Source organism: Rhodococcus parequi (assembly GCF_046042785.1).
Classification (GTDB): domain Bacteria; phylum Actinomycetota; class Actinomycetes; order Mycobacteriales; family Mycobacteriaceae; genus Prescottella; species Prescottella parequi.
On the sequence record NZ_JBDLNV010000004.1, the window covers coordinates 400,916 to 457,278 of the forward strand.

The following is a 56,363-nucleotide window of genomic DNA, read 5'->3' on the forward strand; positions in this document are numbered from 1 at the left end:
GCGCCACCATGCCCGCCAGACCGAGTCGCCAGTCGATGCCGAGCATGGCCGCCATGCTCAGCACCACGAGCAGCAGCGACGACACCAGGCTCGGCACGACGTCCGCGACGGCCTTGCCGATCACCGCGACGTCGTCGCCGACGCGGGAGAGCAGATCCCCCTTGCCGACCCGCTCGATGGTGGGGATCGGCAGCCGCAGCGCTCGTCCCACCACCTGCTCACGCAGCCCGGCGAGCGCGCCCTCCCCCAGCCTGGCGATGAGGTACGACCCGAGACCGGTGAGTGCGCCCGCGACCACCGCGGCGACCGTGATGATCGCGACGACACCGACGATCGTCGACGTCGGGGCGCCCTCGCGGACCCGGTCGACCAGGACACCGAACACGTACACGGGCACCACCGCGGCCGCGGCCGCGATCAGCCCGACGAGCAGGGTGAGCACGGCCAGACCCTTGCGACGTCCGATCGCGTCGCGCAGCCACCGCCAACTGTCCGACGCCGACGCGATGGGCAGCAATCGTTCCCCCGTCATCGCAGCACAGCCTTCCGGTAGTTCTCGTCGGTCGCCGACAACCCGGCGTGGGTGCCCTCGGCGGCGATGTGCCCGTCGGCGAGGACGACGACGCGATCGGTCACCGACAGCAGTGCGGGGCTGCTGGTGACGAGGATCGTCGAGTGGGCGCGGACGCCGTCGTGCCGGCTGGTGGCGATGCCGGCGGCGATCGCGTGCTCGGTGACGGCGTCGACCGCGGTGGTCGGGTCGTGCAGCACCATGACGGGCGCCTGCGCGGCGAGCGCGCGGGCCAGTGCTACGCGCTGCCGCTGGCCGCCGGACAGGCTCGCGCCCCGGTCGGTCACCTCGTGATCGAGACCCGCGGGATGCGCGTCGACGACGTCGACCGCGGCCGACGCCCAGAGCACGTGCTGCACCGCGGCGTGGTCGGCGTCGGGCGCCCCGGCGGTGACGTTGGAGTGCACGGTCCCGGCGAACAGGTCGGTCAGGTGCGGTTCGACCAGCACGGTGCGTCGGGCGTGGGTGAGGCCCAGACCGGCCAGCGGAACACCGCCGACCCGGATCTCCCCGTCGTACCGATCGGGGGGAACCTGCCCGGACAGGACGTCGGCGAGCGCCTCCGCATCCTCCGGCCGATACGCGACGACGCCCAGCAGCTCGCCCGGGGCGACGGTGAGGTCGACGCCCGCCAGGGACCGGTAGGCAACCGCCCGCAGTTCGACGTCGCTCGCACCCGACGGTGGGGTACCGCCGGCGGGCAGCAGCGGTTCGGCGTCGAGCACCAGCGCCAGCCGGTCCGCCGACGCCCGCGCGTTCGCGTAGAAGCCCGGAACCCGGGCCAGCATGCCGAGTGGTTCCACGATGAACTGCGACAACCCGACGACGGTGATCAGCTCGCCGACCGAGATGCGGCCGTCGAGCGCGAACCAGCCCGCGAACCCGGCCACCGACACCGCGAGCAGCGCGCTGACCGTCATCGACACCCCGACGAACACTCCGGTCGCCTTCGCGGCGCGCATCGTCGCGGCCAGCGCGTCCCGGCTGACGTCGCGGTAGCGCCGCGCCGCGGTCGCCTCCGCCCCGATGCCGCGCAGCGGTCGCAGGCCACTCACCAGATCCGTGGCCATTCCGGCAGCGCGGGCCGTGGTCGCCTGCTGCGCGGACGCCCGACGTGTGATGAGCGGCGCCGCCAACTGCAGCAGCCCGAGCATCACGGGCGCGCCGACGAGCACCGCCAGACCGAGCGTCACGTCGATCCACAGCAGCGCGATCGCCGACGCCACCATCGCGGTGAGCGCCGCCGCGACGCGGGGCACGACGTCGAGGATCCACGCCTCCTTGTCGGCGTCGGACGTCGAAACCGTCAGCAGCTCACCCGCGCGTAGGTCCGTCCGCACGCCGCGGGGGTCGAGGATTCGGCCCGCGACCTCCACCCGGAGCCGGTGTGCCTCCTGCTGCACGGCCAGCACGATGAAGCGCGCGCCGAACCGCCACGCCGACGTGAGCACGACGAAGAGGACGGCGAGCGCGGACAGCCACACGATCAGGGCTGTCACGTCCCCGGTCTCGACCGCGCGGTCGACGATCACACCGATCGCGATCGGGACCGCCGTCTCGGCGACCTGATGCAGACTGACCAGGGCCGTCCCCGCGAGCAGACGCCCCCGATTCCGTGCCAGCGTGCGGCGCAGAACCGCGGTACCACCTGCCATCAACCCTCCAGCCCTCGACAACAGCGTAGGTAAGTAGACCCTAACCCGATGGTGAGTGGCGCCGACCGGTGCGGTTCTCATAGAGTCGCAGTCAGGAACTACCTGCTAGAGAAGTAGCAGCAAGCCGGAAGGAACAAGATGGCCGCGAAGACGACCGCCGAGAACGACATCGCGGACGAGGACCTCGAACCCGTAGCCGACGAGACCGCTCGACAGGCTCAGCGTGTCGTCGCCGCGTACGCCACGGATGCCGACGAGTGCCGCATGCTGCTCTCGATGCTCGGCATCGGGCCGGCTGCCAAGCTCGACTGACGAACCACAACGAGGAAAGAGTAGGGGTATCCGTGGCTGAGCCTTCGGAATTGTCGACAAGTTCCGAGGGCGCCACGGGCGCCGCGCACGCCGGCACCGACCACGGCGGTTCCGACTTCGTCGTCGTCGCGAATCGCCTTCCGGTCGATCTCGAGCGACTCCCCGACGGCACCACCCGCTGGAAGCGCAGCCCCGGCGGGCTCGTGACCGCCCTCGAACCGATCCTGCGCAACAACAAGGGCGCGTGGGTGGGTTGGCCCGGTGTCCCCGACGTGGAACTCGAGCCGATCGTCGAGGACGGCCTCGACCTCTACCCCGTGCCGCTGAGCGCGCAGGAGGTCGCCGACTACTACGAGGGCTTCTCCAACGCCACCCTGTGGCCGTTGTACCACGACGTCATCGTCAAGCCGGAGTACCGGCGTGAATGGTGGAACGCCTACGTCGAGGTGAATCGCCGCTTCGCCGAGGCCACCTCGCGAGCCGCCGCCGAGGGCGCCACCGTCTGGATCCAGGACTACCAGCTGCAGTTGGTGCCGAAGATGCTGCGGATGCTGCGCCCCGACCTCACGATCGGCTTCTTCCTGCACATCCCGTTCCCGCCGGTCGAACTGTTCATGCAGATGCCGTGGCGGCGCGAGATCGTCGAGGGTCTCCTCGGCGCCGATCTCATCGGCTTCCATCTCCCCGGCGGCGCCCAGAACTTCATGTTCCTGGCCCGCCGGCTCGCCGGGCAGCAGACCTCCCGCGGCACCGTCGGCGTCCGATCCAAGCTGGGCGTCGTGCAGGTCGGATTCCGCACGGTCCGCGTCGGCGCCTTCCCGATCTCCATCGACTCCGGCAAGCTCGACGAGCTGTCGCGCCGCAAGTCGATCCGCGACCGCGCCAAGCAGATTCGCAAGGAACTCGGCAACCCCAAGCACATCATGCTCGGCGTCGACCGCCTCGACTACACCAAGGGCATCGACGTCCGCCTCGACGCGCTGTACGAACTCCTTCAAGAGGGACGCGTCGATCCCGCCGACACCGTCATGGTGCAGCTGGCCACCCCGAGCCGCGAGCGGGTCGAAAGCTACGTGCAGATGCGCGGCGCGATCGAGCAGACCGTCAGCCGTATCAACGGCGAGTACGCCGAGGTGGGCCGCCCGGTGGTGCACTACATCCACCGCCCCATCGGCCGCGACGAACTGATCGCGTTCTTCGTCGCCTCCGACGTCATGCTCGTGACGCCGCTGCGCGACGGCATGAACCTGGTCGCCAAGGAGTACGTCGCGTGCCGCAGCGACCTCGGCGGCGCACTGCTGCTGAGCGAGTTCACCGGCGCCGCAGCCGAACTCCGCCAGGCCTTCCTGTGCAACCCCCACGACCTCGACGACGTCAAGGACAAGATGGAGGAGGCACTGAACCAGGACAAGGAGGCCGGCCGACGCCACATGCGCGCCCTGCGCCGCCAGGTCCTCGCGCACGACGTCGACCGCTGGGCCCGGTCGTTCCTGGACGCCCTCAGCCAGCAGGGTGTCGCCGGGTCGGCGCTGCTGCCGGCCGACGGCGAGTACACCGACTAGCACTCCGACACCGACGACAATGGGCTCCCGCGTTGCGCGGGAGCCCATTTCGTTCGTTCCGGATCAATCGTTCGCTACACCGGCGTCAGTCGCCCGGTGAGCCAGCGATCACCCTCCTTGTGCATCTCCATGCGCACCCGGCTGCCGGTCGTCGCGGCGTCCGGCATCTCCTCGCTGCGCGTGATCTGGTTGACGTAGAGCAGCACCACCGCGTCGTTCTTCGACGCCGATTCGATGGCTCCCGCCTGAACGGAGGCCTCGACGGTGATCTTCTTCTCCTTGGCGCCCGGAGCGATCGTCTCCTTCACCAACGTGTCGTACTCGGCCCGGAAGTCACCGGTGAGACCGTCGCCGGCGGCGGCCAGCTGCTGGTCGACGTCGTTGAAGTTGTACGACAGCATCGCGGCGGCCTGGGCCGTGGCGGCCTGGACCGCGTCGGTCCTGGCCTGCTCGGCGGCGCGGTCGTCGAGATAGCCCCAGCCGAGGACTCCGACACCGACCAGCAGGGCGGCGATCACCACGCCCGCAACGGCCAGGAGCGGCGTCGGTAGCGAGGACTTGGTGGGTGCCGCCAGAACTGGCGGCGTGTCCGTCTCGATGCTCATTCCGGGACCTTCGTTCTCGACATGCTTCTCGGTCACGGCACGAACTCCACCTTCGATGCGGTCAGTGTCCCGTCGTTGTCGGTCACCGTGACTCGCATCCGGAAGTCACGCGGACCGTTCTGGGATCCGTCGGCGCTCGTGACATCGGCACGTGCGGACACGAGAACCTTTGCGCTGTCATCGCTGTCGCTCTCGATCCCGCTCGCGACGATCTTGCCGACCGTGGTGACGCCGGCCTCCTTCACGATGCCGGCGAAGGGATCCTCGCGGCCGTCGAACTCGGCCTTGAACTCACCGCTCGCACCCGCCAGGATCTTCGCGACGTCTTCCTTGGCCGTATCCGGCTTGATCGTCGTGAGGTTGAGGACGGTCTGCTGTGCCGTGCCGATGAAGGCCTCGCGCCGCGCGTCACGATCACCCGCGGCGGACCGCTCGAACAGCAACCATGCCAGCACACCGAGCAGCGCCACGATCACCAGACCCAGTGCGATCGCTGCCGCCAGTGCGCCACGGCCCCATCGAGATCCGGTCGGCGCCGTGGGGAACCACGCGTCAGACGCGGTCTCCCCCGCCGACTGCGGGGGCGCGGCCTTCTCGGTGTCAGTGGCGGCCGCGGCAGTCGTCGCGGTGACGTCGGCCGACAGTTGCCCGTCCTTCTCCAGCGTGACCGTGCCCGCGGTAGCCCCACTCGACTCGGCAGTCGAGACGCGCGTTATCGGCTGTGAACCCGTGCTGCCCGTCGGTCCTGCACTACGACTGGCGCGCCGGCGTGCCGGTCGCTTCCGGTCGTCGGCCGTCAGCCCTGCTGACGTGTCATCATCGTCTGCCACGTCGTGTCCTCCCTCGGTGTTCCTCCCGCCAGCCCGGGCTGCGAGTACAGCAGGCCGTCGGGCCCGACGTACTTGCCCGTCGTCGGGTCGTAGGGGCGCGCTGTGGCAGGCACATTCGCGCTCCCGACGCTCGCCGGAGCCGTCGTGTACGAGGGTACAGACGGATCCTGGGGCGGCCCACTGGGCGGGTTGTTGCCCAGCGGAACGTATCCCGCTGCGCTACGGCACTCCACGGGTGATGCTCCGCGTCTGCCCGGGTACTCCATGCACGGGTAGTTGCGGGCGCCACGAACCACACTCGGGTCGTCCGGCGCCACCTTGCAGAACAGGTCCGACGGCGTCGGCGGAATCGACGCCTCGTTCGGTGCACGCCACTGATCGGCCGGGAGGAATCCGGTGGTGCACGGGGGCGGATCGTTCACCTGCAGCCCGAAGTTCACGATCGCGCCGTCCTCGATCGGCCCGAGCATCGCAGCGGTGAGCAGACCGGACACCAATGGCGGATAGATCACCAGCACCTGCTCGATGCTCTTGTGGTAGATCGTGGACACCTCGCCGACGCTCACCAGATTGGCGAGCAGTAGCGGCAGCGTCGGCTTCAGCTCCTGGAACAGCGCATTGGCCTCGTTGGCGGCGTTCGGGGTCTGGGCCAGCACGCTGCGGATCTGAGGATCGCTGGCGCGCAACTGGTTCGAGAACGTCACCAGGTTCTGCGTCCACGCGCGAATCGCATCGCTCGTGACCACCTGCGTGTCGAGCAGGCCCTCGGCCTGTTCGATCAGCGTCTTGGTGGCGTCCGAGTTTGCGTTGGCCTCCTGGACGAAGAGTCGCGCCGAATCGATCAGCCGCTGCAGATCCGGGCCGGCGCCGTTGAACGCCTTGAACGACTCATCGACGACGGTGCGCAACTGAGTGTTCGAGATGCTCTGGACGAGCGTGTTCGCCTGGTCGAGCATCGCGCCGACGTCCTGCGGAGTGCTCGTACGATCTACCGGAATCACGTCGCCGTCCGCGAGATACGGCTCCGAGTCGGTGCGCGGAATCAGGTCGACGTACTGCTCGCCGACCGCCGAGACGCTCTTGACCGCGGCGTCGAGATCGGCGGGGATGTCGTAACTGCTGCTGATGGACAGCTTCGCGTCCACCCCGTCCTCGGTGAGCACGACGTCCTCGACCTTGCCGACATTGGTACCGCGGAATGCGACATTCGCGTTGGTGTACAGCCCCCCACTCGAGGAAAGCTGCACCGTCACCCGGTTCTGCCCGATGCCGAACAGCGCGGGCAGTTGAACGTACTGGGTGGCCATCACGACCAGACCGATGACGGTCAGGATCGAGAAGATCACGAGCTGAATGCGGACGAACCTCGTGAGCATCATGGCGTCGGCACTCCTAGTTGCGGCAGTCCGGGAATCTGGGGCGGCTGGCCGCCGTTCGCCGACGCAGGCTTGGGCTCGGGCTGCAGCAGGTCCGGCTGCTTCGGCTCGGGAATCTTCAGCGGATCGTTCGCCTGGCCGGCCGCGCCCGCCAGCGTGCCGAGCGCACCCTCGACGCCGGCGAGCGTCGGCCCCAACCCTGTCTGGTCGATGAAGTTTTGACTCAAACGCTCGTTGGTCATGTCGATCACCATGTTCAGGTTCGCGTAGTCGCCCACGAAAACCTGATCCATGTTCTTCATGGTGAACGGGAAGGTGAGCATCAGCGACAGCACCTCGGTGAGGTTGTTCCCGGTGCCCGCGAGTTGCTGTAACAGCGGCGACAGCGAGGCCAGATTCGCCTTCAGGTCGTCACCACTCTCGTTGATCACGCGGGTTGCAGTGTCGGAGAAGTTACCCAGTGCCACGAGAGCATTCGTCAGATTCTGACGCTGCGCCACCAGTACCTCGAGGGCCGGCGGAATACCGTCCAGGGCCCGGTTGAGGGTCTCGGTCTGTTGATTCACCGTGCCGGCGAGCCGGTCGATGCCCTCCATCGCGGAAATGATCTGGGTGCGCTGGTCGTCGAGGCTGCCGACGAGCTGGTCGAGTTGTGGCAACAGGTCTCGGATCGAGTCCTCGCGCCCACCGAGGGCCGCGTTGAGTTCGCGGGTGATGTCGTTGATCTGTGCCAAGCCGCCGCCGTTGAGCACGACCGACAGTGACGACAGTGTCTGCTCGGTCGTGGGATACGCTCCCGCCCGCTCCAGAGGAATGACGTCCCCGTCCTTCAGGGTGCCCTGCGGGGCAATGCCCACCGGCGGAGCAAGCTCGAGGTGCTGCGAACCGAGCAGGCTGGTCTGCCCGATCTTCGCCGTAGCGTTGGCCGGGAGCTGGACGTCCTTGTTGAGTGACACCGTGACAAGTGCGTGCCAGTCCTGGACCTCGATGCCCGTGACCGCCCCGACCGTGACGTCGTTGACGCGCACCGGCGAGTTCTGCGACATGGTCGTCACATTCGGCATCTGGATCTGCACGGCATAAGCGCCGTCACCGCCACCTTCGGTGCCGGGAAGCGGAACCGAGTTGAGGCCGTTCCACTCGCAGCCTGTCACCGCAAGGGTGAAGGTCAGGGCGATGGCGGAAGTGGCCACCACCCGGGCACGTTTGCCGTTCCCGGTCATCGTCCGCCTCCCGGATTGAGCAGGGACCCGAGGTCCTTGGGAACCTGGATCGACGGCATCGACCCGAGCGGCGAAATCTCGGAGGATGCCGGTCCCGATGGCGCCCGCGCAGGCACCTGACCGGCCAGACTCGGCGGACTGAACTCGATCTGCTCGGGTAGCGCAGTCTGTGTATCCGCAACCCGCGTCATGATCGCCGGATAGTTCGTGGTGATCGAGTTCAGAACCGGGCCGAAGAACTGGGCGCAGAGGTCCGCGGTCCGGTCCGAATCGTTGGTCTCGAGTCCCCGGATCAACCCACAGACCATGTTGATCGGGTTCTTTGCGTTGCTCGCGGCAAGCACGCCGTTCAGCGAGCCCTGCTTGGGGCTGTAGATGTTGTTGAAGTTCGCGAGCGCGCTCGGCGCGACGTGCAATACCTGCTCGAGCTGTGGCCGCTTCTCGACGAGCACCGAGGTCGCATCCGCCAGCCGGCCGACCTGCTCGGTGAGCGAGTCTCGGTTTTCGGTGACGAAACGGTTCACGTCACCGATCGCGACGTCGAGATCCTGTAGCGCCGTTCCAAGTTCGTCACTGGTGTCCGCAAGCAGTGAGGACACCGACTGCAGGCGCCCGCCGAACTGCACGATCTGCTGGTTACTGGACGACAGTGTCGTGACAAACAACTGGAGATTGCGAATGGTCGCGAACAGATCGGTGCGCCCGTCGGACAGCGTCTTCATGGTGTCGGACAGCTCGCGCAGCGTATTGCGCAGCGCGTCACCGTTGCCATCGAGGTTGTCCCCGACGGTGTCGATGAAGTTGCCGAGCGAACCCTGATCGGCACCGCCCTGAGGACCGAGAGCGTCCGACAACTTGGTCAGCTCCGTCTTGATCTCGTCCCACTCCACCGGAACAGCTGTGCGCTCCATCGGAATCTCGGCACCGTCTGCTATCGCCTCTCCCCCGGTGTACACGGGGGTCAATTGCACGAACCGAGCAGCGACAAGGCTGGGTGCAATGATGACCGCCTTGGCGTCGGCGGGGATGTCCACCGACCGATCGACGTTCATCACCACCGACGCGCCGGTGCCGTTGGGATCAATGCTCTCGATCGAGCCGACCTTGACGCCGAGCACTCGAACGTCATCACCGGCGTACAGGCCTGTGGTGGAGGGGAACTGCGCCGTGATGGTGGTCTTTCCGAGGCCAGGGAACAGGAAGAAGATCCCGGCCACGAGAACTGCGACTACGACGACGGCGGCGCCGCCGATCGCGAGCCACTTCTTCCTCACGCTTGTCTGCTTCTGTTCGTCGCTCATCAGTTCGGGTCCTTGAACTCTGGTATCACCGGCGGGAACTGCGCGAGATCCTGCGGGACGTGTTCGGGCCACAGCTGGCTGTCGACACCCAGCTGGGCCACGTTGCCCATGCCGAAGTTCGCGACATACGCCATGAAGAACGGGCCGCTACCGACAGCCTCGCCGAGCGACCGCGCGTACGGCGCAAGACCTTCCAGCGCCTGTCCGATGTTGTCTTTGTTGCTCTGCAGGTTCGCAACAACCGAGTTCAGCTTGTCGAGGGTCGGTTTCATCTGCTGTTCGTTGTCCTGAACCAGGCCCGTGAGCTGCCGCGACACGGCCGAGACATTCGTGATCAGCTCACTGATCGCGTTGCGACGACGATCGAGTTCGCCGAGCAACTGGTTACCGTCGAGGATCAGCGAATTGATCTGGTCGCTGCGGTCCGCGAGGATCTTCGTCACTCCCTCGGCCTTGCTCAGCAGGTCCTTGAGCGATTCGTCGCGCGAGTTGATGCTCTGCGAGAGCCGGGTGACGCCGTCGAGCGCCGCCCGCAGCTCCGGTGGCGTGTCGGACAGTGTCTCGGACACCGCGTTGAGCGACTCGTTGAGCTGGTTCGTGTCCAGATCCGAGACCGTCGAAGTGAGGTCACCGAGCGCATCGTTGAGCGAGTACGGAGAGTTGGTGCGCGCCAACGGAATGGTGCTGCCGACCTTCATGACGTCGTCGCCCTCGGAGGTCACCTGCATCGACTTGCGACCGAGAACCGTGTTGGTCTTGATGTCGGCGCCCGAGCTGCCGCCGAGGCGGATGCCCTCGTTCATCGAGAACGCGACCCGGACCTCAGCACCGTCGAGTTCGATGCTCTCCACCTTGCCCACGTTGACGCCGGCCACCGTGACGTAGTCACCGGGCATCAGCCCACCGGCGTCCTCGAACATCGCCTCGTAGCGCACGTTGCCGAACAGGAACGGCAGTCGGTCGTACTGCAGACCGGCCAGCACCAGGCACGCGGAGACCGCAACGCCGATGATGCCGATCCGCGCGAGATTGCGTTCACCCTTGGCCATTGAAGGTGCACCTTCCCGTCGTCTGCGTCGGAGCGACGGGAGCGTCGATGTAGATCAACTTGCCGTCCGGCCCGGAGAACTTGAACTTCACCGAACACGTATAGAACTGGAAGAACGCACCGTACGAACCCGTACGGATCAGCTTCCGGTACGACTCCGGAAGCCGCTCGAGGACCCAGTTGATGTCGTCCTGACCGTTCTGCAGATTGGTCGCCAGGTCGCTCGCATGCGCGATCGTCGACTGCAGGTCTGGGCGCGCCCCTTGCAGCAGTTGTGCGAGATCATCTGTTGCTGTAGCGATCTCGGGAATCGCAGCACCGATGGGATCGCGGTCCTGGGCGAGTCCGCTCACCAACTGCTGCAACTGATCGATAGTGGACGAGAATTGGTCGCCCTTGTCGTTGATGGTCGTCAGTGTGGTGTTGAGGTTCGTGATGACGTCACCGATCAACTTGTCCCGGTCGGCGAGCGTGGACGTGAACGAACTGGTGTTGCCGAGCAACGACACCAGAGTGCCGCCCTGTCCCTGAAGAACCTGCAGCAGGGCGCCGCTCAGGTCGTTGACCTGTTCTGCGCTGAGGCCGCGGAGCAGAGGCTTGAAGCCGCCCAGCAGGAGGTCGAGGTCCAGGGCGGGAGCGGTCTGCGACTCCGGGATCGTCCCGCCCTTCGTGAGCGACTCGGACGAGCCTTCCCCGTCGAGGAGCTCGAGATAGCGGTCGCCGACGAGGTTCTCGTAGCGGACCGTGGCGCGAGTGCTCTGCATCAGAGGGTATTTCGTATCGACGTCGAACTTCACGTGCGCGAGGTTGTCGGATCCCACCTCGACGCCCTTGACCGTGCCGACCGGAACACCTGCGATCCGAACCTTCTCGCCGGACTTCAGACCGGACGCGTTGGTGAACACCGCGCGGTAGTCGTCGGCACTGCTGAACCGGGCCTGGCTGAATACGATCGCCAGGCCGGCGAAGATCAGCACCATGGCGGTGGTGAATGCGAGGAACTTGACTGTGGTCGCGCGCATCAGTTCTGGCCCTCCCCAGCCGGGGTTCCTCCGTAGAGCATCTGGAACAGGGTTGGCATACTCAGCGTGGTCTTCGTCGACGGCATGTAAGGAACGTTGCCGACATCGGCCACCACGAACGGAGCGTTGCCGTCACGTTTCGGGTCGAAGTCGGGTAGACCCCAGCAGCTGGGGCCACCGGTGGCATTGACCTTGGGAAGGTCCCGCGGATACGTGTACGGTGCGAGACCCGAAAGAAAGTTCGTGCTCATCGCGAAGCCGGCTTGTCCGCCGCCCTCGATCTGCTCGGCCATCGGACGCGCCTTGTTGAGGCCGACAACGAGACACGAGATTGCCGGCGAGTAGCCCGACAGCAGCGCGGTCGTCGGTTCCAGGAGGGCGAGTGCCCGCGTCAGGTCCGCCTCGTTGTCTGTGAGCAACTGGTTGCCGTTGTTCGACAGCGCTACAGCGTTCTCCAGCGTCATACGCAGGTTCTCCCGCTCCTCGACGATGCTCCCGCTCGTGGCGGTGAGGTTGCCGAGCAGTGTCATCAGGTCCGGAGTGACATCCGCGTACGTGTTGGTCACGGTGGCCGCCGCATTGAGGTCCTGCTTCAACTGCGGCAGAACCGGATTCATCTTCTTCAGATACGCGTCGGTCTCACCGAGCAACTCACCCAACTCGTTGCCGCGACCGTTGAGCGCCGACGAGATGGCGCCGAGGGTGGCGTTGAGCTTCTCCGGCTCGATCTGCTGCAGCAGCGTCGACAGGTTCTGGAACAGCGTGTTGAACTCGACCGTGACGCTCTCGGCGCCGATCACCGACCCCGGCTGCAGGGACTTGGGCGACGGGTCCGCCGGCGTGACGAAGTTGACGTACTTGGCCCCGAACACGGTGGTCGACTTGATCTCGACGGGAGAGTTCGCGGGGATGAGGTGCAGCTGCGACGGATTCATGTCGAGCTTGATCCGGGCCTGGCCGTCGACCTCGTCGATAGAGGCCACGCGGCCGACCTCGACGCCACGCAGCTTGACCTTGGCGTCGGGTTCCATGACCAGACCGGAGCGTGACGCCGTCACCGTGACCGGTTCACTCTTCGTGAAGCCGCCGACGAACATCGTCAGCGCCACCACGACGATCGCGACGAGGCTGAGAACCATCACAGCCGCGGCGACCTTCGTCTTCCACCTTGATTCGGTCAACGCTCCTCCGCCTATCCCGAGAGGTTGAAGTTGCCGGACTGGCCGTAGATCGCCAGCGAGATCAGCAGGGTCACGGTCACGACTGCGATGAGCGAGGCGCGGACCGCATTACCGACGGCGACGCCGACGCCGACGGGACCGCCGCTCGCGTTGTAGCCGTAGTAGGTGTGGATGAGCATCACGGCCACACCCATCACGATCGCCTGTACGAACGACCAGAGGATGTCCGTGGGTATCAGGAACGTCGAGAAGTAGTGGTCGTAGACACCACCCGACTGGCCGTTGAGCACGACCGTCGCGAAGCGGCTCGCCACGAACGACGCGATGACCGCGAGCGAGTACAGCGGGACGATGGCGATGATGCCGGCCATCACGCGTGTGGAGACGAGGTACGGAATCGACGGGATGGCCATCGATTCGAGCGCGTCGATCTCCTCGGAGACCCGCATGGCACCGAGCTGCGCGGTGGAGCCGGCGCCGATCGTGGCAGCCAGGCCGATACCCGCGATGACCGGTGCGGCGATGCGCACGTTGATGAAGGCTGCGAAGAAGCCCGTGAGCGCCTCGACGCCGATGTTTCCGAGCGAGCTGAAGCCCTGGACCGCAATGGTGCCGCCGGTGAACAGCGTCAGGAATCCGACGATGACGACGGTGCCGCCGATGACGGCGAGTGCGCCGGTGCCCATGCTGATCTCGGCGATGAGCCGCAGCACTTCCTTCCGGTAGTGCAGGAGCGCGCGGGGGGACCACGCGAGCGCACGCCAGAAGAACAATGCCTGCTCGCCGACGCGGTCGACCGAGCGCGATGTGCGCGCGATGCGCCGCCGAGTGCGGACGAAACGTCCCGATGCCACCAGAGCCATCTACTTCACCACCCTGTCACTCACCCGGACGTCAACTTGATGCCGATGGCGGTGATGAGCACGTTGACCACGAACAGCGCCATGAACGAGAACACGACGGTCTGGTTGACCGCGTCACCGACACTCTTCGCACCGCCACGGACGTTCATGCCGAGGTACGCGGCCATCAGGCCGGCGATCATGCCGAACAGACCGGCCTTGAGCATCGAGATCATCAGTTCGCCGAAACCGGTGAGGAGCGTGATGCCGTTGACGAACGCACCGGGGTTGACGTCCTGGACGTACACCGAGAAGAGGAAGCCTCCGAGGATGCCGATGGTGCAGACGAGACCGTTGAGCAGCAGCGCGACAACGGTGGACGCGAGTACGCGCGGCACCACGAGGCGGTGGATCGGATTGATGCCCAGCACCCGCATGGCGTCGATCTCCTCGCGAATGGTGCGGGCTGCGAGATCCGCGCAGATCGCGGTCGCGCCGGCACCGGCGACGATGAGCACCGTGACGATGGGCCCGACCTGCGTGACGGCACCGAGAGCCGCACCTGCGCCGCTGAGGTCGGCCGCGCCGATCTCCCGCAGGAGGATGTTGATCGTGAAGCTCACCAGCACGGTGAACGGGATCGCGACGAGCACCGTCGGAACCATCGACACCCGCGCGACGAACCACGCCTGATCGACGAACTCACGCCGCTGGAACGGTCGCGAGAAGACCGCGCGCAGCGTGTCCGCCGACATCGCGAAGAATCCGCCTGCGGCCCGCAGGGGTACCTCGAGGAGGTCGACCACGTTTCCCTCCTCACCAAATCCTTGTCATGGACGTTCGATGCGCCGCCGCGAACACTCGCGGCACAACGCACCCCCCAGGGCGTCCGAACAGGACAAACGCTCTGTGACCCAGGTCATATTAACTAGAACGTGTTCACCTGTCAAAGATTTCGGCCGCGACACCCCGAACCCGAGCGCAGGCAACAGCGGCACTCGGCCGGAGCGGATCACAAAATGCGGCGCGCAGTATCGAAAGGGGACGGTTGTCGCCCCCTCGCCCGCACTCGACGAGGTGGACGATCACCCATACTCAGCTGCGCAGACGCATAAAATTCCTCGCCGGACGCCCTCTCCGGAGTGAAGCGATCGAACCCTGCGCCCGTCCGGGAATCCAGTGCCGACAACCGAGTCGCTGCAGCCCTTGGTTACCGTCCCGAGACCGCGCTGCGATCAACGAATTGGAACACGTTCTAGACACCAGTACAGCGTTTCGCGGGGCTCGACCCCCGAGGCCGCCGTCCGCCGGGCGACGACGCGTGGACACGCCGCGTCCGACTCATCCTGTCGCCTTTCCTACCGCCTGTATCGAAAATCCCGTAATACCCCGTTACATGGGGTATTACGGGATCGTCGGGTTCGGAACCGGGCGTGATCAGCCCAGCGACTTGAGAGCCTCGGAGGCCGAGAACATGCGCTCGGGATCGCGGTCGTCGAAGTACGCGCCCATCTCGTCGGCGAGACCGGCGGGCGTCCACTGCGCGTCCGCATCGAAGCGCTGCTCGACAACCGGCGCGGCCATGAGCGCGACCATCGGGCCGTAGACCACGAAGACCTGTCCGTTGACCTTGTCGGCCGCCGGGGACGCAAGGTACGACACCAGCGCGGCGACATGTTCGGGCGACAGCGGATCGATCTGCCCCTCGGGGGCGTCACCGAAGACGGACTCCGTCATCGACGTCCGCGCGCGCGGGCAGATGGCGTTGGCTCGCACGCCGTAGCGCGACAGACCGCGCGCAGCCGACAGGGTCAGCGCGGTGATCCCGGCCTTCGCGGCGCCGTAGTTCGGCTGCCCTGCCGGGCCGAGCAGTCCCGCCTCCGACGACGTGTTGATCAGGCGGCCGTAGACGGGGGCCCCGTCGGCCTTCGACTTGTCACGCCAGAACGTGGCGGCGTTGCGGGAGAGGAGGAAGTGGCCACGCAGGTGCACCTTGAGGACGAGGTCCCACTCCTCGTCGGACATCCCGAAAAGCATGCGGTCGCGGACGATTCCCGCATTGTTGACGACGATGTCGACGCCGCCGAGCCCCTGCGCCGCCGCCATGAGCGCGTCCGCGGTGGAACGTTCGCCGACGTCACCTGCGACGAACTCGACCTTGCCACCGAGGGCACGGATCTCGTCGAGCGTCGACTCGACCGTTTCGTTGATCGCGAGGTCGTTGACGACCACGGCAGCGCCCGACTGGGCCAGGCCGATCGCTTCGGCCCGTCCGAGACCGGATCCCGACCCGGTCACGATCGCGACCTTGCCCTCCAAGCTGACCTCGCGATTGCTGCCTGCACTCATGTACGCACTCCCGTAACCGTGACGTCGACCGGCCTCGCGCCGGTCGGTGCCTCGTCGCCGCGGCTGCCGACGACAGCGGCCAATGTAGAACGTGTTCTACATTGGCCGCAAGGGTGACTCTAGTGCTCGGTGAGTGCGGCGCGCGGGCATTGCGCGATCGCCGAACGCACATCCGCTTCCCGATCGGCCGGAGGAACGGCGGCCGAGATGATCAACTCCTCGTCGTCATCCAGATCGAAGATGTCGGGAGCGATTCCGACGCAGACACCGTTTGCCTCGCAGCGGTCCCTGTCGACCCTTACCTCCATGACGGTTCCTCATTTCACGTTCGTTCGAAAGACCGGACCGAAGCCCCACGCGCCGGGCTGTGGCGCAACAAGACTTCGGCATAAGACTAGAACCCGTTTCACTGCTGTGCAATGATTCGGGCAACCCTCCTGTAGGCGCCGACCGCACGGTCCGCACCGGTCACGGAAAGGCCGCTGTCACAGCCTCGTACACGATCAGCAGTGTCCGCGATCATTCCAGAAATCCGGGTCGTATCGGTCGAAATCGACGTCGACGATAGTCCCGGAACGGAGAAATGCACGTGGATATCACCTACACCCCGCAGCAACAGCAGCTGCGGGAGGAATTGCGAAGCTACTTCGCGAAATTGATGACCCCCGAACGCCGCGAGGCACTCGCCGCGACGACCGGTGAGTACGGCGAGGGCAACGTCTACCGCGAGGTCGTCCAGCAGATGGGCCAGGACGGCTGGCTCACGCTGGGCTGGCCCGAGCAGTACGGCGGCCAGGAGCGCTCCCCGATGGAGCAGCTCATCTTCACCGACGAGGCCGCGATCGCGGGCGCACCGGTGCCGTTCCTGACGATCAACTCGGTCGCGCCGACCATCATGCATTTCGGCACCCCCGAGCAGAAGGCGTTCTTCCTGCCCAAGATATCGGCGGGCGAGCTGCACTTCTCGATCGGCTACTCCGAGCCGGGAGCGGGCACCGACCTCGCGTCGCTGCGCACGTCCGCGGTCAAGGACGGTGACGACTACGTCATCAACGGCCAGAAGATGTGGACCAGCCTCATCCAGTACGCCGACTACGTGTGGCTGGCGTGCCGCACCGATCCGAACGCCAAGAAGCACCGCGGCATCAGCATGCTGATCGTGCCGACCACCGCCGAGGGCTTCTCGTACACCCCCGTCCACACGATGGCCGGCCCGGACACCAGCGCCACCTACTACCAGGACGTCCGGGTGCCGCAGAGCTCGCTGGTCGGCGAGGAGAACGGCGGCTGGCGTCTCGTCACGAACCAGCTCAACCACGAGCGCGTCGCGCTCACCTCCGCGGGACCGATCATGACCGCGCTCCAGGAAGTGCGCGAATGGGCGCAGAACACCAAGCTGGCCGACGGTCGCCGGGTGATCGACCAGGAGTGGGTGCAGATGAACCTGGCCCGCGTGCACGCCAAGACCGAGTATCTGAAGCTCATGAACTGGGAGATCGCCTCCGCCGAGGATCACGCGCCCGGCCCCGAGGCCGCGTCCGCGAACAAGGTGTTCGGCACCGAGTTCGCGACCGAGGCCTACCGCCTGCTCATGGAGATCATGGGCCCGTCCGCCACGATCCGGCAGAACTCCCCCGGAGTCCAGCTCCGCGGCCGCCTCGAGCGCATGCACCGCTCGGCACTGATCCTCACCTTCGGCGGCGGCACCAACGAGGTCCAGCGCGACATCATCGCGATGACCGCCCTCGGCCAGCCGGCTTCGAAGCGATAAGGAAGGACGACGAACATGGACTTCACCCTCACCGAGGCCCAGCAGGACCTGGCCGGGCTGACGAGCGGCATCGTCGCCGACCTCGTCACCAACGAGCGTCTGCGCGAGCTCGACTCCGCCGAGGACCGCTTCGACCGCAAGCTCTGGGACACCCTCGCGACCTCCGGCGTGCTCAGCGCCGCCCTGCCCGAGTCCGTCGGCGGTGACGGCTTCGGCATCCTCGAGCAGAGCAGCATCCTGATCGAGCTGGGCCGTGGCGTGGCCCCCGTCCCGTACCTGTCGTCGATCGTCATGGCGGCCGGCGCGATCGCCGAGTTCGGCTCGGACGCTCAGCGTTCGGAGTGGGCCGCCCCGGCCGGCGCCGGTTCCAAAGTCCTCGCCGCGGCTCTGGCGGAGGAGCTCAACGACAACCCCGCGGCACCGGTCACCCGCGCCGACAAGACGGCGGACGGTTGGACGCTGCGCGGGACCAAGATCGTCGTCGACGGTGCCCCGGTCGCGGACCTGTTCCTCGTCCCGGCCGCCACCGATCAGGGCACCGTCGTGTTTCTCGTCGAGGCGGCCGACCCCGGCGTCACGGTGACCCGCCAGCAGACGACGGACTTCGGCTGCACCGGCATCGTCGAGTTGGCTGACGTCCACGTCGCGGACGACCGCGTCCTCGGATCGGTCGAACGCGGTACCGAGATCGTCGAATGGATCGTCGACCGTGGCTCCGTGGGCTCGAGCGCATTCCAGTTCGGTGTGCTCGACCAGGCCCTGAAGATGACCGCCGAGTACGGTCGTGAGCGCATCCAGTTCGACCGGCCGATCGGCAGTTTCCAGGCCGTCGCCCAGCGCCTGGCCGACGGGTACATCGACGTCAAGGGTGTGCGGCTGACGCTGTGGCAGGCGGCTTTCCGCCTCGCCGCGGGTCTGCCCGTCGAGGGCGAGATCGAGACCGCCAAGTTCTGGGCTGCCGATGCGGGCCACCGCGTCGCCCACACGGTCGTGCACGTGCACGGCGGTGTCGGGCTCGACGAGGACCACCCCGTGCACCGGTACTTCCTCGCCGCCAAGCGTCAGGAGTTCCTACTTGGTTCGGCCTCCGACCAGCTGCGCCGTCTGGGAGCCGAGCTCGCCGCGACGCCTGCGTAACCGGTACGCGCACAAGCAGTCCCACACAGTGAAACGAGGAACCATGACGGGCGTCACACAGGTGATGATGTGGGCATGACAGTGACTCCCACCGTCGCGGATCTGCTCGAGCAGCTTCGCGACGCCGATACGCACGGGATCCGATTCGAGGATGCGTACATTCCGTGGACGGAACACGTCCACGGAATGTACGACCGTGCGGCACTTCTCGACGCTCTGCTCGAGGCCGATCGCCCCCGCCACTTCGGCGTGCTCTTCGACAACATTCCGGAGTTCTCGGCCCTCCTCGGCGCCGCGGCGTTCTCCGGCACCGTTCTCGCCGGTCTCAACACCACGCGTCGCGGTGACGCGCTCGCGCGGGACATCGCGCTGTCCGACTGCCAGATCGTGTTCACGGAGAACACCCAGGCACACCTGCTCGACGGGATCGACCTCGGCGGGGTGCGCGTGATCAATGTCGACTCCCCCGAGTGGTCCGAACTTCTGCGGCCGTACGCGGGTAGTCCCGCGATCGCACCGGCGGCACACCTCGACGACCTGTTGATGCTGATCTTCACGTCGGGCACCAGCGGCGATCCGAAGGCGGTGCGCTGTACCCATCGGAAGTTCACCGAGCCGGGCATCATGCTGGCGGAGCGCTTCGAATTGTCCGCCGCCGACGTCGTGTACATGGCGATGCCGATGTTCCACTCCAACGCCATGATCGCCGCCTGGTCGGTGGCCCTCGGCGGCAGGAGCGCAATCGCGCTGCGGCGCAAGTTCTCCGCGTCCGGATTCCTGCCCGACGTCCGACGCTACGGCGTCACCTACGCGAACTACGTCGGCAAGCCGCTGTCGTTCATCCTGGCCACACCCGAGCAGCCCGACGACGCCGACAACACGCTGCGGGTGATGTACGGGAACGAGGGGTCGGCGCCGGTCGCCCGCGAGTTCGCCCGACGCTTCGGCACCCGCGTGGTCGACGGATTCGGCTCCACTGAGGGCGGCGTGTCCATCTCCGCGCACCCGGACGCCCCGGTCGGCGCGCTGGGCATGCTGCCGCCCACCGTCGAGATCCGCAATCCCGACACCGGACAAGTGTGTCCTCCTGCGGAGTTCGACGCCGCCGGCCGCCTGCTCAATGCGGAGGAGGCCACCGGCGAGATGGTGAACGTGACGGGGCCGGGCGCCTTCGCGGGCTACTACAAGAATCCCGAGGCGGACGCCGAACGCCTGCGCGACGGCATGTACTGGAGCGGCGACCAGGCGTACCGGGACTCCGACGGATTCGTGTACTTCGCGGGCCGCAGTTCGGGGTGGCTACGCGTCGACGGCGAGAACCTCGGCGCCGCACCGATCGAGCGGATCCTGCTGCGCTACCCCGGCTTCGCGCAGGTGTCGGTGTACGGCGTGCCGGATCGCGAGGTCGGTGACCGGGTGATGGCCGCGGTCATCCCCACCGCGGACGCTACGGACTTCGACCCGATCGCGTTCGCCCGCTTCCTCGACGAGCAGTCCGACCTCGGGCCGAAGCAGCGTCCGACGCTGGTGCGGGTGTGCTCGGAGTTCCCGCGCACCGCGACCTTCAAGGTCGTGACCCGCACGCTCAGCGCCGAACGCTGGCACTGCACCGATCCGGTGTGGTTGCGCGACCGCGGCCGGGACGAGTTCGAGCTGCTCACACCGGAACTCGCAGTCACTCTGGAGCGCGTGACCGCCGACGCCTGATCATCTCGGGCCTCCGATCGACGACAGCGCCCCCGGAACATCGTTCCGGGGGCGCTGTCGCGTCGGGCTCTGGTCAGCCCTTCAGTCCGTCGAGGCGGGAGACCGTCGACTCGAACTCCGCCACGAGTTCGGCCATGACATCGGCGACCGGGCGGATCTCGTTCATCCGTCCCACGATCTGACCGACCGGCATCGCGACGACCTCGGGGTCGCTGCCGGCTGAGATGCGCTGGTGCGCCTCGCTGACGAGAATGTTCTGCAGCGGCATCGGAAGCGGCTCGGGCGCATCGGGCTCGGCCCAGGCATCGGTCCACTTGGTCTTGAGCAGTCGAGCCGGTTTGCCCGAGTAGATCCGCGAACGAACAGTATCGGCCGACGTTGCACCGAGCAGCGCACGCTGGATCGACGACGGGCCGTCGGCCGCGCTGCCGAGCTTGTACTCGCTCGTCGTCAGCCAGTACGAGCCCATCCAGACACCGGAAGCGCCGAGTGCAAGGGCTGCGGCGACCTGGCGGCCGCTGCCGATACCACCGGCGGCGAGGACGCCCGCGGAATCGCCGACCGCGTCCACGATCTCGGGGACCAGCACCATCGAGGCGATCTCCCCGGTATGGCCGCCCGCCTCGTAGCCCTGGGCGATGACGATGTCGACACCGTTCTCGACATGGCTGCGGGCGTGGTCCACGGCGCCCGCGAGCGCGGCGACCGGAACACCCTTCTCGTGCGCCAGGTCGATGACGTCCTTCGGCGGCGAGCCGAGGGCGTTGGCGATCAGGGAGATTCGGTGGTTCAGCGCGACGTCTACGTGTGAGCGAGCCACCGAGTGCAACCAGCCCAGGACGCCGGTGGCGTGCTCGACGTCGTCGGACAGCGGCGGGACGCCGAGGTCGTCGAGCGTACGGTTGACGAACGCGCGATGCTCGGCGGGGATGAGCTTGTCGAGATCGACCGCGCCGCCCTCGGTCGGCACTTTGGCCGGCATCACGATGTCGACGCCGTACGGCTTGCCGTCGGTGTTCTCGTCCATCCAGGTCAGGGTGGCCTCGAGCTCGTCCGGGTCGTTGAACCGCACGCACCCGAGGACACCGAGCCCACCGGCGCGCGAGATCGCTGCCGCCACGTGCTCGGACGGAGTGAACCCGAAGATCGGGTACTGGATGCCGAACTTTTCGGCGAGATCGGTATGCATCACGCGTCCTTGCCGTTGGTGAAGTGGTCGTCGGCCTCACGGGACTGGGTCTCCGCGGTGGCCCACTTGTAGTCGGGCTTGCCGGCCGGCGAGCGCTTGATCTCGTCGACGAGCCAGAGGCTGCGCGGCACCTTGTAGCCCGCGATCTCCTTGCGAGCCGCATCGACGATGTCGTTCATGCTCGGGCGGGTGCCGGGGCGCGGCGCGACGACGGCCGCGACACGGTTGCCCCAGCGCTCGTCGGGGACACCGACGACGAGGACGTCGAAGACGTCGGGATGCGTCTTGACGGCGCCCTCGACCTCCTCGGGGTAGATCTTCTCGCCACCGCTGTTGATCGAGACCGATCCGCGGCCGAGCATCGTGACGGTGCCGTCCTCCTCGACTGTGGCGTAGTCGCCGGGGATCGAGTAGCGAATTCCGTTGAGCGTCTTGAACGTCGCCTTGGTCTTCTCCTCGTCCTTGTAGTAGCCGAGGGGAATGTGCCCGCTGCGGGCGAGGAGGCCGACCTGTCCGGAACCGGGCACCACAGGGATGCCCTCGTCGTCGATGACGACGGTTGCGGCGTCGATCTTCACGCGCGGTCCACCGGTGTGCTCGAAGCCCTTGGTGATGGTCGCGAGCCCACCGAAACCGGTCTCGGACGATCCGATCGAGTCGGTGAGCAGTCGATTCGGCAGCAGGTCGAGGAACTGCTCCTTGAGAGCCGGCGAGAACAGGGCCGCGCTGCTGGCAATGACGTACAGCGACGAAAGATCGTACGGCTCACCGGTCTCCGGGTTGCCGGCGATCAACGCATCGATCATGGGGCGCGCCATCGCGTCACCGGTGATGAAGATCAGATTGACCTTGTGCCGGTCGATGACCTGCCACACCGCGTGGCCGTCGAACTCGGGATGCATGACGAGCGTGCCGCCACCGAACAGGCTGTGGAACACCGCCGACTGCGAGCCGCCGTGGATCATGGGCGGGATCGGGAAGCGAACCATCGCAGGATGTTCGGCACCGACCTTCGCCAGCTCCCACTCGTCCTGGAGGTACTCGCCGGTGACGAAATTGACGCCGCCGCCGAGCACCCGCCACCAGTCCTCGTGACGCCACATGACGCCCTTGGGCATACCGGTGGTGCCACCGGTGTAGAGGATGAAGATGTCGTCGGGGCTGCGCTCACCGAAGTTGCGCTCGGGAGAGCCCTGCGCCAGCGCCTTCTCGAACTCGACACCGCCGTACGACGAGTAGTCGAGATCCGTACCGTCCTCGACGACGATGGCCGACTTCACCTGCGGGGTGTTCGGCAGGACCCCCGCGACCCTGTCGCTGTAGCGGCGCTCGTGGATGAGCGCGACCATGTCCGAATTCTCGAAGATGTACTGTAACTCGTTCTCGACGTACCGGTAGTTGACGTTGACCATGATGGCGCGGGCCTTGAAGATCGCGACCATGGACACGATGGCCTCGATGGTGTTGCGGCTGTAGATGCCCACCTTGTCGCCCGGGCCGACGCCCTGATCTCGCAGGTAGTTGGCCAGACGGTTGGCCTTCTCCTCCAGTTGCGCGAACGTCACCTCACGATCGGCGTCCACCAGGGCGAGACGATCCGGGTTGAGATCGATCGAGTGTTCTACAAGGTCTGCGATATTAATGGCCACGTCAACAAAGTAGAACGTGTTACTGTCGCTGACAAGACCCAATGAGAGACTCAGCTCACATAGATATCAGGAGTCCACCAGTGTCCACCGGAACCGCGGAAAATACAGACGTTTCGGCGAAATCGCCCCACTGCCTGGTCGAGAAGCGCGGCCACGTCCTGATCGTGACGATGAACCGTCCCGAGGCCCGCAACGCACTCTCCGGCGAGATGATGGAGATCATGGTCGAGGCGTGGGATCGGATCGACTCCGATCCCGACATCCGGGTCGCGATCCTCACCGGTGCCGGTGGCACGTTCTGCGCCGGAATGGATCTCAAGGAGATGAACCGCAACGCTCCGGGCGACAAGTTCTCGGGCGGAATGGACGTGACGAAGCTGCCGGCACTGCTGAAGGGCCGCCGCCTCACCAAGCCGCTCATCGCCGCCGTCGAGGGCCCCGCCATCGCGGGTGGCACCGAAATCCTGCAGGGCACCGATATCCGCGTCGCCGGCGAGAGCGCCCGGTTCGGCGTGTCCGAGGCCCGCCTCGGACTGTTCCCGCTCGGCGGCTCCGCGGTCCGCCTGGTGCGCCAGATCCCCTACACCCTCGCCGCGGAGATCCTGCTGACCGGGCGCACGGTGCCCGCACCCGAGGCCAAGGAACTCGGCCTCGTCGGCCACGTCGTCCCCGACGGCCAGGCGCTGGACAAGGCACTCGAGATCGCCGAGCAGATCGCCGCCAACGGCCCCATCGCAGTCCAGGCGATCCTGAAGACCATCCGCGTCACCGAGGGCATGCACGAGGAGGAGGCCTTCGCGCTCGAGGCCCAGATCGGCATGGCGGTCTTCAAGAGCGACGACGCCAAGGAGGGCCCGCGCTCGTTCGCCGAGAAGCGCACTCCCAAGTTCACCGGCAGGTAGCACCACCACTTTCGGCTGAAGGGTCCCTTCGTGCGTTCGCAGCGCGTGAAGGGACCCTTCAGCCGTTGTGGGGTCCGGCGGACGAACGCGCGTATCCTCGACGGGCACTGACCGACGATCGACAGGTGGGACCGCCGATGGGCACTGCCGCAGGTGAGAAGTCGCGCCCGGAGTGGCGTCGGCTCGAGCCCCTCGAACTGTCGCCGATCCTGTCGGCCGCCCTCGATGCGTTCTACGAGAAGGGTTTCCACGGCGCGTCGGTGCGCGACATCGCGCGCCGGGTGGGCGTGACGGTACCCGCGCTGTACTACCACTTCGACAGCAAGGAAGGTCTGCTGGTCGCGCTCGTCGAACTGGGCACCGGTGACGTCCTCGCCCGGGCCCGGGCGGCCGACGACGCGGGCGACGGCGACCCCGCCCGACGCCTGACGAACGTGGTGACTGCGATCGTTCTGCGGATGACCGACCGTGCTCGCCTCGCCGCGATCGAGGGCGAGGCCCGGTACCTGACCGCCGAGAACTACGAGCGCTACCGCACCGTCCGCAAAGGCATCGAGACCATCGTCCTGGACATCGTGCGGGACGGCGTCGAGTCCGGCGCGTTCGACGTCGACGACCCGGCCGAGTCCACGCGGGCCGTCCTGGGAATGTGCCAGGCCATTCCGCGCTGGTACCACGCGGAGGGCGAACTCGGCCCGGAGGCCGTCGCCGCCAAGTACGCGGCGATCGCGTCGAAGATGGTCGCGCCCGCGCGCTGACCGCCGCCGACGCCCTGCAAGCGTTGACCTCGGTGGTTCCCACGTGGTACCCACTTAGCGATCGATAAGTAAGCTGGTTTCGAGGAAGGGATCGTGCCCATGGCCGAGGCAGTCATCGTCGACGCGGTTCGACTCGCGTCCGGAAAGGGCAAGCCCGGCGGCGCCCTGTCCGGCACCCACCCGGTGGAACTGCTCGCGCACGTGCTGCGCGCGATCGTCGACCGCAACGGACTCGACCCCGCCCGGGTCGACGACGTCATCGGAGGCTGCGTCCAGCAGGTCGGCGAACAGTCCCTCAACATCTCGCGCACCGCCCTGCTGTCGGCCGGATTCCCCGAATCGGTGCCGGCGACCACGATCGACCGGCAGTGCGGGTCGAGCCAGCAGGCGGCACACTTCGCCGCGCAGGGCGTCATCGCCGGCGCCTACGACATCGTCATCGCGTGCGGCGTCGAATCGATGAGCCGTATCCCCATGGGCACGTCCTCCATCGGCCAGGACACCGCCGGCCCGGGCATTGCCGCCCGGTATCCGGAAGGTCTGATTCACCAGGGCATCTCGGCCGAGCTGATCTCCGCGAAATGGAAGCTGGACCGCGAGAGCCTCGATGCGTACGCGGCCCGGTCGCATCAACGTGCCGCGGCGGCCGCGGCGAGCGGCGCCTTCGACCGGGAGATCCTGCCGATCACCGTCGGTGGGCCCGACGGCACCGAGTACGCGCACACCGTCGACGAGACGGTACGCGCGTCCACCACCGCCGACGGCCTCGCCGGACTGAGGCCGTCCTTCCGCACCGACGAGTTCGCGGCCCGCTTCCCCGAGGCGCCCTGGCAGATCACGCCCGGCAACTCGTCGCCGCTCACCGACGGCGCGTCCGCCGTCCTCATCATGAGCGAGAAGGCCGCGACCGAACTGGATCTCACTCCGCGGGCACGATTCCACTCCTTCGCGGTGCTGGGCGACGATCCGCTGATGATGCTCACGGCACCGATTCCCGCGACGCGCAGGGTGCTCGCCCGCGCCGGGCTGTCGATCGACGACCTCGACGCGTACGAGGTGAACGAGGCCTTCGCGCCCGTCCCGCTGGCGTGGGCGCACGAACTGGGCGCCGATCCCGCCAAGCTCAACCCGCTGGGCGGCGCCATCGCGCTCGGCCACGCTCTGGGCTCGTCCGGGACACGCCTGCTCACCACGCTCGTCAATCACCTCGAAACCACCGGTGGGCGCTACGGTCTGCAGACCATGTGCGAGGGCGCGGGCATGGCCAACGCCACCATCATCGAACGACTCTGAAACACAAGAAGATCCGAAAGGAACACCGCATGATCGTCAAGGACAGCGTTGCACTCGTGACGGGCGGCGCCTCCGGCCTCGGCCTGGCCACCGTCAAGGCCCTGCACGAGCAGGGAGCGAGCGTCGTCATCCTCGACCTGCCGTCGTCGAACGGCGAGGTGGTCGCGAAGGAACTCGGCGACCGGGTCCGCTTCGCGGCCGGGGATGTCACCGACGAGGAATCCGTCGTCGCCGCCCTGGACCTTGCCGAGTCGCTCGGCCCGCTGCGCGTCACGGTCAACTGCGCCGGCATCGGCAACGCCATCAAGACGGTCGGCAAGCAGGGCGCGTTCCCGCTCGCGGAGTTCAACCGTGTCATCAACATCAACCTCGTCGGCACCTTCAACGTGCTCCGCCTCGCCGCCGAGCGCATCGCGAAGACCGATCCGATCGAAGGCGAGCGCGGCGTCATCATCAACACCGCGTCCGTCGCGGCGTTCGACGGCCAGATCGGCCAGGCCGCGTACTCCGCGTCCAAGGGCGGCGTCGTGGGCATGACGCTGCCGATCGCCCGCGACCTCGCATCGCTGCTGATCCGTGTCGTCACGATCGCACCGGGCCTGTTCAAGACCCCGCTGCTCGCAGGCCTCCCGGAGCCCGCGCAGGAGTCCCTCGGCAAGCAGGTTCCGCACCCGTCGCGCCTGGGCGACCCCGCCGAGTACGGCTCGCTCGCCGCGCACATCGTCTCGAACCCGATGCTCAACGGTGAGGTGATCCGCCTCGACGGCGCGATCCGCATGGCGCCGCGCTGATCTCACAGCGGCACAGCGAAAGGCGCGGCCCGTGACGGTGATCCGTCGCGGGCCGCGCCTCGTCACATGTCCGAGTGATCAGACGGCGCCCACGGCCTCGGCCAGCTCGCGCATGTGCGCGGTGCTGCGGCACGTCACCAGCAGCATCGTGACGCCGGCGTCCTCCCACTCCTTGACCTGGGTGCGCACCTCGTCGCGGTTACCGATGATCATCGTGTCCGTGACCATCTGATCCGGCACGATCGCCGCGGCTTCGTCCTTGCGTCCCGACAGGAACAGCTTCTGGATCTCCTTGACCTCGTCGCCGTAGCCCATGCGGGTGTAGACCTGGGCGTGGAAGTTCATCTCCGCCGCGCCCATACCGCCGACATACAGCGCCGTGATCGGTCGTAGCTTGTCGATCTCGGCCTGCCGGTCGTCGGTGACGACCACCTGGCACGTCGCGGCGATCTCGAAGTCCTCGCGGCTGCGCCGCGCACCCGAACGGGCGAAGCCCTCGTCGAGCCATTCGTTGTACATCGGAGCCAGGCGCGGCGTGTAGTAGATCGCGAGCCAACCGTCCGCGATCTCTGCCGTGAGCGCGACGTTCTTGGGGCCCTCGGCGCCGAGCCAGATCGGCAGATCTGCGCGCAGCGGGTGGGTGATCGGCTTGAGCGGCTTCCCGAGCCCCATCGAACCGGACCCGGTGTACGGCAACGGGTAGTGCGGTCCGTCGCCCCGCACCGCCGCCTCCCGGGCGAGCACCTGGCGCACGATCGAGACGTACTCGCGGGTACGGGCGAGCGGCTTCTGGAACGGCTGCCCGTACCAGCCCTCGACCACCTGCGGACCCGAGACGCCGAGACCGAGGATCGCCCGTCCGCCGGAGAGATGGTCGAGCGTCAGGGCGTGCATCGCACAGTTCGTGGGGGTGCGGGCAGACATCTGAGCCACCGAGGTGCCCAAGCGGATCCGTTCGGTGCTCGATCCCCACCACGCGAGCGGAGTGAAGGCGTCGTTACCCCACGACTCGGCGGAGAAGACCGCGTCGAACCCGGAGGCGTCGGCCTCGTTCACCAGTTCCTGCGCGTTGGCCGGCGGCTGCGCACCCCAGTACCCGAGTTGTAACCCCAACTTCATCGAGCGCCTCCGTGTTTTCCCAGAACGAATGTGTCCCTTGCCACATTAATAAGAACCTGTTCTACTCGATTCCGTGACCCCTGGAAAGAGCGGAGTGGCCGAGCAGCCACTGAGAGCACCACTGAATCTGAAATTCGACTACACCCGATCGGTGGGGCCGACCATCGGAGCGTTCGTGACGGCTCTCCGTGACCGAAAGGTCGTCGGCGCCCGCAGTTCCGACGGCCGAGTCCACGTGCCGCCACCGGAATTCGACCCGACGACCCACGAACCGATGACCGATTTCGTCGACGTCTCCGACACCGGAACGGTCGTCAGTTGGTCGTGGATGTCCGAACCCATCGAGGGCCAGCCGCTGACCCAGCCGTTCGCGTGGGCACTGGTGAAGCTCGACGGCGCGGACACTTCGATCCTGCATGCGGTCGACGCCGGCTCTCCCGACGCGATGAGCACCGGCATGCGGGTGCGGGTGCGCTGGGCCGACGAGCGCAGCGGCCGGATCCAGGACATCGCCTGCTTCGAGCCCGGCGAGAGCGGTTCCGGTTCCACCGCAACCGTTTCCGGAGGCGATCCGGTGACCGGGATCGTCACCCCGATCGACCTGCACTACACGCACACCGCGTCCTTCGAGGAGACCTACTACCTCCGTGGCCTGATGGAGGGCAAGATCATCGGCGGCCGCACCGACGCGAACGGCAAGGTCTACGTGCCGCCGCGCGGCGCCAACCCGACCGACGGAATGCCTACCAAGGAGCAGGTCGAGGTGTCCGACAAGGGCACCATCACCACGTTCTGCATCGTCAACGTGCCGTTCATGGGCCAGCAGATCAAGCCGCCCTACGTCGCGGCCTACGTGCTGCTCGACGGCGCGGACATCCCGTTCCTGCACCTGATCCTCGACGTCGACGCGACCGAGGTCCGAATGGGCATGCGCGTGGAGGCCGTGTGGCGGCCGAAGGAGGAGTGGGAGTACTCGCTCCGCAACGTCTCCCATTTCCGCCCGAGCGGTGAGCCCGACGCGGACTACGACAGCTACAAGCACCATCTCTAGGAGCCTCGAGAACATGACAGACATTGCAGTCGTCGGCTTCGCACAGGCCCCTCATGTGCGCGAGACCAGTGGCACCACCAATGGTGTCGAGATGCTGGTCCCCTGTTTCCAGGAGCTGTACTCCGACCTCGGAATCACCAAGTCCGACATCGGATTCTGGTGCTCCGGATCGTCCGACTACCTGGCCGGACGCTCCTTCTCGTTCATCTCGGCGATCGACTCGATCGGCGCCGTGCCGCCCATCAACGAGTCGCACGTCGAGATGGACGCCGCGTGGGCGCTGTACGAGGCGTGGGTCAAGCTGATGACCGGCGAGGTCGACACCGCCCTCGTGTACGGCTTCGGCAAGTCGTCCGCCGGCAACCTCCGCCAGATCCTCGCCATGCAGATGGATCCGTACCTGGTGTCCCCGCTATGGCCCGATTCGGTCTCCGTCGCGGGCCTGCAGGCCCGTCTCGGCCTGGACGCCGGCAAGTGGACGGCCGAGGAGATGGCGGCGATCGCCCAGCGCAGCCGTGCTGCCGCGAAGTCCAATCCCGACGCCCAGATCGCCGGTGACGTCGACATCGAGGCGCTGCTGGCCTCCGAGTTCGTCGCGGACCCCCTGCGGGCCCACGACTGCGCACCGATCACCGACGGTGCGGCCGCGATCATCCTGGCCCGCGGCGACCGTGCCCGCGAGTTGTGCGAGCGTCCGGCGTGGATCACCGGAATCGAGCACCGCATCGACTCCCCCAACATCGGTTCACGCGACCTGACGACGTCGCCGTCCACAGCTTCTGCGGCCCGCGCCGCGACGGGTGGGGAAGTGTCGGACATCGACGTCGCCGAACTGCACGCGCCGTTCACGCACCAGGAGATCATCCTGCGCGAGGCGATCGGCCTGACCGACGCCACCACGATCAACCCGTCCGGTGGCCCGCTCACCGGCAACCCGATGTTCTCCGGCGGCCTCGAGCGCATCGGCCACGCGGCCCGCCAGATCATGAGCGGTGACGCCCGGCGCACCCTCGCCCACGCCACCAGTGGCCCTGTGCTGCAGCAGAACCTGGTCGCAGTCTTGGAAGGACGAAACTGATGGCGAAGCAACTGGCAGCCGTCCTCGGCACCGGCCAGACCTACTACGTCGCAAAGCGCCACGACGTCACGATGGCCGGCATGGTCCGCGAGGCGATCGACCGCGCGATGGCCGACGCCCACGTGGGCTGGGACGACATCGACGCCATCGTCATCGGCAAGGCTCCCGACCTGTTCGAGGGCTCGATGATGCCGGAGCTCGCGATGTCGGATGCGCTGGGCGCCCACGGCAAGCCGCTGCTGCGCGTGCACACCGCCGGATCGGTCGGCGCCTCGACGGGCAACGTCGCGACCAGCCTGGTGCAGGCCGGCGTGCACAAGCGGGTGCTCGCGGTGTCATGGGAGAAGCAGTCCGAGTCCAACGCGATGTGGGCGCTGTCCACCCCGGTGCCGTTCACGATGCCGGTCGGCGCGGGCGCGGGAGGCTTCTTCGCCCCGCACGTGCGCTCGTACATCCGCCGCTCGGGCGCCCCCGACCACATCGGCGCCATGGTGGCCGTCAAGGACCGTCGCAACGGCGCCCTGAACCCGTACGCGCACCTCAAGCAGCCCGACATCACCGTCGAGTCGGTACAGGCGTCCCAGATGCTCTGGGACCCTATCCGTTACGACGAGACGTGTCCGTCGTCGGACGGCGCCTGCGCGATCGTCATCGGCGACGAAGACGCTGCGGAAGCTGTCATTTCGGAAGGCCGCAAGGTGGCGTGGATCCACGCGACCGCGATGCGCACCGAGCCGCTGTCGTACGCCGGCCGCAACGTCGCCAACCCGCAGGCCGGCCGGGACGCGTCGGCCGCACTGTGGAAGGCCGCGGGCATCACCGACCCGCTCACCGAGATCGACGAGGCGGAGATCTACGTGCCGTTCTCGTGGTTCGAGCCGATGTGGCTCGAGAACCTCGGGTTCGTCCCGGAGGGCGAGGGCTGGAAGTTCACCGAGGCCGGTGAGACCGCGATCGGCGGCCGCCTGCCGGTCAACGCGTCGGGCGGCGTGCTCTCGTCCAACCCGATCGGCGCGTCCGGCATGATCCGCTACGCCGAGTCGGCGATGCAGGTCATGGAGCGCGCCGGCGACCACCAGGTCGACAGTGTCCGTAAGGCATTCGGCCACGCCTACGGTGGCGGCTCGCAGTACTTCGCGATGTGGGTGGTCGGCGCCGACCGTCCGACCAACTAGGAGAGGTTCCCACCATGAAGTTCACAGTCGGCATCGCGATGAGCCCGCTGGACCAGTTGACCGCCCTGGCACAGACCGCGGAGGAGTGTGGTTTCGCGAACATCGCGCTGCCCGACTCCCTGTTCTTCATGGAGACGGCCGCCGCGGACTACCCGTACACCCCCGACGGCTCGCGCATGTGGAATGCCGAGACGCCGTGGGTGGACCCGTTGATCGCGGCGGCCGCGATGGGCGCCGTCACGAGCACCATCGGCTTCTACACCAACGTCCTCAAGCTCGGCTCCCGCAATCCGCTGCTGCTGGCGCGGCAGGTGGGTTCGGTGGCGAATCTGACCGGGAACCGGTTCGGTTTCGGTGTCGGAATCGGCTGGGCGCCGGAGGAGTTCGAATGGTGCGGCGCCCCGTACAAGAAGCGCGGCGCCCGTGTCGACGAGATGATCGAGATCATCAAGCTGGTGCTGGACGGCGGCATGGTCGAGTACCACGGCGAGTTCTTCGACTTCGATCGCCTGCAGATGAGCCCAGCCCCGAGCAAGCCGGTGCCGTTCTACGTGGGAGGCCACACCGAGGTCGCGCTCAAGCGCGCGGCCCGCATCGGCGACGGCTGGACGTCGGCGATGATGAAGTTCGACGACCTGGTGTCCACGATGGCCCGGCTCGACGAGTTGCGCGCCGAATACGGCCGCTCCGACCTGCCTTTCGAGATCCAGGCGGTGTGCATCGACCGGTTCGGCAAGGACGGCTACGCCGAGATGGCCGAGGCCGGCATCACCGACAGCATCGTGATCCCGTGGATCTTCGACGGACTCGGATTCGACGCGCCCGTCGAGGCCAAGCAGGACTCGATGCGCAAGTTCGCCGATTCGTATCTGAATTGACACAGCCATCCACTAGGAGCGCCGCATGACGACAACCGGAACCGAGCATCCTGCGCGCGTCGCCGCGAAGGCGTCGCAGTCCGCGGCAAGCGGAAAGCGCAAGGAGGAGTGGCTCGATCTGTTCGCCGAGGACGGCTGGGTCGAGGATCCGGTCGGGCCGTCGGGTTTCGACCCCGAAGGCCAGGGCCACCACGGCCGCGAGGCGATCTCGAAGTTCTACGACATGACGATCGCCAACACCGATTCGCTCGAGTTCATCGTGAACGACTCGCTGGTGTGCGGTGACGAGAACGTCAACATCGGCACGATCCGCACGGTCATCGCCGGCAACCAGATCGACGCCGAGGGTGTGTTCATCTACCGCGTCGACGCGGAGGGCAAGCTGCAGTCGCTACGCGCCTTCTGGGAGGTCGAGCGGGCGATGAAGACGCTGAAGAAGCTCTGAGCCTCTCCCCGAGCACGAAAGTGGGGCGGTCACCGGATCGGTGACCGCCCCACTTTCGTTGTCCCACTCCCCTGTTCACTGCACCGTCGAACCGGTCGGGCCGTCGCACACGCATCGACCGCCCACAGAGCGGTGGCGCCGACGAGGGATGAGGGATCTCGCCGACGCCACTGCGCCTGTGGTGGGTGTCGAAGCTAGTGCTTGACCGGGCAACCGCCGGTCTTGTAGTCCACCTGGTACTCCTTGATGCCGTTGAGCCAGCCGGAGCGCAGGCGACGGGTGTCGCCGGCCTCGGTGATGTCCGGCAGGAAGTCGGCGATCGCGTTGAAGATCAGCTCGATCTCCATGCGAGCGAGGTTCGCGCCCAGGCAGTAGTGCGCGCCGGTGCCGCCGAACGACAGGTGCGGATTCGGGTCGCGGGTGATGTCGAACGAGTGCGGGTTCTCGAACACGTCCTCGTCGAAGTTGGCCGACACGTAGCTCATCACCACGCGCTGACCCTTCTTGATCGCGACGCCGCCGATCTCGGTGTCCGCCAGTGCGGTGCGCTGGAACGACGCGACCGGGGTGGCCCAGCGGATGACCTCGTCGGCCATCGTCTTCGGGCGCTCCTTCTTGAACAACTCCCACTGCTCGGGGTTGTCCATGAACGCCTTCATGCCGTGCGTGGTGGCGTTGCGGGTGGTCTCGTTGCCGGCCACCGCGAGCACGATCACGAAGAAGCCGAACTCCTCCGGGCTCAGCACGTCACCGTCGACGTCCGCCTCGATGAGGGTCGTGACGAGGTCGTCGGCCGGGTTCTCCTTGCGGGCCTCCGCCATCTGGTACGCGTAGCCGAGGATCTCCATCGACGCGGCCGCCGGATCGATGTCCGCGAACTCCGGGTCGTCGTACGAGGTCATCTGATTGGACCACTCGAAGACCTTGCCGCGATCCTCCTGCGGCACACCGATGAGTTCGGCGATGGCCTGCAGCGGCAGCTCCGCGGCCACCTGGGTGACGAAGTCACCGCTACCCTCCGCGGCGGCGGCCTTGACGATCGCCTCGGCACGGGACTGGAGCTCGGCCTTGAGTCCGTTGATGGCGCGGGGCGTGAAGCCGCGGGCGACGAGCTTGCGCAGCTTGGTGTGCTCCGGCGCGTCCTTGTTGAGCAGCACGAAGCGCTGCAGCTCGATCTGCGCACGCTCCATGTCGTCGTTGAAGCGCGGGATCGCGGTGTTCTCCCACGTGGAGAACACGTCGCTGCGCTGCGACACGTCACGGATATCCTCGTGCTTGGTGACGAGCCAGTAGCCGCCGTCGTTGAAGCCACCGACGCCGTCGGGCTGCTCGACCCAGTACACCGGCTGAGTCTTCCGAACCTCGGCGAGCTCTGCGACCGGGATCCGGTGTGCGTAGATGTCAGGATCCGTAAAGTCGAATCCTGCGGGAATGTTGGGCTGCGCCACTGCTGTCTCCTGCCCTCGCGGTCAGGTCCGCGAAGTGATGTGGAACACGTTCTACATGCATTGAATCACAGAGCGTCGATCAGGGAAAGACTAGGCAAAAATCAACCCACCGGGTCCTTGCCCGGCGGGGAGAACTTGTTCTACTTTTCGAAGTAGAGAGTGAAAGGAGCCCGCCGTGGGCACACCAGTAATCGTCGAGGCAGTTCGCACCCCCATCGGAAAGCGCGGTGGCTGGCTGTCCGGCCTGCACGCGGCCGAGATCCTCGGAGCCGCTCAGAAGGGCATCGTAGACCGCACGGGCATCGACCCGGTGCTGGTCGAGCAGGTCATCGGCGGCTGTGTCACGCAGGCCGGCGCGCAGTCCAACAACGTCACCCGCACCGCGTGGCTCGCGGCCGGGCTCCCCTGGCAGGTCGGCGCCACCACCATCGACTGCCAGTGCGGCTCCGCGCAGCAGGCCAACCACCTCATCGCCGGCCTCATCGCGACCGGCGCGATCGACATCGGCGTCGCGTGTGGCGTCGAAGCCATGAGCCAGGTTCCGTTGGGCGCCAATGTCGGCACCGAAGCGGGCCCGCGCCGTCCGGCGTCGTGGGACATCGACATGCCCGACCAGTTCAACGCGGCCGAGCGGATCGCCAAGCGTCGTGGCCTCACTCGCGCCGACCTCGAGGCGCTGGGCGTGCAGTCGCAGGCCCGCGCAAAGCAGGCATGGGAGGAGGGCCGCTTCGATCGCGAGATCGTCCCGGTCACCGCGCCGGTGATCGGCGCCGACAAGCAGCCGACGTCGGAGATGAACGTCGTCAGCCGCGACCAGGGCCTGCGCGACACCACCGCCGAGTCCCTCGCCAAGCTCAAGCCCGTCCTCGAGGGCGGCACCCACACTGCCGGTACGTCGTCGCAGATCTCCGACGGCGCCGCCGCCGTCATGCTCATGGACGAGGACCGCGCCCGCGCGCTCGGCCTGAAGCCACGCGCCCGCATCGTCAGCCAGGCGCTGGTCGGCGCCGAGCCCGAGTACCACCTCGACGGCCCCGTCCAGGCGACGTCCCGCGTGCTCGAGAAGGCCGGCATGAAGATCGGCGATCTCGACCTGTTCGAGGTCAACGAGGCCTTCGCGTCGGTCGCGCTGTCGTGGGCGCAGGTCCACGGGCCCGACATGGACAAGGTCAACGTCAACGGCGGCGCCCTCGCGCTCGGACATCCCGTGGGCAGCACCGGGTCCCGCCTGATCACCACCGCCCTGCACGAGCTCGAGCGCCGCGACGCCTCGACCGCGCTCATCACGATGTGCGCGGGCGGCGCGCTGGCCACCGGCACCATCATCGAGCGGATCTGATCGGAGACCCTGGCAGATGACCACACAGCGCCCGTCGGGGCTCGATTCCAAGTACACGGTCGACATCATCAAGTGGATGTCGAAGACCAATGTGAAGTTGTATCGGGCCACCGGCGGGCGTCTGGGTGGCAAGTGGCGCGTGGGCAGCGCCTTCCCGTGGGGCATCCCGGTTTGCCTGCTCACCACCACCGGACGCAAGAGCGGGCAGCCCCGGGTCAGCCCGCTGCTGTTCCTCGAGGACGGTGATCGCGTCGTGCTCGTGGCGTCGCAGGGCGGGCTACCGAAGAATCCCATGTGGTACCTGAACATTCGCACCAACCCGGACGTGACCATCCAGATCAAGTCGCGGATCCGGAGGATGCGGGCGCGCGTCGCGACCGACGAGGAACGCGCCGAACTGTGGCCGCGCCTGGTGGCCATGTACGCCGACTTCGACAACTACCAGTCGTGGACCGACCGCCAGATCCCCGTGGTGATCTGCGAATAACTTTCGGCCCTCCCCCGCGCGGCGCCGGACGGGAATAATGGTGGACGACGCCCGGCACATCGGCGCCGAGCACACCGGTTCTCGAGGAGGAATGTCGCGATATGACAGTGAAGAACCACGACCAGGTGATCGACCGGCGCGAGATCGCTTCGGCGCTGCTGAAGGCGCTCGATCGTCGCCACGAGGTCCTGGACGCCATCGTCGAGAGCAAGGACCGTGAGGCCGCCGTCGCGGCCGTACGCGACCTGCTCGACACGTCGGATTTCTGCGCCGAGGCCGTGTTGGGCCTGCGCTTCGACCGTCTGACGATCAAGGAACGCGACCGGATCCGCACCGAACTCGAGGACCTCGACGCGTCGCTGCAATGGCTACCCGAGCAGCGCCCGTACAGCACGGGCGCGGGTGTTCGCCTGCGCCCGTTCAGCGAATCGGAGGAGGATGCCGCCCTGTTCCGCAAGCGCTCCGCCGAGCAGTTCGACGAGTCCGGGAACCCGTGGGACGGCGAGCGCGTCGAGCAGGAACGCCGGGGAGGCCTGCAGCGCATCGACGACGAGTCCGCGGCGTGGTTCGTCGCCGAGTGCACGACGGGCGACACCCCGAACGGCGTCGGCCTGATCTTCGGTGAACTCACCGGCAACGAGGTGGACGTCGCGATCTGGGTGGCCCCCGACGCCCGCAAGCAGGGCTACGGCACCGCGGCGCTCAAGCAGGCCCGCAGCGAACTGGCCGCGTACTTCCCGGGCACCGTGCTGATCGTCCGCACGCCCGCCTAGGCGCTTCGCGCCCGTGCGCCTTTCCGGTAGTCGGTACGACCGAGAAGGCGCACGGGGAGTTGTCCATCTCATGTAATTGCGCACCAAGGACTGGACTGGACCGACAGGGCACAGCGGCACTTCCATCACGCCGCCCCAGGCGAGCCTTCCGAAGGCTGTTTGTCTCCTCGTCCGCCACACATTCCGAATTTTTGCCGGCGTTTCTGATGCACGTCTATCACGTGCCCCCAGTCACCGGTTGCGATCGCCCACAGGTCATCCGATACCCGCCGAGCCCAATCGGCCAGAGCCGGTCGAAGTCCCGCGAGGTTCGCAGAATGCGGGCGATTTGAGCCGTAACACTGGAGGACACCGCGACGGAGGACGCAGCACTCGTATGAGACCGCTGCCCAGGTAGTTGACCTGGTCGGACCGCAATCGAACTGGGTGGATACCCGTCAGCCCGTCGCTTCAGGAATGAGGCCATACGGAGCGATACCCGTATTCCGAGTGAAGCGGACCACGACGTCTTCGGCGACGCTATCCGGTGGAGAGTTGTCGACAACGATGATTTGTGCGCCGGCGCCCTCAGCCGCCAACCAGCGCTTCACATGAGCGTAGAAGTTCTCGACCAGCGTAGAATCCGCGAAGTCCTCGTCGCCGTCCTTGCTGTTGTGGCCGAGGTTTTTTTGGGGGCTGTCGATGACTAGAAGACCAGGGGCGTCTGCCCCTGTTTCGTGTGCGACTTCCCAAAGCGCGAGGTTCCAAGCAAGCCCGATTACGACCATTCCACCGCTACTTGCCTCCGTATAGGGGTCGTCGCGTACATGGGGGACGAGATCGTCGGCGATGTACGGGTTGGACAACTTCGGGTAACCGATGTCTCGCAGAATCTCCCCAAATCTCCGTGACAATGCACTGATGACCGCGCTGCGGTCGGGCCGCCGCTTCTGCGCGTTCCTTTGGGCATTGATTGCCTTCGCGTTCCGGTCCAGTCGTTCATAGGCTTCGTCTGCATCCGCGACTCGTTGCCACACATTCGTGCCGGCTCTTGCAGCCTGTGCAACCAACTGCCCATCCGTGATCTGTTGTGAAATCCTGTCGCGTGCAGCGATCCAAGGGGCGGGGCTACTGACGATTGCATCAACCGCGGCAGCGGCCGAGTTAGCAGCCGTTTCTGCATCCGCCTTCTCCTGAACGAGAACACCAAGGTGTCCGCGCAAGCGCGTCGCGTACTCATTCAGGCTCTTGAGACGCTTATTGATGTTGCGGAGTTCCGCTGAGAGCACGGATGTGGCATTCGAGAGTGCGGCCGTGGCCTCCCCAACCGGAACGACCGTACTGTCTCCGAGCTGCTCGGCGGACATTAGCGAAGGTCGTTCGTGGTCGTCGGTTGGAACTGGGTTGTGGCAAAGCGAGCAAGTGCCATCTTCCACGGTCGGCAGCGGGACCAGGTCGTTGAAGCAGGCGGGACAGGTCGTGATGTGGAGGGGATCGAAGAGCCGTTCGGCGTCAAGAAGGAAGTTGAGTTTGCGCTGATCGTCGGCGTATTGAGCGCGGAGCGCGTCGAGCCGAGCAAGCAGACTTTCTCGATCGCGGACTCTGACTCGAGCGTTCTTGGCAGCCTTCTCCGCGAAGCTAAGCTGAGCCCGCAAGTCCGCCGTCACCCGGTCGTTCGCGCGCAATTGCGTGTCGAGTGCCCGAAATTCCTGATTCAGTGAGTCCACCAGTGAATCAGCGTCAATCACGTCAGCTGCGAGTAGCTCCGCTCCGCGGGGGTGTTCCTCTTCGGCGAATCTGCGAAGAGCTTCGGCAATAGCCTTCGCATTGCTCGCCTGCTTGTGAGCATTCGTGTAGCGGCGCTGGAGTAGGGCATCTTGGTTGTCGTGGACGCCGAAGATCGCGTCGACCGTCTGCCGGAACTTCTGGCGCTTAGCAGGGTTGCCGAGTTCGAAAACCAGGCTCTTATTGTCAAGCCTCTCATTGGGTACGAACATCGTGTCGAATACATCGCGGATACTCAGTGGACGGGTCGCCGTCTCGTCCTTCACCTTTGAGTCTGGTAATAGGATGTTGTCGAGGTTGCAGGCCGCCAGGAGGTATTGGGAGAGACTCTCGGGGTCCCCAGTCGGTTCGATAAGGTACCGATGACGCTCGCGCTCAGCGATGCTACTGAGAGTCGCGTCCTCCCATACGAGCGCAAATTTCGAAGGTTCGCCGGTAGCTGACCTTTCGATTACCGTCGATCGGCCGTCAAGCTCAACTTCTATCAGAGCGGACCGAACGTACTCACGAATCTCTTCCTTCTGCGGGTGTCTGCTCGCACCAAGGCAGTACTTTATGAAGTCGATGATCGTCGTTTTGCCGGTTTGGCTGGGACCGGCGATGATTGACAGTGGCCTGAAGCCCCCGCCATCGCCGTTGCGGAACTCTGCGCCGTATGCGCGGTTCACGCCCGGCAGACCGCCAAGACGCAGTTCATTGATGCGGATTCCGCTCACGTTGACTCCTTGCCTTGCAGTGCGAATCTCGTAGTCACGAGGGCCTCGGGACCGGCGGGACTTCAGCATCCTTGATGTCATCGAGGAGATCGACTAGGAGCCACGAATGCCCCAACCATTCCTCAGCTTTCGCTTCCAGGCGTGTTCCTGATAGCGGTACAAGCCGCCTCAAAATGATCTCTGCAGACTGTCGGTATGCGTCAGCGTAGATCGAGCGAAACTGTCCAACGAGTTCGGCGCCACGCTCAGTGATGAGATATCCGGTTGATCCTAATGTGACGAGACCCAGGGCAACTAGGTGGGCAAGATCATGCCGAAGGCGGCGCCGACGCGACAGAAACCGTTGACCGGAACTCGCGTATCCGAGCTGTATTCTGCTGAATCCGGCCAGTTCAATAGTGGCGCGATCAGCCTGATCGCGGGACTTATTGCCGTCGATCACGATGAAGGGGTTGTCCGCAAAGAACTCGTAGTAGGCCAAGCGGTCGATCGACGCGACTTGCCGGCTATGTTCCCGCGCGGCATCGAGCAGCAACAGGAGCCGAGCCAGCCGAAAATTAGTGTTCCGTTCTGGTATAAACGGCACCAACTCGGTCTCGCCAGCGTTCGGGATCCAGTCAGATCCAGGTATCTGGGAGGTCATTTCTTCTCCACATTGCCTGTAGGCACCGGAGCAAGGCCGGCGTCGTTCATTGCCACTCCCTGGGTGGCCGCGGTCGCCGGACCGGGTGATACATGGACAGACCGAGAGCGTGTGGCAACAATGTCGTACGCCACGGACGGCTGATCGTGCTCGGCAGCGATCTTTCGCCAGTGCTTGACCCAGCCGGCCCACCGCTTCTCGACAATACGGTGCACCGTCCCCTTTTTGTGAGCGTTACTGAGTTCGACACCATCAGGATCCACGCATTCGCCAACCTTCCCGATGACCTCATCGATCATCTCCGGGATTAGCCCCGTCACGGTCGCGAACGGAACCTGCTGGTTGAATCGGTTCTCCCAGATCTCACGTACGTCCATCTCCAATTCTCGAATTGCGGCGACCGCATCTTCGTCGCCCTTGTTAGCAAAGTCGCGAAAAAGAGCGTCCGTTGCGTAGAATTGAGCACTCGCGGCGTCGGTCTCCATCCGGCCAGCCTCGTGCAGTTGACGGACGAATAAGGCTCCTTCGTATACTGCGGGGTCGTCGAGGTGTGCCACTCGAGCCTTCTTCGGCTTGGGGGGCACGACTGGAGTCGGGAACAGATGCGCGAAGTACCTGCGTGCGATCGACTCGGCATCGATCTGCTGCAGGAGGTGTCTGAGCCGCGGCCCGTCCCACAGATCAACGGCGACCTTGTCGTCAGTGAGCTTTTTCTGCTTCCACTTGTGGAACCACTGAAGCTCCTCTGGAGCGAGTACACATGGAACGACCAACGTCCAGTACTTGAGCACGTACCCGTTCTCAACTGCTTTTGTCTTCGCACTCTTGTACGACTTGTAGACCTGGCTGCGCGGAGAATCGTCCTGCCACGACATGACGAACTTCGACTGCCACAACCGCACATCCCCGCCGGACAATTCGCCAGCGATGGTGTCAATGCCCCAGTCTCTTCCACCAGCACCTTCAACTGTCGTTGCATCCGGGAACTGCACCATCACCAGGTCAGTGACCAAGAGTTGAAAATTGGCACGGGCCGCAGCATCCGAACCGGCGTCCATCTCGAACCGCCTAAACAACATCGGCACGTCCGGAAACGTCGTCATCAGCAACTCTCCCATAAATGGGGGCGGCGCATGCGCTCTCGCAGCGTTGCTTCCGGGTAAGCCATGCGGAGGACCTTACCGGTTCGGGCTCGGATACCGACAGGATCACCCTAACGCCACCACCTCGCGCGTACACCTCAATCTGAGTATGCGCTTGCGTCGCTCACGAAGAACGGCACTCCGAACTGCAAGCGGACTCATCCAGCCCCAACTCCATGCGAGTTCAGGGAGGACCTTTTCGGGGCTCCAGCCGACTCCCGACTACACCGAGCCTGTCCGGCGGCGCTCTTTTGCTTTGTTGCATATGCGCCAGCAGGGAGGCGCCAGCTTGCTCGGAGTATCCTTCACACGCGTTGCTGCCACTTTGGTTCTGGCGTAGTAATAGAACACGGATACCGCAACAGTCCAGCTTTAGTCTCCGCAAACGACACGGCCGCCGCTACATCTCATATAGAGAAATGTAGCGGCGACCGTGCGGCCCTGCGTCGACGCGCGGGTAGTGGCGTCAAGCCTGACCTACGCGCCGTAGACCGGGGTCGGGACCTCGGCCTTGGCCAGCAGGTCGGCGACGACCGGGCCCAGCTCCTTGGGATCCCAGCGGTCACCCTTGTCCTGGGTGGGGCCGTGGCGCCATCCCTCGGCGACCGTGATCTTGCCGCCCTCGACCTCGAAGACGCGTCCGGTGACGTCCTTCGACTCGGCGGAGCCCAGCCACACGACGAGCGGGGAGATGTTCTCCGGCGCCATCGCGTCGAAGCCCTCCTCCGGAGCGGCCATCGCCTCGGCCATCGCGCCGCCGGCACCGACGGTCATGCGGGTGCGAGCCGCGGGAGCGATCGCGTTGACGGAGACGCCGTAGTTCTTCAGCTCGGCGGCAGCCTGGATGGTCATCTCGGCGATGCCGGCCTTGGCCGCGGCGTAGTTGCCCTGGCCGATGGACCCCTGCAGGCCCGCGCCCGAGCTGGTGTTGATGATGCGGGCGTCCACCGGACGTCCGGCCTTGGACTCGGCACGCCAGTACGCGGCGGCGTGACGCAGCGGGGCGAAGTGACCCTTGAGGTGCACGCGGATGACCGCGTCCCACTCTTCCTCGCTCATGCCGACCAGCATGCGGTCCCGCAGGAAGCCCGCGTTGTTGACCAGGATGTCCAGCCCACCGAAGGTGTCGATCGCGGTCTGGATCAGGTTCTGGGCACCCTCCCACGACGCGACGTCGTCACCGTTGACGACGGCCTCGCCACCTGCGGCCTTGATCTCCGAGACGACCTGCTCGGCAGGGGTCTCGCCGGTGTTGGAGCCGTCGCCGCCGACACCGATGTCGTTGACGACGACCTTGGCGCCCTCGGCCGCGAAGGCCAGCGCGTGGGCGCGACCGATTCCACGGCCGGCGCCGGTGATGATGACGACTCGGCCGTCAAGCAAACCGCTCACTTGTTCTCCTTAAGTAGTAGCCGCGGCCAGGAAGGCCGGGCGCTCGCCGCCGCCGTGGACGGTAAGGGTGGAACCGCTGACGTAGGCCGCCAACGGGGATGCCAGGAATGTCGCACAGTTGCCGATGTCCTCGGGACGGGCCATCCGACCCAGCGGGACGGTGGCGCCGACGGCGTCGATGCCGGCGTCGTCGCCGTAGTGCAGGTGGCTCAGCTCCGTCTGCACCAGGCCGACGACGATCGAGTTGACCCGCACCTTGGGGGCCCACTCGACGGACAGGCTGGCCGCGAGGGAGTCGATGCCGGCCTTGGCCGCGCCGTAGGCCGCGGTGCCCGGGGAGGGGCGGCTGCCGCTGACGGACGAGATCATCACGATCGATCCACCGTCTTCCTGCTTCTGCATGACCGCGTTGGCGATCTGCGAGATCAGCAGGGGTGCGAGCAGGTTCAGCTCGACGATCTTGGAGTGGAACTTGGGGCTGGCGTCGGCCGCCATCGCGAACGGGGCGCCGCCGGCGTTGTTGACGACCGAGTCGAGCCGGCCGTACTTCGCGACGATCTGATCGACCATCAACTGCACCTGTTCGGGATCGCGCACGTCGCACGCGATGAAGTCCACACCGCGGCCGTCGACCTCTAGGGGCTCGGCAGTGTCGTCCCTCGGACGCCGCGCGCACGTCACGACCGTCGCGCCCGCGCGCAGGAAGGACCGGCTGATCCCGGCACCGATTCCGCGCACTCCGCCGGTCACCAGAACGACCTTGCCTTCGAGTCCGAGATCCACCTTGTTCCTCCCTGAAGCGGCACGGGTCATTCGCACCTGTCTGTGATAACTTACCAAGCAATCGCTTGGTTCGGTCAATAGACGTAAGGAACATGCCATGGGCATCACTTCGACCTCGGACGGTGCCGGGATCACCACGGTCACCGTCGACTACCCGCCGGTGAACGCCATCCCGTCCAAGGGCTGGTTCGAGTTGGCCGACGCCATCCTCGCGGCGGGTAAGGATCCCGAGACCCACGTGGTGATCCTGCGGGCCGAGGGACGCGGCTTCAACGCCGGCGTCGACATCAAGGAAATGCAGGCCACCGAGGGCCACGGCGCCCTCATCGACGCCAACCGCGGCTGCGCGGCGGCCTTCTCCGCGGTCTACGACTGCGAGGTTCCCGTCGTGGTCGCCGTCAACGGCTTCTGCGTCGGCGGCGGCATCGGCCTGGTCGGCAACGCGGACGTCATCGTCGCGTCCGACGACGCCATCTTCGGCCTGCCCGAGGTCGACCGCGGCGCACTCGGCGCGGCGACGCACCTCGCGCGCCTGGTCCCGCAGCACATGATGCGCACGCTGTACTACACCGCCAAGAACGTCGACGCCCAGACGCTCAAGCACTTCGGTTCCGTCTACGACGTGGTCCCGCGCGCCGAGCTCGACGCCTGCGCGCTGAAGATCGCCGGCGAGATCGCGGCCAAGGACACCCGGGTCATCCGCCGCGCCAAGGAAGCCATCAACCGCATCGACGTGATGGACGTGCACACCAGCTACCGGATCGAGCAGGGCTTCACGTTCGAGCTGAACCTCGCCGGCGTCGCCGACGAGCACCGCGACGAGTTCGTCGCCACCGGCAAGCCGAAGTCGAACACCACCGCACCCAAGGGAGACAGCAAGTAATGGCTGAGAAGCGCGAAAAGCGCCGCTCACTGGATGAGGCAGTCGCCGGTATCCAGAGCGGGATGACCATCGGCATCGGCGGCTGGGGCTCGCGGCGCAAGCCGATGGCCCTCGTGCGCGCGCTGCTGCGCAGCGACGTCAAGGACCTGACCGTCGTCGGGTACCTCGGCCCCGACCTCGGCCTGCTGATCTCCGCCGGCAAGGTCAAGCGCGCCTACTACGGCTTCGTGTCCCTGGACTCGGCGCCTTTCTACGATCCCTGGTTCGCGCAGGCCCGCGTCGCCGGGACCATCGAGTCGCGCGAGATGGACGAGGGCATGGTCAAGGCCGGCCTGCAGGCCGCTGCCGCGCGCCTGCCGTTCATGCCGATCCGCGCCGGCCTCGGTTCGGATGCCCAGACCGTGTGGGGCGACGAGCTCAAGACCGTTGCGTCCCCGTACCCGGATGCCGACGGCCGCACCGAGACCCTCATCGCGATGCCCGCGCTGAAGCTCGACGCCGCCCTGGTCCACCTGGACCTGGCCGACGAGCGCGGCAACGCCGCCTACACCGGCGTCGACCCGTACTTCGACGACCTGTTCTGCCTCGCGGCCGAGCAGCGCATCCTCAGCGTCGACAAGATCGTCTCCACCGAGGAACTCGTCAAGTCCGTCCCGAATCAGGCCCTGATCCTGAACCGCTCGATGGTCGACACCGTCACCGAGGCCCCGAACGGCGCCCACTTCACCTTCGCCGGCGGCTACAAGCGCGACGAGAAGTTCCAGCGCCACTACGCCGAGTCCGCCAAGACCCCCGAGGCATGGCAGGCCTTCGCCGACACCTACCTGTCCGGCAGCGAGGCCGACTACCAGGCCGCCGTGCGCAAGTTCGCAGAGGAGCAGAAGTCATGACCGAGGTAACCCGCGCGGAGTACTGCGCCGTCGCTTGCGCCGAGCTGTTCGCCGACGCCGGCGAGATCTTCGCCTCCCCCATGGCGACGCTGCCGCTGATCGGCGCGCGCCTGGCCAAGCTCACCACCGAGCCCGACCTGATCATCACCGACGGCGAGGCCCTGATCCTGGCCGACGCCCCGGCCATCGGTGCCAGCGCACCGATCGAGGGCTACATCCCGTTCTCCAAGGTCTTCGATGTGGTCGCCTCCGGCCGTCGCCACGTGGTGATGGGCGCGAACCAGATCGACAAGTTCGGCAACCAGAACCTCTCGGCGTTCGGCCCGCTGGACAAGCCGACCCGCCAGATGTTCGGTCTGCGCGGCGCTCCCGGCAACACCATCAACCACGCCACCAGCTACTGGGTGGGCAAGCACTCCTCGCGCGTGTTCGCGGAGAAGGTCGACGTGGTGTGCGGTGTCGGCTACGACAAGGTCGACCCGGAGAACCCGGCGTTCCGCTTCCTGAAGAACCACCAGGTGGTCACCAACCTGGGTGTCTTCGACTTCCAGGGCCCCGGTCAGACGATGCGCGCCGTGACGCTGCACCCCGGTGTCACCGCCGAGGACGTCAAGGCCAACACCTCCTTCGAGATCGCCGGCCTGGACTCGGCGGGCATCACCCGTGAGCCCACCGCCGAGGAGCTGCGCCTGATCCGCGAGGTCATCGACCCGAAGAGCCTGCGTGACCGTGAGGTCTCGCTGTGAGTTCGGGCGAGCGCAGCGACGGGGGATCGAAGCAGGTGCTGAAGACGCCGTTCACCGAACTGGTGGGCGTCGAGCATCCGATCGTGCAGACGGGCATGGGCTGGGTCTCCGGCCCGCGTCTGACCGCGGCCACCGCCAACGCGGGCGGTCTCGGCATCCTCGCCTCGGCGACGATGACATACGACGAGCTCGAGGCGGCGATCAAGAAGACGAAGTCGCTGACCGACAAGCCGTTCGGCGTCAACATGCGCGCCGACGCGTCGGACGCCGGGCAGCGGTGCGACCTGCTGATCCGCGAGGGCGTCAAGGTGGCCTCGTTCGCCTTGGCACCCAAGAAGGACCTGATCGCCAAGCTCAAGGACCACGGGATCGTCGTCATCCCGTCGATCGGTGCCGCCAAGCACGCCGTGAAGGTGGCCTCGTGGGGCGCCGACGCGGTGATCGTGCAGGGCGGTGAGGGCGGCGGCCACACCGGCGGTGTCGCGACCACCCTGCTGCTGCCGTCCGTGCTCGACGCGGTCGACATCCCGGTCGTCGCCGGCGGCGGCTTCTTCGACGGTCGCGGCCTGGCCGCGGCGCTGTCGTACGGCGCCGCGGGTGTCGCGATGGGCACCCGCTTCCTGCTGACGAGCGATTCGGCGGTGCCGGACTCGGTCAAGCAGGAGTACCTCGAGCGCAGCCTGACCGACACCACGGTGTCCGTGAAGGTCGACGGCATGCCGCACCGCGTGCTCAACACCGACCTGGTGAACGCGCTCGAGAAGTCCAGCTATGCAAAGGGACTCGTCGCGGCCACCAAGAATGCCCTGAAGTTCAAGGCGATGACGGGCATGAAGTGGTCGACCCTCGCCAAGGACGGGCTCGCCATGAAGAAGTCGGGCGACCGCACGTGGCAGCAGATCATCATGGCCGCCAACACCCCGATGCTGCTCAAGGCCGGTCTGGTCGAGGGCAACACGGAGGCCGGTGTGCTCGCGTCCGGTCAGGTGGTCGGCATGATCGACGACCTGCCCAGCTGCCAGGAACTGATCGACCGCATCGTGGCCGACGCCACGGCGCGGATCGATGCACTTGGAGACCTCAAGGCCTGACCGGCTTCCCGGTTCTCCGCTGAAGGGACCCTGCATGCGCCACCAGCGCGTGAAGGGTCCCTTCTTCCGTCTCAGGCGAGTTCGCTGCTCGATTCGCCCGACGCCGACGGGGCGCCGCGGACGAGCAGCCCACCGAGAACGTCGAGGGCGTCGGTCCAGGCGTCGAGGGTGGCCGGTGCGAGACGGCGGTGGTCGAGTACGCCGGGCTGTGCGAGGGCCGCGTCGAACGGCACCTCCACGAACCCGGCGATGCGCGGCGTGAGCGCCGACCGGATCGGCCCCAGATCAACCGGGGCGTCCGGCATCTGGTGCGAGACGACGACGATGGTTCGTCCGAGCACATCGGCACCGTAGGTGGCCATCACCCAGGTGAGGGCGTCGCGCATCCGGCTGAGCGGTTCGGACCGGGCGGGCGCTACCACCACCAACGCGGCACCCGAACGCAGCAGCGGCGCCAATCGTGGCGAGCGCAGCGCGGTCCCGACGTCGTGGATCCGGGCGCTGTGCCGGGCCGCGAGGAGTTCGTCGACGATGGCAGGGTCGCTGGGCTGGCCGCCGCCGTTGCCGACCACGACGACACCGGCCGACGTCAGCGCCATGTACGCCGCGAACTGACGGATCGAACGGGACGCATCGACCGCCTCGAACCCGGTGCGGGAGAGCAGGTTGCCGCCGTCGCTGGTGGCGTCGACGGCCGAGACCTCCCTGCCGGTACCCAACCGCAGAGCCGTGGCGAGGCCGAACGCGGTGGTGGTGGTCGCGGCGCCGCCGGATCCTGCGACGACCACGGCCGACACCTGCTCGGGCTCGGGCACTTTCGGCGCACGGCGCAGCGACACCACGTTGTTCATCGCAGATCCTCCACCGTCGCGACCTTGAACCCGGCGGGTGACGCCGCGACGGTGATGCGCTGCCGGATGGTGCCGTCGGTGCCGTCGGGCATTCGCAGCCGTAGGTCGACCTCGTATGCGTTCGGGTCCGGAGTGGACGCAATGGTGACGCAGTGTTCGGTGCCGACCGGAACGTCGTCGATCCATTTCTGGATCTCCGGAACCGGATTGGGTGTGACCATCAGCGACGCGACCCGGGCGCCGTCCCGTTCGGCGTAGTACGCGTGGTCGAAGGCGCGGATCGCACCGGGACCGTTGTCGACGGTTCCCGGTCCGCTGCCGACGCTCCGGCCCTCGCTCACCGCGTCGGCGCACCAGGCCGTCGAGGTTCCCGGTGCCACGGCGGCGGTGTCCTGCGCCAGCGCCGCCGTCGATGACCCGGCCACCGGCACGGCCGATCCGGCGGTCTCGCGGCCGCCGGCCGTCACGACCACTGCGGTCACCGCCCCCACGACCGCCAGCAGCGAAGCCGCCGCTGCCGCGACGACCACCGGTCTGCGCGACCGACGCGCGCGCTGCGCAAGCTCCGGTTCGACCTGCGGTTCGGCGAGCCAGGTGGGACGGTGTTCGAAGTCCGAAGCCGGTTCCTCCGACGCCCGTCCCGGGGCCCGTTCCTCCGGGGCCGGCCCTTCGAGGGTCCGGACCTCGGGGACAAGCTCGTTGGGGTCGGCAGCGATCGGAACCGGCGGCGCGACAGCACTTTCGGCCGACGGCTCCGATTCGTACTGCTCCGTCACGTCCGGGAACAGCGCGGGTCCGTTCCGGTTGTCGGTCGCCATTTCTCCTCCGCAGTGCGCGAGTGGGGCGGGATCGCGCCCGCCCCACCGGTGGGTCAAACCTGGACGCCGGCCCCGACGGCCTCGCCGATCATGTTCGCGGCGACGCCGAGGGACGACTCCTGGACGAACGCGGTGAGCCCGGCGTCGATCTGCCCGAGCAACTGCTCGCCACCGGGCTGCGCACCGACGAAATCACGTGCCTGACGGTCGATTCCAGGCGCCGCGGCCACGACGTCCCGGACCGCAGACGCGGCGACCCCACCGACAGGGTTGGTCGCCCACTGCGCGAGGATGTCCTGCGTCTGCGTGGTGACCGCGGGCTGGTCGACGTCGTTGAAGAAGCTGCGAACCTCGGCAGGGAACTCCTGCGGCTCGCCGAGGTCGCCCGCGCCGAACGCGGTTCCGGCCTGGACACCAGCAGCGCCTCCGACCACGGCGCCGGCGAGAGCGGCCGGAATTCCACCGATCGCCGCCCCGACCGCGGTCCCGAACACACCGCCCGGCACCCAGCCGATGCCGCTGACCAACGCCGGAGGGTTGACGGCAGTGACGTATCCACCGATACCACCGCCGACCAATGCCGCCGGAATACCCCAGGTAACGGCCGTCCCGATCGCACCCGCCGCACCCATTCCCAACTGCGCCGCCGCGAGGCGATTCGCGCGGGTGGTCTCGACGCCCAGCGACCGCCAGAACGTCGACACCTCGGCCTCGATCACGGCGGAGGTGTTGTTGGTGCGCGCGAGGTCACCGTCGGTGATCCAGTTGGGCTGCGCCACATGATAAGTGCCCAGTCGCAGGGTCTCGCGCGGCGCGATGATGGGCGCCGTCGGCTCGACGTACGTGGGCAGGTGCAGTTCCTCGACCCGGAGGGGCGCGACGTAGTAGTCGTCGGGCGCGTTGTAGGTGTTGGTGCCGTAGTCGTAGTTCTCCAGCGGCTGGTACTCGATGTTCTCGTACTGCGCCGGCGGCGCCACCCAGTACACGGGTTCGGGCTGCGCCGGTGCCACCGTCACGCCGCCCTGGGTGGTGGGCGTGGAGGTGACCCCACCTTGAGTCCGAGGCGCGTCGGCGCCGCCGCCCTGGGTCGGGGGTGCCGTCGTCACACCACCCTGCGGGGGCAGCTGATTCGGCGCCGCGGTCGCCGCGCCCGATGCCGCCACGACGACCGCAGCCGCGGCGGACGGGACGAGCGCCATCCGTGCGATCGTGCTGACCCGGCTCTTGCGGTGCTTACCCATCGAAGATCCCCCTTGATGATTCGAGACTGAGACGTCGCGTTGTTCAGTGCCGCAGCGACCGCTGGCACGCGGAGGCGGTGAACGCCGATGTCTCGGTCTGGAATGCCTGGAATGCCGACGATGTCCGGGCAGCACGGCCCGACACGGCTCGAACGCGCGCACGCGAATGCCCGCTCATCCCCCTCGGCAACCTGCCGCCCCCATCACGAAAACGTCCCCCGCCGATCCGGTTCCCCCCGGTCGGTGCTGCTCCGACGCAGATTAGCAGCAGCGTCCGACCGATGCCGCACGCCCCTGCGGTCAGCAGCCGGCCGCGGCCTCCTCTGCCGCGGCAATTCGCGCACGCACCTCGGGCCGACGCAGTGGCGGGACCGTCCTGGGCGGCTGCCGACGCGGCGGCAGGGCGGCGAGCAGGTCCATCGTGGTCGCCGTGACCTGTTCGACGGCCTTCTCGAAGGCGTCACGGTTGGCGTCGGACACCTTGTGGACGCCGCTGACCTTGCGGACGTACTGGCGAGCGGCGGCCTCGATCTCCTCGGCCGTGGCGGCCGGCTCGAGCCCACGCAACTCGGTGATGTTTCGGCACATGCCTCGAACGGTAATCCCGTGCGGGCGCCCCCGAAAGGGTGTCGGACGGCGAACATAGGGCGTACTTTCGGTACCACACACCGGACCGGCACCGCGGGGGAACGATGCGCGTCGTAGAGAACTCGAGTACCGCCACCACACCCGTTCCTCATCCACCGCGGCGCCTTCCGTTGCTCGGCGACGTCCTGGGCGTCTCGCTGCACACCCCGGTTCAGGACTCGATGCGGCTCGAGCGGCAACTGGGCCCGATTTTCGAGCGCAAGGCGCTGGGACACAGGTTCGTCTTCGTGTCGGGCGCGGACATGGTCGCGGAACTGTCGGACGAGTCCCGCTTCGCCAAGAACGTCGCTCCCGGGATCGCCGAGTTGCGCGGCATCGGCGGCGACGGCCTGTTCACCGCCTACAACGAGGAGCCCAACTGGGCCCGGGCACACAACCTACTGCGACCGGCCTTCACACAGGCGGCGATGCGCTCGTACCACGACATCATGGTGGCGGTGGCCGGTGAACTCACCGAGCATTGGGACGCCCGCATCGGCGGGGCGCCGGTGGATGTGTCGTCCGACATGACCAAGCTGACGCTCGAGACCATCGGACGCGCCGGGTTCAGCTATTCGTTCGACTCGTTCCGCCGGGAGCGGCCGGACCCGTTCGTCGAGGCGATGGTCCGCGCACTCACCCACGCCCAGCGGCGCACGTTCCGCAACGTGCCGCTGGCCTCGAAGTTGCTGTACCGCAAGTCCGATCGACAGAACGCACTGGACACCGCCTACCTGGCGCAGGTGGTGGACGAGGTGATCCGGCAGCGCCGCGACGCGATCGATTCCGGCCCCGAGGACCTGCTCGAGATCATGCTGCGTGCCGCCCGCGAGGACGACCCGAATCGCCTCGACGAGGTGAACATTCGCAACCAGGTCGTCACCTTTCTCGTCGCCGGTCACGAAACCACTTCGGGTGCACTGTCGTTCGCGCTCTATTACCTCGCCCGCAACCCCGAGGTGCTGGCACGGGCGCGTGCAGAGGTCGATGCAGTGTGGGGCGACGAGGCGCCGGCCTTCGAGCAGGTGGCGAAACTGCGCTACGTCCGGCGCGTACTGGACGAGACACTGCGACTGTGGCCGACGGCACCCGCGTACGCGCGCGAGGCACGGGAGGACACCGTGCTCGCGGGCCGATATCCGATGCGGGCCGGCGAGTGGGTGCTGGTCCTCATCCCGTCGCTGCACCGCGACCCGGCATGGGGCCCCGATCCCGAACGGTTCGACCCGGAGCGCTTCGCCCCCGAGCGGGTCCGCGGCCGGGCCCCGCACATCTACAAACCGTTCGGGACGGGTGAACGAGCCTGCATCGGCAGACAATTCGCGATCCACGAGGCGGTGCTCGTGCTCGGTACGATCCTCCGCCGCTACAACTTCTCGGCGGACCCGGACTACCAGCTGCGCATCCAGGAGCGGCTGACGCTGATGCCGGTCGACTTCAGGCTGTCCCTGCGCCGGCATCACCACGGATGAACGACACCACCGCACGCGAGACCGGCCTTTCCTCGGGCATGATGGTGGTGGCGTAGACGTCAACGGCTGGGAGGCCCCACATGGGCCCACCGTCCTCGCGAGAGGTACCCGCACGCCGGCCGGTCCGCTTCTGCACGGCACCGACCGGCACGCGGATCGCCTATGCCTGCACCGGGCAGGGGAAGGCCCTGCTGGTGCCGGCGGCGTGGATCAGCCATCTGGAACTGCTGTGGCAGGACCCGGGCTACCGCGCCTTCTTCACTCCCCTGTCCGCGGTTCGAACGGTCGTGCAGTACGACCGTCCCGGCTGCGGGCTGTCCGACCCCGCCCCGGGGACACGGGGCCTGGACACCGACCTGGCGATACTCGAGGCGCTCGCCGATCACCTGGGCCTCGAGACCGTCGATCTGCTCGGGATCTCTCTGGGCGCTCCGGCGTCGGTCGCTTTCGCGGCACGGTCCCCGCACCGGGTGGGTCGGCTGGTCCTGTACGGCGGGTACGCCGACGGTTCGCAGATCGCGGCGGCGGAGGTCCGCACCGCCATGCTGGGCTTGGTGCGCGCTCACTGGGGACTGGGATCGGAGCTGTTGTCCGACGTCTTCCTGCCGGACGGCAACGCGGCGACCAAGGCCCTCTTCGCCCGTCTGCAGCGGGAGGCGGCGTCACCCGAACTCGCCGCCGACCTGCTCGCTCAGTGCTACGACACCGACGTGACCGATCTGCTCGCCCGGGTCGTCGCCCCGACGCTGGTGGTCCACAGGCGCGGTGACCGGGCGATGCCCTACCGCGCGGGACGGGAACTGGCTGCGCGGATTCCCGACGCGCGCCTGGTTTCGTTGCCCGGCAACAGCCATTTTCCGTATGTCGGCGACGCGTCGGCGGTCGTCCGCGCGATCCTGGAGTTCCTCAGCGACGGCCCCACCACGCTGTCGTCGCAGCCGACAGTACCGTCCCCGGGTGAGCTGACCGCGCGGCAGCTGCAGGTGGCGGCGCTCGTCGCCGAGGGCTGGACCAATCGGCAGATCGCGCAGCAGCTGGGCATCGAGGAGCGCTCCGCCGAAGGACACGTCGAACGCATCCGGCTCCGACTCGGCGTCACGTCGCGCGCGCAGGTCGCCGCCTGGTGGGCCCGACGCATCTCATCCGGCCCGTTCGGCGACGTCGAGGTACCGGATTGAGGTACCGGCAGGGGTAGTTCCCGCCTATCCCCGCCGCGCCGCTCCGCGCAGGCTTGTAGCCACTTCGACCGACCGCAAACCCCCGATAGGAGTCCCGGCGATGAATGCCAGTCACGACGTGTTGCCCTTCCAGACCGAGGAAGCCACACAGATCACACCTGCAGCCTTTCGATTCCATCCACTTCGCGGGCCGTTCAACGCGCACTTCTTCACCGCGCTCGACCGGTACCTCGATCACCTGCTGCGGCCACAGAAACAATCCCGCTTCGGCACCCTTCCGGCCACCGTCGTCGAGCTGGGCCCCGGAGTGGGCGCCAACCTGCGCTATCTCCGCCCCGGCACACGGCTGATCGCCGTCGAACCGAACCCGGCGATGCACGACCGTTTACGCGCACGAGCCGCGCGCGCCCGAATCGATCTCGAACTGCACACCACCGTCGCCGAACAACTCGATCTGCCCGACGAGTCGGTGGACGCCGCGATCTCCTCTCTCGTGCTCTGCACCGTGACCGACCCCGATGCCGTGCTCGCCGAGGTCCACCGCATCCTGCGACCCGGTGGTCGGTACGCCTTCCTGGAACACGTCGCCGCACCGGAGGGCTCGCCGCTCCGCGGCCTGCAGCGGGCCGCTCGCCGCCCGTGGAAATGGACCTTCGAAGGTTGTTCCTGCGAGCGAGATCTGCAGGCAGTCATCGAGAGCGCCGGATTCGCCGAGACGGCCGTCGACGCCTACCGGCTGCGCTCCCCCTTCCTTCCGGTCAACACCCAGATCGCCGGTGTCGCCCGCAAAGCGCGATCGACGACATCCGAGAACATCTCGGGCTCTTCACATTCAGACATTCCGCACACCTGATCCCACCAGCGCCGCTACTGTGCGCGTCACACCCCGCACACGAGAAACGGCGACCGACATGGACTCTCCCCTGGCTACCGTGGCCCTGCCGGCCGCGCTCGCGATCATCATGTTCGGTCTCGGACTGTCCCTGACGACCGCCGACTTCGCCCGTGTCGCAAGGCATCCCCGCGTCGTCACGATCGCGCTCGCGTGTCAGCTACTGATCCTGCCGGCGATCGCGTTCGGACTGGTGTTGCTGTTCGACCTGCCCGCGCTGCTCGCGGTGGGCATGATGGTCCTCGCCGCCTCGCCCGGCGGCACGACCGCGAATCTCTTCAGCCACCTCTACCGTGGCGACGTCGCCCTCAACATCACACTGACGGCGGTCAACTCGGTGATCGCCGTCGTCACACTCCCCATCGTCACCAACTTCGCGCTCGGCTACTTCGAGCCCGACACCGGAACGTCGATGGGTCTGCAGTTCGGCAAGGTTCTGCAGGTATTCGCGATCGTGCTCATCCCGGTGGCGATCGGCATGTTCGTCCGCGCCCGTTGGGCGGACTTCGCGCACCGCATGGACAAGCCGGTGCGGATCGCGTCGGCCGTCGTGCTGGTGCTCGTCATCGTCGGCACCATCGCCGCGGAGAACGAGAACGTGGGCAACTACCTCGCAGACGTCGGGCTGATCACCACCCTGTTCTGTCTTGCGAGTCTCGGTGTCGGCTACTGGATTCCGAAGCTCCTCGGCGCCGGCAAGCGACAGTCCATCGCGTGCTCGATGGAGATCGGCGTCCACAACAGCACCCTGGCGATCGCGATCTCGATCAGCGTCCTCGACAGCGTGGACATCGCCATCCCCGGCGCCGTCTACGGCGTCGTGATGTTCCCGCTCGCGGCCGCCGTCGGCTGGCTGATCAGTCGAGGCCCGGAGCCCGCGCCGTCCGGCGACCCCGCCCAGGACCGGTCCGAGCGCGCCTCCGAAAGCAGCTGACGCAGCCCTCCCCCGCCCTCCCCGATTCGCGTTTTGCGCACTTATCGCGCCTCCGACGCCCGGCGGGGCGCGATAAGTGCGCAAAACGCGGGGGGTGGGGACACCGAGCTCGGCAGTTGTGACGAGCCCCCGAACACCGAATGCCCTCCCGGTTCGATTCCGAACCGGGAGGGCATTCGTGAGCGGTGAGGACTGGTCGGACTAGTCCTGGATGCGCTCGATGATCGTGACGTTGGCGGTGCCGCCGCCCTCGCAGATGGTGAGCAGGCCGTAGCGGCCGTTCGTGCGCTCGAGCTCGTTGAGCAGCGTCGCCATCAGCTTGGTGCCGGTCGCGCCGAGCGGGTGGCCCAGGGCAATCGCGCCACCGTTGACGTTGACCTTTGCCGGGTCGGCGCCCAGCTCCTTGATCCACGCGAGCACGACGGGTGCGAAGGCCTCGTTGATCTCGATCAGGTCGATGTCGTCGAGGGTCAGGCCCGTCTTCTCCAGCGCGTGCTGGGTGGCCGGGATCGGCGCGCTCAGCATGAAGATCGGGTCGTCGCCGCGGGCGCTCATGTGATGGATACGCGCGCGGGGCTTCAGGTTGTACTTCTGCACGGCCTCCTCCGACGCGAGCAGCAGCGCGCTGGCACCGTCGGAGATCTGGCTGGCGACGGCGGCGGTCAGGCGGCCACCCTCGACGAGGACGTTGAGGCTCGCCATCTTCTCGAGGCTGGTCTCACGCGGGCCCTCGTCGGTCTTGAACTCGTCGAACGCGACGATCTCGTTCTCGAAGCGCCCCTCGGCGATCGCGGCCTTGGCGCGCTCGTGGCTCTGCAGAGCCCACTTCTCGAGGTCCTCGCGGCTGATGTCCCACTTGTCGGCGATCATCTCGGCGCCGCGGAACTGCGACACCTCCTCGTTGCCGTAGCGCTCGGTCCAGCCCTTGGACTCGGCGGTGGGGGTGCTGAAGCCGTACCGGTCACCGACGATCATGGCGGCCGAGATCGGGATCTGGCTCATGTTCTGGACGCCGCCGGCGACGATCAGGTCGGCGGTGCCGGCCAGGATGGCCTGCGCACCGAACTGGATGGCCTGCTGGCTCGAGCCGCACTGACGATCGACGGTCACGCCGGGCACGTGCTGCGGCAGGCCCGCGGCCAGCCACGACAGGCGCGCGATGTTGCCGGCCTGGCCACCGATGGCGTCGACACAGCCGAAGATGACGTCGTCGACGTCGGCCGGGTCGATGCCGGTGCGATCCACGACAGCCTTGATGACGTGCGCGCCCAGGTCGATCGGGTGAACGGGCGCCAGGCTGCCGTTCTTCTTACCGATCGCGGTGCGAATCGCGTCGACGATGTAAACCTCGGGCATAACAGCTCCTGGATTCGGATTACTTGTGGGAGTCGGGGCTGGCGAGCCCGTCCAGAACGATGGAGAGGTACTGCTTG

At 66.9% G+C, this 56,363-nt stretch carries 54 protein-coding genes (2 of these 54 running past the window's edge); 25 read left to right on the forward strand and 29 right to left on the reverse strand.

What is annotated here, in order from left to right; all coding sequences use genetic code 11:
* Both ABEU20_RS13555 and ABEU20_RS13560 read right to left on the reverse strand, forming a co-directional pair.
* Positions 1-532, reverse strand: the 5' portion of a protein-coding gene (locus ABEU20_RS13555) for an ABC transporter ATP-binding protein (protein ID WP_420164923.1). It extends 1,241 nt beyond the left edge of the window; the window shows 532 of its 1,773 coding nt (coding positions 1-532); the start codon lies at positions 530-532; the stop codon falls past the left edge of the window.
* Entirely contained in the window at positions 529-2,226 is a 1,698-nt protein-coding gene (locus ABEU20_RS13560) for an ABC transporter ATP-binding protein (RefSeq protein WP_420164924.1), read from the reverse strand. Before ABEU20_RS13560 ends, ABEU20_RS13555 begins: the two co-directional genes overlap by 4 nt.
* A 138-nt stretch (positions 2,227-2,364) precedes the next feature.
* On the opposite strand from ABEU20_RS13560, the gene ABEU20_RS13565 reads away from it, so the two are divergent.
* Both ABEU20_RS13565 and ABEU20_RS13570 read left to right on the forward strand, forming a co-directional pair.
* Positions 2,365-2,538 (forward strand): hypothetical protein, encoded by a 174-nt coding sequence (locus ABEU20_RS13565; RefSeq protein ID WP_420164925.1) that lies wholly within the window; start codon positions 2,365-2,367, stop codon positions 2,536-2,538.
* Positions 2,539-2,588: 50 nt separating this feature from the next.
* Positions 2,589-4,100: an alpha,alpha-trehalose-phosphate synthase (UDP-forming) gene (locus tag ABEU20_RS13570; protein WP_420164926.1), complete on the forward strand. Its 1,512-nt coding sequence runs from the start codon at positions 2,589-2,591 to the stop codon at positions 4,098-4,100.
* A gap of 74 nt (positions 4,101-4,174) precedes the next feature.
* Here ABEU20_RS13570 and ABEU20_RS13575 read toward each other — a convergent pair whose 3' ends face one another.
* The 12 genes from ABEU20_RS13575 to ABEU20_RS13630 all read right to left on the reverse strand — a co-directional run bounded on the left by ABEU20_RS13575 (position 4,175) and on the right by ABEU20_RS13630 (position 16,185).
* Entirely contained in the window at positions 4,175-4,741 is a 567-nt protein-coding gene (locus ABEU20_RS13575) for a h domain protein (RefSeq protein ID WP_420164927.1), read from the reverse strand.
* On the reverse strand, positions 4,738-5,535 hold the full coding sequence (locus ABEU20_RS13580) for a hypothetical protein (protein WP_420164928.1): 798 nt from the start codon (positions 5,533-5,535) through the stop codon (positions 4,738-4,740). The genes ABEU20_RS13575 and ABEU20_RS13580 overlap by 4 nt, the downstream gene beginning before the upstream one ends.
* Positions 5,502-6,914, reverse strand: a complete 1,413-nt coding sequence (locus ABEU20_RS13585; protein ID WP_420164929.1) for an MCE family protein — start codon at positions 6,912-6,914, stop codon at positions 5,502-5,504. Before ABEU20_RS13585 ends, ABEU20_RS13580 begins: the two co-directional genes overlap by 34 nt.
* Positions 6,911-8,134 carry an MCE family protein gene (locus ABEU20_RS13590; protein WP_420164930.1) on the reverse strand — a complete coding sequence of 408 codons (1,224 nt, stop codon included), beginning with the start codon at positions 8,132-8,134 and terminating at the stop codon, positions 6,911-6,913. Before ABEU20_RS13590 ends, ABEU20_RS13585 begins: the two co-directional genes overlap by 4 nt.
* Positions 8,131-9,435, reverse strand: a complete 1,305-nt coding sequence (locus ABEU20_RS13595; protein ID WP_420164931.1) for an MCE family protein — start codon at positions 9,433-9,435, stop codon at positions 8,131-8,133. Before ABEU20_RS13595 ends, ABEU20_RS13590 begins: the two co-directional genes overlap by 4 nt.
* On the reverse strand, positions 9,435-10,484 hold the full coding sequence (locus ABEU20_RS13600) for an MCE family protein (RefSeq protein WP_420164932.1): 1,050 nt from the start codon (positions 10,482-10,484) through the stop codon (positions 9,435-9,437). Before ABEU20_RS13600 ends, ABEU20_RS13595 begins: the two co-directional genes overlap by 1 nt.
* On the reverse strand, positions 10,471-11,505 hold the full coding sequence (locus tag ABEU20_RS13605; RefSeq protein ID WP_420164933.1) for an MCE family protein: 1,035 nt from the start codon (positions 11,503-11,505) through the stop codon (positions 10,471-10,473). The genes ABEU20_RS13600 and ABEU20_RS13605 overlap by 14 nt, the downstream gene beginning before the upstream one ends.
* On the reverse strand, positions 11,505-12,686 hold the full coding sequence (locus tag ABEU20_RS13610; RefSeq protein ID WP_420164934.1) for an MCE family protein: 1,182 nt from the start codon (positions 12,684-12,686) through the stop codon (positions 11,505-11,507). Before ABEU20_RS13610 ends, ABEU20_RS13605 begins: the two co-directional genes overlap by 1 nt.
* 11 nt (positions 12,687-12,697) lie before the next feature.
* Entirely contained in the window at positions 12,698-13,549 is an 852-nt protein-coding gene (locus tag ABEU20_RS13615; RefSeq protein WP_420164935.1) for an MlaE family ABC transporter permease, read from the reverse strand.
* Between the two features lie 20 nt (positions 13,550-13,569).
* The gene (locus tag ABEU20_RS13620; RefSeq protein WP_022594117.1) at positions 13,570-14,334 is read right to left on the reverse strand and encodes an MlaE family ABC transporter permease; all 765 of its coding nucleotides are present in this window, start codon (positions 14,332-14,334) and stop codon (positions 13,570-13,572) included.
* A 631-nt stretch (positions 14,335-14,965) separates the two neighbouring features.
* Positions 14,966-15,877 carry a 3-oxoacyl-ACP reductase gene (locus ABEU20_RS13625; RefSeq protein WP_420164936.1) on the reverse strand — a complete coding sequence of 304 codons (912 nt, stop codon included), beginning with the start codon at positions 15,875-15,877 and terminating at the stop codon, positions 14,966-14,968.
* 119 nt (positions 15,878-15,996) lie between these two features.
* Positions 15,997-16,185, reverse strand: coding sequence for a ferredoxin (locus ABEU20_RS13630; protein ID WP_005515523.1), 189 nt, complete (start codon positions 16,183-16,185; stop codon positions 15,997-15,999).
* A gap of 281 nt (positions 16,186-16,466) precedes the next feature.
* On the opposite strand from ABEU20_RS13630, the gene ABEU20_RS13635 reads away from it, so the two are divergent.
* The 3 genes from ABEU20_RS13635 (at position 16,467) to ABEU20_RS13645 (ending at position 20,492) form a co-directional block, all read left to right on the forward strand.
* Positions 16,467-17,648, forward strand: a complete 1,182-nt coding sequence (locus ABEU20_RS13635) for an acyl-CoA dehydrogenase family protein (RefSeq protein WP_420164937.1) — start codon at positions 16,467-16,469, stop codon at positions 17,646-17,648.
* 15 nt (positions 17,649-17,663) lie between these two features.
* Complete coding sequence (locus ABEU20_RS13640; protein WP_420164938.1) at positions 17,664-18,785, forward strand: acyl-CoA dehydrogenase family protein; 1,122 nt, start codon at positions 17,664-17,666, stop codon at positions 18,783-18,785.
* Positions 18,786-18,860: 75 nt separating this feature from the next.
* Positions 18,861-20,492 carry a long-chain-fatty-acid--CoA ligase gene (locus tag ABEU20_RS13645; protein ID WP_420164939.1) on the forward strand — a complete coding sequence of 544 codons (1,632 nt, stop codon included), beginning with the start codon at positions 18,861-18,863 and terminating at the stop codon, positions 20,490-20,492.
* Positions 20,493-20,565: 73 nt separating this feature from the next.
* Here ABEU20_RS13645 and ABEU20_RS13650 read toward each other — a convergent pair whose 3' ends face one another.
* Positions 20,566-21,681 (reverse strand): NAD(P)H-dependent flavin oxidoreductase, encoded by a 1,116-nt coding sequence (locus ABEU20_RS13650; protein ID WP_420164940.1) that lies wholly within the window; start codon positions 21,679-21,681, stop codon positions 20,566-20,568.
* Entirely contained in the window at positions 21,681-23,330 is a 1,650-nt protein-coding gene (locus ABEU20_RS13655) for an acyl-CoA synthetase (protein ID WP_420164941.1), read from the reverse strand. Before ABEU20_RS13655 ends, ABEU20_RS13650 begins: the two co-directional genes overlap by 1 nt.
* A gap of 41 nt (positions 23,331-23,371) precedes the next feature.
* On the opposite strand from ABEU20_RS13655, the gene ABEU20_RS13660 reads away from it, so the two are divergent.
* The 4 genes from ABEU20_RS13660 (at position 23,372) to ABEU20_RS13675 (ending at position 27,074) form a co-directional block, all read left to right on the forward strand.
* The gene (locus ABEU20_RS13660; RefSeq protein ID WP_420164942.1) at positions 23,372-24,232 is read left to right on the forward strand and encodes a crotonase/enoyl-CoA hydratase family protein; all 861 of its coding nucleotides are present in this window, start codon (positions 23,372-23,374) and stop codon (positions 24,230-24,232) included.
* A gap of 137 nt (positions 24,233-24,369) precedes the next feature.
* On the forward strand, positions 24,370-24,990 hold the full coding sequence (locus ABEU20_RS13665) for a TetR/AcrR family transcriptional regulator (protein WP_420164943.1): 621 nt from the start codon (positions 24,370-24,372) through the stop codon (positions 24,988-24,990).
* Between the two features lie 99 nt (positions 24,991-25,089).
* Complete coding sequence (locus ABEU20_RS13670; protein WP_420164944.1) at positions 25,090-26,283, forward strand: acetyl-CoA C-acyltransferase; 1,194 nt, start codon at positions 25,090-25,092, stop codon at positions 26,281-26,283.
* A gap of 29 nt (positions 26,284-26,312) precedes the next feature.
* On the forward strand, positions 26,313-27,074 hold the full coding sequence (locus tag ABEU20_RS13675; RefSeq protein ID WP_420164945.1) for a 3-hydroxyacyl-CoA dehydrogenase: 762 nt from the start codon (positions 26,313-26,315) through the stop codon (positions 27,072-27,074).
* Between the two features lie 78 nt (positions 27,075-27,152).
* On the opposite strand, the gene ABEU20_RS13680 is transcribed toward ABEU20_RS13675, so the two are convergent.
* Positions 27,153-28,193, reverse strand: a complete 1,041-nt coding sequence (locus tag ABEU20_RS13680) for an LLM class F420-dependent oxidoreductase (RefSeq protein WP_420164946.1) — start codon at positions 28,191-28,193, stop codon at positions 27,153-27,155.
* A 73-nt stretch (positions 28,194-28,266) separates the two neighbouring features.
* Between ABEU20_RS13680 and ABEU20_RS13685 the strand changes: the two genes are divergently transcribed.
* Genes ABEU20_RS13685 through ABEU20_RS13705 form a run of 5 tightly spaced genes read left to right on the forward strand, consistent with a single transcriptional unit; the run spans position 28,267 to position 32,820 of the window.
* On the forward strand, positions 28,267-29,244 hold the full coding sequence (locus tag ABEU20_RS13685) for a Zn-ribbon domain-containing OB-fold protein (protein WP_420164947.1): 978 nt from the start codon (positions 28,267-28,269) through the stop codon (positions 29,242-29,244).
* Positions 29,245-29,257: 13 nt separating this feature from the next.
* Positions 29,258-30,322, forward strand: coding sequence for a thiolase domain-containing protein (locus ABEU20_RS13690; RefSeq protein WP_420164948.1), 1,065 nt, complete (start codon positions 29,258-29,260; stop codon positions 30,320-30,322).
* Entirely contained in the window at positions 30,322-31,497 is a 1,176-nt protein-coding gene (locus ABEU20_RS13695) for a thiolase domain-containing protein (RefSeq protein WP_420164949.1), read from the forward strand. Before ABEU20_RS13690 ends, ABEU20_RS13695 begins: the two co-directional genes overlap by 1 nt.
* A 14-nt stretch (positions 31,498-31,511) precedes the next feature.
* Entirely contained in the window at positions 31,512-32,375 is an 864-nt protein-coding gene (locus ABEU20_RS13700) for a TIGR03619 family F420-dependent LLM class oxidoreductase (RefSeq protein WP_420164950.1), read from the forward strand.
* Between the two features lie 25 nt (positions 32,376-32,400).
* Positions 32,401-32,820 (forward strand): nuclear transport factor 2 family protein, encoded by a 420-nt coding sequence (locus ABEU20_RS13705; protein ID WP_420164951.1) that lies wholly within the window; start codon positions 32,401-32,403, stop codon positions 32,818-32,820.
* Between the two features lie 194 nt (positions 32,821-33,014).
* Here the strand turns inward: ABEU20_RS13705 and ABEU20_RS13710 are convergent, their stop codons facing one another.
* Positions 33,015-34,268, reverse strand: coding sequence for a cytochrome P450 (locus tag ABEU20_RS13710; protein ID WP_420164952.1), 1,254 nt, complete (start codon positions 34,266-34,268; stop codon positions 33,015-33,017).
* A 175-nt stretch (positions 34,269-34,443) separates the two neighbouring features.
* Between ABEU20_RS13710 and ABEU20_RS13715 the strand changes: the two genes are divergently transcribed.
* The 3 genes from ABEU20_RS13715 to ABEU20_RS13725 all read left to right on the forward strand — a co-directional run bounded on the left by ABEU20_RS13715 (position 34,444) and on the right by ABEU20_RS13725 (position 36,867).
* Positions 34,444-35,607, forward strand: a complete 1,164-nt coding sequence (locus ABEU20_RS13715; protein ID WP_420164953.1) for a steroid 3-ketoacyl-CoA thiolase — start codon at positions 34,444-34,446, stop codon at positions 35,605-35,607.
* Positions 35,608-35,623: 16 nt separating this feature from the next.
* Positions 35,624-36,094 carry a nitroreductase family deazaflavin-dependent oxidoreductase gene (locus ABEU20_RS13720; RefSeq protein ID WP_420164954.1) on the forward strand — a complete coding sequence of 157 codons (471 nt, stop codon included), beginning with the start codon at positions 35,624-35,626 and terminating at the stop codon, positions 36,092-36,094.
* Between the two features lie 101 nt (positions 36,095-36,195).
* The gene (locus ABEU20_RS13725) at positions 36,196-36,867 is read left to right on the forward strand and encodes a GNAT family N-acetyltransferase (protein WP_420164955.1); all 672 of its coding nucleotides are present in this window, start codon (positions 36,196-36,198) and stop codon (positions 36,865-36,867) included.
* A 437-nt stretch (positions 36,868-37,304) separates the two neighbouring features.
* On the opposite strand, the gene ABEU20_RS13730 is transcribed toward ABEU20_RS13725, so the two are convergent.
* From ABEU20_RS13730 to ABEU20_RS13750, 5 genes are all read right to left on the reverse strand, one after another.
* Positions 37,305-39,347, reverse strand: coding sequence for an ATP-binding protein (locus ABEU20_RS13730; RefSeq protein WP_420164956.1), 2,043 nt, complete (start codon positions 39,345-39,347; stop codon positions 37,305-37,307).
* A gap of 34 nt (positions 39,348-39,381) precedes the next feature.
* On the reverse strand, positions 39,382-39,990 hold the full coding sequence (locus tag ABEU20_RS13735) for a hypothetical protein (protein ID WP_420164957.1): 609 nt from the start codon (positions 39,988-39,990) through the stop codon (positions 39,382-39,384).
* Positions 39,987-41,093 carry a hypothetical protein gene (locus ABEU20_RS13740; protein WP_420164958.1) on the reverse strand — a complete coding sequence of 369 codons (1,107 nt, stop codon included), beginning with the start codon at positions 41,091-41,093 and terminating at the stop codon, positions 39,987-39,989. Before ABEU20_RS13740 ends, ABEU20_RS13735 begins: the two co-directional genes overlap by 4 nt.
* 516 nt (positions 41,094-41,609) lie before the next feature.
* The gene (locus tag ABEU20_RS13745; RefSeq protein ID WP_420164959.1) at positions 41,610-42,524 is read right to left on the reverse strand and encodes an SDR family oxidoreductase; all 915 of its coding nucleotides are present in this window, start codon (positions 42,522-42,524) and stop codon (positions 41,610-41,612) included.
* Positions 42,525-42,533: 9 nt separating this feature from the next.
* Positions 42,534-43,307 carry an SDR family oxidoreductase gene (locus tag ABEU20_RS13750; RefSeq protein WP_420164960.1) on the reverse strand — a complete coding sequence of 258 codons (774 nt, stop codon included), beginning with the start codon at positions 43,305-43,307 and terminating at the stop codon, positions 42,534-42,536.
* 97 nt (positions 43,308-43,404) lie between these two features.
* Here ABEU20_RS13750 and echA20 point away from each other — a divergent pair, with 97 nt between their 5' ends.
* Genes echA20 through ABEU20_RS13770 form a run of 4 tightly spaced genes read left to right on the forward strand, consistent with a single transcriptional unit; the run spans position 43,405 to position 46,917 of the window.
* Positions 43,405-44,190 (forward strand): (7aS)-7a-methyl-1,5-dioxo-2,3,5,6,7,7a-hexahydro-1H-indene-carboxyl-CoA hydrolase, encoded by a 786-nt coding sequence (gene echA20 / locus ABEU20_RS13755; RefSeq protein WP_084870322.1) that lies wholly within the window; start codon positions 43,405-43,407, stop codon positions 44,188-44,190.
* The gene (locus ABEU20_RS13760; protein WP_420164961.1) at positions 44,190-45,080 is read left to right on the forward strand and encodes a CoA transferase subunit A; all 891 of its coding nucleotides are present in this window, start codon (positions 44,190-44,192) and stop codon (positions 45,078-45,080) included. The genes echA20 and ABEU20_RS13760 overlap by 1 nt, the downstream gene beginning before the upstream one ends.
* Positions 45,077-45,826 (forward strand): CoA-transferase subunit beta, encoded by a 750-nt coding sequence (locus ABEU20_RS13765; RefSeq protein WP_420164962.1) that lies wholly within the window; start codon positions 45,077-45,079, stop codon positions 45,824-45,826. The genes ABEU20_RS13760 and ABEU20_RS13765 overlap by 4 nt, the downstream gene beginning before the upstream one ends.
* Positions 45,823-46,917 carry an NAD(P)H-dependent flavin oxidoreductase gene (locus tag ABEU20_RS13770; RefSeq protein ID WP_420164963.1) on the forward strand — a complete coding sequence of 365 codons (1,095 nt, stop codon included), beginning with the start codon at positions 45,823-45,825 and terminating at the stop codon, positions 46,915-46,917. Before ABEU20_RS13765 ends, ABEU20_RS13770 begins: the two co-directional genes overlap by 4 nt.
* Positions 46,918-46,988: 71 nt before the next feature.
* Here ABEU20_RS13770 and ABEU20_RS13775 read toward each other — a convergent pair whose 3' ends face one another.
* From ABEU20_RS13775 to ABEU20_RS13790, 4 genes are all read right to left on the reverse strand, one after another.
* Positions 46,989-47,768, reverse strand: coding sequence for a hypothetical protein (locus ABEU20_RS13775; protein ID WP_420164964.1), 780 nt, complete (start codon positions 47,766-47,768; stop codon positions 46,989-46,991).
* A complete protein-coding gene (locus ABEU20_RS13780) occupies positions 47,765-48,586 on the reverse strand; it encodes a hypothetical protein (protein WP_420164965.1) in 822 nt (273 codons plus the stop codon). Before ABEU20_RS13780 ends, ABEU20_RS13775 begins: the two co-directional genes overlap by 4 nt.
* 53 nt (positions 48,587-48,639) lie before the next feature.
* On the reverse strand, positions 48,640-49,827 hold the full coding sequence (locus ABEU20_RS13785; RefSeq protein ID WP_420164966.1) for a hypothetical protein: 1,188 nt from the start codon (positions 49,825-49,827) through the stop codon (positions 48,640-48,642).
* Positions 49,828-50,127: 300 nt separating this feature from the next.
* On the reverse strand, positions 50,128-50,415 hold the full coding sequence (locus ABEU20_RS13790; protein ID WP_420164967.1) for a DUF2277 domain-containing protein: 288 nt from the start codon (positions 50,413-50,415) through the stop codon (positions 50,128-50,130).
* Positions 50,416-50,519: 104 nt separating this feature from the next.
* Between ABEU20_RS13790 and ABEU20_RS13795 the strand changes: the two genes are divergently transcribed.
* From ABEU20_RS13795 to ABEU20_RS13810, 4 genes are all read left to right on the forward strand, one after another.
* Positions 50,520-51,926, forward strand: a complete 1,407-nt coding sequence (locus tag ABEU20_RS13795; protein WP_420164968.1) for a cytochrome P450 — start codon at positions 50,520-50,522, stop codon at positions 51,924-51,926.
* A gap of 80 nt (positions 51,927-52,006) precedes the next feature.
* On the forward strand, positions 52,007-53,104 hold the full coding sequence (locus tag ABEU20_RS13800) for an alpha/beta fold hydrolase (RefSeq protein WP_420164969.1): 1,098 nt from the start codon (positions 52,007-52,009) through the stop codon (positions 53,102-53,104).
* A 100-nt stretch (positions 53,105-53,204) separates the two neighbouring features.
* Complete coding sequence (locus tag ABEU20_RS13805) at positions 53,205-53,957, forward strand: class I SAM-dependent methyltransferase (RefSeq protein WP_420164970.1); 753 nt, start codon at positions 53,205-53,207, stop codon at positions 53,955-53,957.
* Between the two features lie 58 nt (positions 53,958-54,015).
* Positions 54,016-54,930 (forward strand): bile acid:sodium symporter family protein, encoded by a 915-nt coding sequence (locus tag ABEU20_RS13810; protein ID WP_420164971.1) that lies wholly within the window; start codon positions 54,016-54,018, stop codon positions 54,928-54,930.
* Between the two features lie 201 nt (positions 54,931-55,131).
* Here ABEU20_RS13810 and ABEU20_RS13815 read toward each other — a convergent pair whose 3' ends face one another.
* Both ABEU20_RS13815 and ABEU20_RS13820 read right to left on the reverse strand, forming a co-directional pair.
* Positions 55,132-56,286, reverse strand: a complete 1,155-nt coding sequence (locus ABEU20_RS13815) for an acetyl-CoA C-acetyltransferase (protein ID WP_420164972.1) — start codon at positions 56,284-56,286, stop codon at positions 55,132-55,134.
* Positions 56,287-56,305: 19 nt separating this feature from the next.
* Positions 56,306-56,363: the end of a TetR/AcrR family transcriptional regulator gene (locus tag ABEU20_RS13820; protein WP_420164973.1), read on the reverse strand. 566 nt of this gene lie beyond the right edge of the window; 58 of the gene's 624 nt are visible here — the last part of the coding sequence; the start codon falls outside the window, past its right edge; the stop codon is at positions 56,306-56,308.

Excerpts from the sequence above, each read along its gene's own strand:
- ABEU20_RS13560 (WP_420164924.1), bottom strand. The coding sequence starts at position 2,226 with ATGGCAGGTGGTACCGCGGTTCTGCGCCGCACGCTGGCACGGAATCGG.
- ABEU20_RS13565 (WP_420164925.1), top strand. The coding sequence starts at position 2,365 with ATGGCCGCGAAGACGACCGCCGAGAACGACATCGCGGACGAGGACCTC.
- ABEU20_RS13585 (WP_420164929.1), bottom strand. The coding sequence starts at position 6,914 with ATGATGCTCACGAGGTTCGTCCGCATTCAGCTCGTGATCTTCTCGATC.
- ABEU20_RS13590 (WP_420164930.1), bottom strand. The coding sequence starts at position 8,134 with ATGACCGGGAACGGCAAACGTGCCCGGGTGGTGGCCACTTCCGCCATC.
- ABEU20_RS13595 (WP_420164931.1), bottom strand. The coding sequence starts at position 9,435 with ATGAGCGACGAACAGAAGCAGACAAGCGTGAGGAAGAAGTGGCTCGCG.
- ABEU20_RS13600 (WP_420164932.1), bottom strand. The coding sequence starts at position 10,484 with ATGGCCAAGGGTGAACGCAATCTCGCGCGGATCGGCATCATCGGCGTT.
- ABEU20_RS13605 (WP_420164933.1), bottom strand. The coding sequence starts at position 11,505 with ATGCGCGCGACCACAGTCAAGTTCCTCGCATTCACCACCGCCATGGTG.
- ABEU20_RS13615 (WP_420164935.1), bottom strand. The coding sequence starts at position 13,549 with ATGGCTCTGGTGGCATCGGGACGTTTCGTCCGCACTCGGCGGCGCATC.
- ABEU20_RS13625 (WP_420164936.1), bottom strand. The coding sequence starts at position 15,877 with ATGAGTGCAGGCAGCAATCGCGAGGTCAGCTTGGAGGGCAAGGTCGCG.
- ABEU20_RS13630 (WP_005515523.1), bottom strand. The coding sequence starts at position 16,185 with ATGGAGGTAAGGGTCGACAGGGACCGCTGCGAGGCAAACGGTGTCTGC.
- ABEU20_RS13640 (WP_420164938.1), top strand. The coding sequence starts at position 17,664 with ATGGACTTCACCCTCACCGAGGCCCAGCAGGACCTGGCCGGGCTGACG.
- ABEU20_RS13645 (WP_420164939.1), top strand. The coding sequence starts at position 18,861 with ATGACAGTGACTCCCACCGTCGCGGATCTGCTCGAGCAGCTTCGCGAC.
- ABEU20_RS13650 (WP_420164940.1), bottom strand. The coding sequence starts at position 21,681 with ATGCATACCGATCTCGCCGAAAAGTTCGGCATCCAGTACCCGATCTTC.
- ABEU20_RS13660 (WP_420164942.1), top strand. The coding sequence starts at position 23,372 with ATGAGAGACTCAGCTCACATAGATATCAGGAGTCCACCAGTGTCCACC.
- ABEU20_RS13665 (WP_420164943.1), top strand. The coding sequence starts at position 24,370 with ATGGGCACTGCCGCAGGTGAGAAGTCGCGCCCGGAGTGGCGTCGGCTC.
- ABEU20_RS13670 (WP_420164944.1), top strand. The coding sequence starts at position 25,090 with ATGGCCGAGGCAGTCATCGTCGACGCGGTTCGACTCGCGTCCGGAAAG.
- ABEU20_RS13675 (WP_420164945.1), top strand. The coding sequence starts at position 26,313 with ATGATCGTCAAGGACAGCGTTGCACTCGTGACGGGCGGCGCCTCCGGC.
- ABEU20_RS13680 (WP_420164946.1), bottom strand. The coding sequence starts at position 28,193 with ATGAAGTTGGGGTTACAACTCGGGTACTGGGGTGCGCAGCCGCCGGCC.
- ABEU20_RS13690 (WP_420164948.1), top strand. The coding sequence starts at position 29,258 with ATGACAGACATTGCAGTCGTCGGCTTCGCACAGGCCCCTCATGTGCGC.
- ABEU20_RS13695 (WP_420164949.1), top strand. The coding sequence starts at position 30,322 with ATGGCGAAGCAACTGGCAGCCGTCCTCGGCACCGGCCAGACCTACTAC.
- ABEU20_RS13700 (WP_420164950.1), top strand. The coding sequence starts at position 31,512 with ATGAAGTTCACAGTCGGCATCGCGATGAGCCCGCTGGACCAGTTGACC.
- ABEU20_RS13705 (WP_420164951.1), top strand. The coding sequence starts at position 32,401 with ATGACGACAACCGGAACCGAGCATCCTGCGCGCGTCGCCGCGAAGGCG.
- ABEU20_RS13720 (WP_420164954.1), top strand. The coding sequence starts at position 35,624 with ATGACCACACAGCGCCCGTCGGGGCTCGATTCCAAGTACACGGTCGAC.
- ABEU20_RS13725 (WP_420164955.1), top strand. The coding sequence starts at position 36,196 with ATGACAGTGAAGAACCACGACCAGGTGATCGACCGGCGCGAGATCGCT.
- ABEU20_RS13735 (WP_420164957.1), bottom strand. The coding sequence starts at position 39,990 with ATGACCTCCCAGATACCTGGATCTGACTGGATCCCGAACGCTGGCGAG.
- ABEU20_RS13740 (WP_420164958.1), bottom strand. The coding sequence starts at position 41,093 with ATGACGACGTTTCCGGACGTGCCGATGTTGTTTAGGCGGTTCGAGATG.
- echA20 (WP_084870322.1), top strand. The coding sequence starts at position 43,405 with ATGGGCATCACTTCGACCTCGGACGGTGCCGGGATCACCACGGTCACC.
- ABEU20_RS13760 (WP_420164961.1), top strand. The coding sequence starts at position 44,190 with ATGGCTGAGAAGCGCGAAAAGCGCCGCTCACTGGATGAGGCAGTCGCC.
- ABEU20_RS13765 (WP_420164962.1), top strand. The coding sequence starts at position 45,077 with ATGACCGAGGTAACCCGCGCGGAGTACTGCGCCGTCGCTTGCGCCGAG.
- ABEU20_RS13775 (WP_420164964.1), bottom strand. The coding sequence starts at position 47,768 with ATGAACAACGTGGTGTCGCTGCGCCGTGCGCCGAAAGTGCCCGAGCCC.
- ABEU20_RS13780 (WP_420164965.1), bottom strand. The coding sequence starts at position 48,586 with ATGGCGACCGACAACCGGAACGGACCCGCGCTGTTCCCGGACGTGACG.
- ABEU20_RS13785 (WP_420164966.1), bottom strand. The coding sequence starts at position 49,827 with ATGGGTAAGCACCGCAAGAGCCGGGTCAGCACGATCGCACGGATGGCG.
- ABEU20_RS13790 (WP_420164967.1), bottom strand. The coding sequence starts at position 50,415 with ATGTGCCGAAACATCACCGAGTTGCGTGGGCTCGAGCCGGCCGCCACG.
- ABEU20_RS13795 (WP_420164968.1), top strand. The coding sequence starts at position 50,520 with ATGCGCGTCGTAGAGAACTCGAGTACCGCCACCACACCCGTTCCTCAT.
- ABEU20_RS13800 (WP_420164969.1), top strand. The coding sequence starts at position 52,007 with ATGGGCCCACCGTCCTCGCGAGAGGTACCCGCACGCCGGCCGGTCCGC.
- ABEU20_RS13805 (WP_420164970.1), top strand. The coding sequence starts at position 53,205 with ATGAATGCCAGTCACGACGTGTTGCCCTTCCAGACCGAGGAAGCCACA.
- ABEU20_RS13810 (WP_420164971.1), top strand. The coding sequence starts at position 54,016 with ATGGACTCTCCCCTGGCTACCGTGGCCCTGCCGGCCGCGCTCGCGATC.
- ABEU20_RS13815 (WP_420164972.1), bottom strand. The coding sequence starts at position 56,286 with ATGCCCGAGGTTTACATCGTCGACGCGATTCGCACCGCGATCGGTAAG.